Source organism: Citrobacter sp. Cb023, assembly GCF_030336805.1.
In the GTDB taxonomy this organism is placed as follows: domain Bacteria; phylum Pseudomonadota; class Gammaproteobacteria; order Enterobacterales; family Enterobacteriaceae; genus Citrobacter; species Citrobacter braakii.
The window spans coordinates 172,886-230,556 of sequence record NZ_JAOWCV010000034.1; the positions used below are offsets into that span (position 1 = coordinate 172,886).

A 57,671-nucleotide genomic window follows, 5' to 3' on the forward strand; every position below is an offset into this window, starting at 1 on the left:
CGACGTCTGGCTGTTCGACAAACTGCTGGGGCCGGAAGGTAAAGAAGCCAATCCGCAGCTGGTAGCGAAGTGGCTGGAACATCTGAAGATGGGTCACAAGCTGGAGATGAACGATGGTCGCATCCTCAATCTGAAGCTGTCGAAAGGGCAGAAGAAACGCGTGGCGCTGCTGCTGGCTCTGGCGGAGGAGCGCGACATCATTCTGCTGGATGAATGGGCTGCCGATCAGGATCCCCATTTCCGTCGTGAGTTCTATCAGGTCCTGTTACCGCTGATGCAAGAAATGGGTAAAACTATCTTCGCCATTAGCCATGACGATCACTATTTTATTCACGCCGATCGTCTGCTGGAAATGCGTAACGGACAGTTGAGTGAACTGCTGGGCGATGAGCGTGATGCCGCCTCGCGTGACGCGGTGGCTCGCACCGCGTGATCCCACATGCCGCCGGTTTTTTATCCACCCGGCGGCACTGTTTATTGTTATTTACATAAATCGGCATCATGATTAATGATATTTCATATCATGGATTTATGATTAATGCCTGTAACAAACAAAAACAGCGCCAGACTGCGTGATGAAGAGCGTGCGCGTCTTATCTGGCTGCTGACCACTGATAAAGCCGTTGTTTCAACGCTATTGGGCAAGCTTACCCTGGCTGAGCAATATGACGTCGGCACGTTAGCCGACGATATTGCTGAGGTAGGGGCGCTGGTCGCCCACCTGCCGCCGCCCGATTTGGCGGATACCCTCGAAGCATTACCTTCTGAAGAGCGTCACGCCCTGTGGCGACTGGTCGAAAGTGAAAAGCGCGGTAACATCCTGCTTGAGGCGTCAGAAAACGTCTGGGACGACCTGATCGATGAGATGAGCGACCGTGAGCTGCTGGATGCGTTGCAATACCTTGATATCGACGAACAGATTTATCTGGTTCAGCACCTCCCTCGTAACCTCACGGGTCGACTGCTGGCGACGTTACCGGCCGAGGAGCGGGCGCGCGTCCGCCAGGTGCTGCACTACGAGAAGAATCGCGTCGGTGCGATTATGGAGTTCGAAGTTATCACCGTGCGTCCGGACGTGACGCTGGAAGTGGTGCAACGCTACCTGCGGCGGCTGGGAAAAATGCCGGAGAACACCGATAAACTCTTCGTGACCGACCGCAATAAAGTGCTGGTCGGGGAACTGACGCTCACCTGTATTCTGCTCAATGATGTGCAGCGAAAAGTCAGCGAGGTGATGGAGGATGATCCGCTCACCTTTTCTCCGGAAGATATCGCCGAACACGCCGCGCGAACCTTTGAACGTGACGACCTGGTCAGTGCCGCGGTCGTTGACTCTTCAGGTAAACTGATGGGCCGTTTAACCATCGATGAGATCGTCGATGTGGTCTATGAAGAAACCGATACCGATCTGCGTCGAATGGGCGGCTTAAGCGCCGGAGAGGATGTGTTTGCCCCCGTCACGAAAGCGGTAAAAACCCGCTGGGCGTGGTTGGCCGTTAACCTTTGTACCGCCTTTATTGCTTCGCGAGTGATCGACGGCTTTGAACATACAATTTCGCAACTGGTCGCGCTGGCCTCGCTGATGCCGATTGTGGCGGGGATCGGCGGCAACACCGGGAATCAAACCATCACCATGATTGTTCGCGCGCTGGCGCTACAAAATATTCAGCCGGGAAACCTGACGTTTTTGATCCTGCGCGAAATGGGCGTGGCGTTGATTAATGGCCTCGTGTGGGGCGGAATTATGGGCGGCATTACCTGGTGGCTGTACGATGACATGGCGCTCGGCGGCGTGATGACCCTGGCGATGATGCTCAATTTGCTGATGGCGGCGTTGATGGGCGTTATTATTCCGATGACGATGGTGAAGCTCGGGCGCGACCCGGCGGTCGGCTCGAGCGTCATGATTACGGCAATCACCGATACCGGTGGTTTCTTTATTTTTCTCGGTCTGGCAACGCTGTTTCTGATGTAGCCGCACGTTTGCCTCTGACGATACGCGGCAAAATGAGCATCGTCATCACCCCGGCAACCACGCCAAGCGCCAGGTTGCCGGTTGACACCGTCGCCGCGACGGTCATCAGCATCACCAGCGTTTCAGTAACGGGGAGTTGCCGCAGCGTAGCGGGCTGGATGCTGTGCCAATTGAAGGTTTTCACCGCCACAATCACCATAATTCCCGCCAGCACCGACATGGGGATTTTCGCCATTACTTCGCTTAACGCAGTGACCAGCAACAACAGCACCAGCCCGGCGGCGACCGTCGAGACGCGGCTGCGTCCTTTGCCCATCTCGACGTTAACGATGGTTTGACCAATCATCGCACACCCGGCGATGCCGCCATAAAAACCGGCCAGAATATTGGCTATCCCCAGCCCGGCGCTCTCGCGATTCTTATTCGACGGCGTAACCGTCAGGTCATCCACCAGACGGGCGGTTAACAGCGACTCCATTAATCCGACAAAAGCGATGCTCAGCGCGCAGGGCCAGATAATCGCCAGCGTTTGCAGGTTGAGTGGTACCAATAACTGCGTGAATCCCGGCAGGCCGCCGCGCATTGAACCTTCGTCACCGACGGTCGGTAATAGTTGTCCGCTGGTGACAGTGAACACCGTCAGCAGCACGATGGCGATAAGCGGCGCGGGGATCGCTTTAATAAACCGCGGAACCCACAGCACAATCAGCAGGGTCAGGACAAACAGCCCCCAGATTAGCGGGCTTTTACCCCAGAAATGCGGGACCTGGGCAAAGAAAATCAAAATACCCAGCGCGTTCACAAAACCTGTCATGACGGCTGTAGGAATGAATCGCATCAGACGCGCCATCCCCAATACGCCAAACAGGATCTGAATAATCCCGGCCAGCACCACCGCAGGCAGGATGTACTGGACGCCGTGTTGATGCACCATCGGGCCAATCACCAGCGCGACCGATCCTGCCGCTGCGGTAACCATTGCCGGACGGCCACCTAAAAATGACATTGCCAGGCACAGTACGACTGAGGCTATCAGGCTGACTTTAGGATCGACGCCGGCGATAACGGAAAAAGAGATCACTTCCGGGATCAGCGCCAGGGCGGTTACCACACCGGCCAGCGTTTCGCGAACCAGTAAACGGGGTTGGCGCAGCACTGCGCGCGTCGCGTGCTCCGCTACTGCGACAGAGGAGGGTTGAGTTGCAGACATCGTTACTCTTAGGTCAAAAATGGCCCGGTAAAGCAGACCGACAGGCATCCGTGCGGTGAATAGCAAAGCGCAGCATAGTACCTGTCTGACGGATCGGTTTCCAGAAATGATTGTCAATAACCGTATAAACTATCAACGTATTAATAACATTTTTAAAAATTAAATATAATTTATAAACAATATTTAAATATTTTTACTTAAGTGTTACCGTTGATACCGCTCGATTTTCACCTGCATTAAAAGCAAAAAAGCGATACTAAAAGTAAGGCATTAACATTATGAAAAAAGTGACTGCCATGCTCTTCACCATGGCCGTTGGGCTGAATGTTGTCTCGATGGCGGCAAAAGCGAAAGCGGCGGAAGAGCAGGAAACGGATGTACTGTTGATTGGCGGCGGCATCATGAGCGCCACGTTGGGAACCTATTTACAGGAGCTGGAACCGCAATGGTCAATGACCATGGTTGAGCGACTGGATGGTGTAGCGCAGGAAAGCTCTAACGGCTGGAATAACGCCGGAACAGGCCACTCCGCACTGATGGAGCTGAACTACACGCCTAAAAAGGCCGACGGTAGCATCAGCATTGAAAAGGCAGTCGAAATCAACGAAGCCTTCCAGATCTCCCGCCAGTTTTGGGCCTATCAGGTCAATAATGGCGTAATGCATGAACCACGCTCATTTATCACCACCGTTCCGCACATGAGTTTTGTCTGGGGTGACGAGAACGTGAACTTCCTGCGTGCCCGTTACACCGCACTGCAGCAGAGCACGTTATTCCGTGGCATGCGTTATTCCGAAGATCACGCGCAGATTAAAGAGTGGGCACCGCTGGTCATGGAAGGCCGCGATCCGAAGCAGAAAGTCGCGGCAACGCGTACCGAGATTGGTACTGACGTAAACTACGGCGAAATCACGCGCCAGCTGATTGCCTCGTTGCAGAAAAAGCCCAACTTTGCGCTGCAGCTGAGTACCGAAGTGCGTGGCTTTAAACGCAATGCCGACAATAGCTGGACCGTCACGGTCGCCGATCTGAAAAATAACGAAGCGGAACACGATATCAAGGCGAAGTTTGTCTTTATCGGTGCCGGTGGCGCTGCGCTGAAGCTGTTGCAGGAAACCGACATTCCTGAAGCGAAAGGTTATGCCGGATTCCCGGTTGGCGGGCAGTTCCTGGTTGCGGATAATCCGGACGTGGTGAATCGCCACCTGGCGAAAGTGTACGGTCAGGCCTCCGTTGGCGCGCCGCCGATGTCCGTGCCGCACATCGATACCCGTATCCTTGATGGCAAGCGCGTCGTGCTGTTTGGGCCATTCGCGACATTCTCCACCAAGTTCCTGAAAAACGGTTCATTGTGGGATCTGCTCAGCTCGACCACCACCTCGAACTTTATGCCGATGGTCAACGTGGGTCTGGATAACTTCGATCTGGTGAAATATCTGGTAAGCCAGGTGATGCTCAGCGATGACGACCGTTTTGCCGCGCTGCAAGAGTACTATCCACAGGCGAAAAAAGAAGACTGGCGTTTATGGCAGGCGGGCCAGCGTGTGCAGATCATTAAAAGTGATGCGGAGAAGGGCGGTGTGCTGCGTCTGGGTACCGAAGTCGTCAGCGATAAAGAGGGCACCATTGCCGCGCTGCTGGGCGCTTCTCCGGGGGCATCAACCGCGGCGCCGATTATGCTGCATCTGATGGAAAAAGTGTTTAAAGATAAAGTGGCCAGCCCTGAATGGCAGGCGAAACTGAAAACCATTATTCCGTCTTATGGTACCAAGCTGAACGGTAACGTTGAAGCTACGGAACAAGAGCTGCAATACACCAGTGACGTTCTGGGGCTGAAATATGACAAGCCGCAGGCTGCTGATGAAGCGCCGAAACCTCAGCTGAAACCTCAGGCGCAACCGCAGCCTGAGCAGAAAGCTGTAGCGGATATCGCACTGTAAATAAAATGCCGGATAAGGCGGTACGCCGCCCTCCGGCACATTCTTACTTATCGCGCGACTGCGTCCTGAATCTTCTCTTCCGCTTTCCAGATACGGTATTTCACTTCCACGTTCTCCGGCGTATAGACCACAATCGGTAACTTGCTGTTGTAGCGCAGCATGCCGTCATCACCCAGATACGCGGTAATAAATTTCTTCTCTTTCTTACCGTCCGGGCAGGCCATCATGGTTGAAACCGGAGACGTCACTTTGTCGAAGACATAGTAGTCATATCCCCAACCTTCCAGCGTTTTGCTGTCCAGTTCTCCGCCCAGGCGGTGTTGGTTGCAGTCAACTTCCAGCGTTTGTCCGATAAGCAGTTCTACTTTCAGAGTAGATTCATCTTTCTCAGGAGTAAGCTGGATAACCTGGCGCTTCATACCCTTTTCCGCCTTAGGATAAGGGGCGATTTTTTCCAGCGGCTGAGCGCCGGCATCGTTACTGGCAGCCCATGCAGAGGCGCTGGCAAAGGCGGCGAAAAGTACGGCAGGGACAATTGTTTTCATCTTATTGTTCACAGTGTTTCCTTTCTTCTGTCTTATGAACGAGTCTGGGGCAGGTTAACATATTTACATAATCGATTAATCTGTATTTACTTATATTTTAAGTGTATTTGGTAGAGGTCTGCTTTCAGACTAGCGATATATTCTAAGAATAATCTTAATTATAAAATCATTCTCTTTTTGAGTGGTTCGTTATATACAGTGTTATATAACTCATTGAAATGTGAGCAAAAGCGCATTTTTTCCCGCCAACTCAACACTCCTTTGATCCGGCAACAGCATTTACCCCGATTGGGGTATGCACCTCTAACACATCCTGAAATATCTTACGACTAAAAATAACTACTCATAAATAGTGCAGTTTTTTATGGCGTTCACCCCACCAGCGGAGGGCGTCATTATGGAAGGACAATGTCATGGTTGATTTATCCCGTCGAGGCATGTTGACAGGCAGTTGGCGAAACGCCAACTCAGGGATCCGTCCGCCCTGGAGCAAGGAAGACTCTCACTTTCTGGCCCATTGCCTTCGTTGTGACGCCTGCATCCAGGCGTGTGAAACCGACATCCTGCAGCGAGGCCAGGGCGGTTACCCGAGCGTAAATTTCAAACACGGCGAGTGTAGCTTTTGCTATGCCTGCGCAGAGGCCTGTTCTGAATCCCTTTTTCTTCCGCGCCACACCAGGGCATGGGATCTGAATTTTACGATTGGGGAAAACTGTCTCGCACATCAGTCCGTTGAATGTCATCGCTGTCAGGATAGCTGTGAACCCATGGCCATAACCTTTCGTCCCACGCTGTCCGGCATTTATCAGCCGCAGCTCGACAATCAGGACTGTAACGGATGTGGCGCATGTGTCGCTATCTGCCCGGTATCAGCCATTAACGCGGAGTACAACCATGGACAATAACTGGCAGGTCTGCAGCCTGGTCGTTCAGGCCAAAAGTCAGCATATCAATGATATCGCCACGCAGTTGCGTTCGTTCCCAGGTTGCGAAGTTGCACTCAGCGATGTGGAAAGCGGTCAACTGATCGTGGTGGTGGAAGCTGAGCACAGCGAAACGTTAATGAAAACTATTGAGTCAGTGCGCAACGTTGCGGGCGTGCTGGCGGTGTCGCTGGTTTATCACCAGCAGGATGAGCAAGGTGAGGAAACACCATGAAACTCAGTCGTCGTAGCTTTATGAAAGCTAACGCCGTTGCGGCCGCTGCGGCGGCTGCCGGGTTAAGCGTGCCGGGCGTAGCCCGTGCGGTAGTCGGTCAGCAAGAAGCCATCAAATGGGACAAAGCCCCGTGCCGTTTTTGCGGGACGGGCTGTGGCGTATTGGTCGGGACGCAGCAAGGGCGTGTTGTGGCATGCCAGGGCGATCCGGATGCGCCGGTTAACCGTGGGCTTAACTGCATCAAAGGTTACTTCCTGCCGAAAATCATGTACGGAAAAGACCGTTTAACGCAGCCGATGCTGCGCATGAAGGACGGTAAGTATCACAAAGAAGGCGAGTTCACCCCGATTAGCTGGGACCAGGCCTTTGACGTGATGGAAGAGAAATTCAAAACGTCCCTGAAAGAGAAAGGCCCGGAGTCTATCGGTATGTTCGGCTCGGGTCAGTGGACGATTTGGGAAGGTTATGCCGCTGCCAAATTGTTTAAAGCGGGTTTCCGTTCGAATAACATCGACCCGAACGCGCGTCACTGCATGGCGTCAGCGGTAGTCGGCTTTATGCGTACCTTCGGTATGGATGAACCGATGGGCTGCTATGACGATATCGAGCATGCAGATGCTTTCGTCCTGTGGGGCGCGAATATGGCGGAGATGCACCCGATCCTGTGGTCGCGCATCACCAACCGTCGTCTGTCCGATCCCAATGTTAATGTCGCGGTGCTCTCCACCTTCCAGCACCGCAGCTTTGAGCTGGCGGATAACGGCATGGTCTTCACGCCGCAAACCGATCTGGTGATCCTCAACTACATCGCTAACTACATCATTCAAAACAATGCGATCAACCAGGATTTCTTTAGCAAGCACGTTAATCTGCGTAAAGGCGTGACGGACATTGGCTACGGTCTGCGTCCAACCCATCCGCTGGAAAAAGCGGCGAAAAACCCGGGATCCGATGCCTCTGAGCCGATGAGCTTTGAGGATTACAAAGCCTTTGTTGCCGAGTACACGCTGGATAAAACCGCCGAAATGACCGGCGTACCGAAAGATCAGCTGGAACAGCTGGCGCAGCTGTATGCCGATCCGAAGAAAAAAGTCATCTCCTACTGGACGATGGGCTTCAACCAGCATACCCGCGGCGTGTGGGCCAACAACCTGGTCTATAACCTGCACCTGTTGACCGGTAAAATCTCCCAGCCAGGCTGCGGTCCGTTCTCTTTGACCGGTCAGCCTTCCGCCTGCGGTACCGCGCGTGAAGTCGGTACGTTCTCCCACCGTCTGCCTGCGGACATGGTGGTTACGAACGAAAAACACCGCGATATCTGCGAGAAGCACTGGAATATTCCGGCGGGGACCATTCCGGCAAAAATCGGTCTGCATGCCGTGGCACAAGACCGTGCGCTGAAAGATGGCAAGCTCAATGTCTACTGGGCGATGTGTACCAACAACATGCAGGCCGGTCCGAACATCAACGAAGAGCGTATGCCGGGCTGGCGCGATCCGCGCAACTTCATCATCGTCTCCGATCCGTACCCGACGGTCAGCGCTCTGTCGGCCGACCTGATCTTGCCGACCGCGATGTGGGTAGAGAAAGAAGGTGCTTACGGTAACGCGGAACGTCGTACACAGTTCTGGCGTCAGCAGATTAAAGCGCCGGGTGAATCGAAATCGGATCTGTGGCAACTGGTGCAGTTCTCTCGTCGCTTCAAAACAGAAGAAGTGTGGCCGGAAGCGCTGTTGGCACAGAAACCGGAACTGCGCGGCAAAACGCTGTATGACGTCCTGTTTGCCACGCCTGCAGTGACGAAATTCCCGGTGGCTGAACTGGCAGAAGATCAGCTGAACGATGAATCCCGCGAGCTGGGTTTCTATCTGCAAAAAGGGCTGTTCGAAGAGTACGCCTGGTTTGGCCGCGGTCACGGGCATGATCTTGCGCCATTTGACGATTACCACAAAGCGCGCGGTTTACGCTGGCCGGTCGTTGAGGGCAAAGAGACCCAGTGGCGCTACAGCGAAGGCAACGACCCTTACGTGAAAGCGGGTGAAAGCTACAAGTTCTACGGTAAGCCGGACGGCAAAGCGGTCATCTTCGCGTTGCCATTTGAACCTGCCGCAGAAGCGCCGGATAAAGAGTACGACCTGTGGCTGTCTACCGGACGAGTGCTGGAGCACTGGCATACCGGCAGCATGACGCGTCGCGTACCTGAGCTGCACCGTGCTTTCCCGGAAGCTGTGCTGTTTATCCATCCGCTGGATGCAAAAGCACGCGATCTGCGCCGTGGCGACAAAGTCAAAGTGGTTTCCCGTCGTGGTGAAGTTATCTCGATAGTTGAAACGCGCGGGCGTAACCGTCCACCGCAGGGGCTGGTCTACATGCCGTTCTTCGACGCCGCACAACTGGTGAACAACCTGACGCTGGATGCGACGGATCCGCTCTCCAAAGAGACGGATTTCAAGAAGTGCGCTGTGAAACTGGCGAAGGTGTAACGCGTTATGTCCCGGTCAGCAAAACCCCAAAATGGCCGCCGCCGCTTTCTGCGCGATATGGTTCGCGCAGCGGGCGGACTGGCCGTCGTTGGCGTGGCGCTGGGGTTGCAACAGCAAACCGCACGAGCAACCGGCGTGCGGCTACGCCCGCCAGGCGCACTGAGCGAGGAGGCATTCGCCAGTGCCTGCGTGCGCTGTGGTCAGTGCGTTCAGGCCTGCCCGTATGACACGCTGAAGCTGGCGACGCTGGCCTCAGGGCTGGCTGCCGGTACGCCGTATTTTGTCGCGCGTGATATTCCCTGCGAAATGTGTGAAGACATTCCGTGCGCCAAAGTTTGCCCCAGCGGCGCGTTGGACAGGGACATTGAATCTATTGACGATTCACGCATGGGGCTGGCGGTACTGCTGGATCACGAAAACTGCCTCAACTATCAGGGATTACGCTGCGACGTTTGCTATCGCGAGTGCCCGAAAATCGATGAGGCTATCACCCTTGAGCTGGACCGCAACATGCGTACCGGCAAGCATGCGCGGTTTATTCCGACCGTACACAGCGATGCCTGTACCGGCTGCGGGAAATGCGAAAAAGTCTGCGTCCTGGAGCAGCCAGCAATAAAAGTGCTGCCCCTGTCGTTGGCGAAAGGGGAGTTAGGACACCATTACCGCTTCGGTTGGCTGGAGGGGAACAATGGCAAATCGTAAACGTGACGCCGGGCGTGAAGCGCAGGCAAAAAAAGGATGGTGGAAGAGTCATCGCTGGCTGGTGCTGCGTCGTCTGAGCCAGTTTCTGATACTGGCGATGTTCCTTAGCGGCCCGTGGCTTGGCGTCTGGATCCTGCATGGCAATTACAGTAGCAGCCTGTTGCTGGACTCCATCCCGTTCACCGATCCGCTGATTACCCTGCAAAGCCTGGCCAGCGGACACCTGCCGGCGACGGTTGCGTTAACGGGGGCGGTCATCATCACGGTGCTGTATGCCCTGGCGGGTAAGCGACTGTTTTGCAGTTGGGTTTGTCCCATGAACCCTGTCACCGATTTAGCCAGTTGGTTGCGCAGAAGGTTTGACCTGAATCAGTCTGCAACCCTGCCGCGCCATATACGGTACGTCCTGCTGGTGGTTATCCTGGTCGGTTCCGCCGTGACCGGTACGCTGCTGTGGGAGTGGATAAATCCAGTCTCTCTGCTCGGACGGAGCCTGGTCATGGGATTTGGCAGCGGGGCGCTGCTGATCCTCGCGCTGTTTTTATTTGATCTACTGGTCGTTGAGCATGGCTGGTGCGGGCATCTTTGCCCACTGGGTGCGCTGTATAGCGTGGTGGGGAGTAAAGGTGCATTAACCGTTTCGGCAAAAGAACGTAACAGATGTAACCGCTGTATGGATTGTTTTCATGTTTGCCCGGAACCGCATGTGCTACGTGCGCCGGTGCTGGATGAGCAAAGTCCGGTGCAGGTAACCAGCCGCGATTGCATGGCCTGCGGTCGCTGTGTGGATGTCTGTTCTGAGGATGTTTTTACAATAACAACACGATGGAGTTCGGGAGCGAAATCATGAAAAGCCATGACCTGATTAAAGCGCTGAGTCAATGGACGGCTGCGCTGGCCCTGGTAGTCAGTGGGGCCGTTTGGGCTGCAAACGGAGTGGATCTGAGCCAGTCACCGGAAGTCTCAGGGACACAAGAAGGGGCGATTCGCATGCCGAAAGAGCAAGTGCGTATGCCGCTGAACTATGTGAATCAGCCGCCGATGGTTCCGCACAGCGTTGAAGGGTATCAGGTGACGACTAACACTAACCGCTGCCTGCAATGTCACGGTGTGGAAAGCTATCGCACCACCGGTGCGCCACGTATCAGTCCGACGCACTTTATGGACAGCGACGGTAAGGTATTGGCTGAAGTCGCGCCGCGTCGTTATTTCTGCCTGCAATGTCACGTGCCGCAGGCTGACGCCGCGCCGATTGTTGAAAATACCTTCACCCCCTCGAAAGGTTACGGGAAATAAGAGGTCATTATGGAAAATTCTAACCGTAAACCAGGCTGGATTAAGCGCGTCTGGCAATGGTGGCGTCGCCCCAGCCGTCTGGCGCTCGGCACGCTGTTGTTAATCGGCTTTGTGGGCGGCATTATTTTCTGGGGCGGCTTTAATACCGGTATGGAAAAGGCCAATACAGAAGAGTTCTGCATTAGCTGTCACGAAATGCGCAATACGGTGTACCAGGAATACATGGAAACCGTACACTACAACAACCGTAGTGGTGTGCGAGCGACTTGCCCTGATTGCCACGTCCCACATGAGTGGGGTCCGAAAATGATTCGTAAGATCAAGGCCAGTAAAGAGCTGTACGCGAAAGCACTGGGGCTGATAGATACACCGCAGAAATTTGAAGACCATCGTTTAACGATGGCGCAAAATGAGTGGCGGCGTATGAAAGATAACAATTCGCAAGAGTGTCGAAACTGTCACAACTTCGAGTTTATGGATTTAACCGCCCAGAAAGGCGTTGCGGCCAAAATGCACGACCAGGCCGTGAAAGACGGGCAAACCTGTATTGACTGTCATAAAGGGATAGCGCACAAACTGCCTGATATGCGCGAAGTCAAACCGGGATTTTAACAGGATGTAGATAACCAGGTATGCTTGAAGCCAGAGAATTACTTTGCGAGCGGGATGACAGAATACTGTTCAGCGATTTGTCATTTCGCGTCAACGCAGGGGAATGGGTACAAATTACCGGCAGCAACGGCGCAGGGAAAACCACTTTGCTGCGGTTACTTACCGGGCTGGCGCGTCCCGACGCAGGGGAGGTTTGCTGGCAAGAGCAACCGCTGCATCACGTGCGGGACAGCTACCATCAACAACTGCTGTGGATCGGACATCAGCCGGGGATAAAAACCCGGCTTTCGGCGTTGGAAAACCTGCGTTTCTTCCACCATGACGGCGACGTCGCACAGTGTCTGGCTGCGCTGGCGCAGGCGGGGCTTGCCGGATATGAAGATATCCCGGTGAATCAACTCTCCGCCGGACAACAGCGGCGCGTGGCGCTGGCCCGTTTGTGGCTGACCCGCGCCCGGCTGTGGATCCTCGACGAACCCTTTACCGCCATTGATGTGAACGGCGTTGAGCGACTGACTCAGCGTATGGCGCAGCATACGGAGCAGGGCGGTATTGTTATTCTCACCACCCACCAACCACTCAATGTAGAGACCGATAAAGTGCGACGTATTGCGCTGACCAGCGAGAGGGCAACGCAATGATGTGGCGAATCTTCCGTTTAGAACTACGAGTTGCGTTTCGTCATAGTGCGGAAATCGCCAATCCTTTATGGTTCTTCCTGATTGTTATTACGCTGTTCCCGCTGAGCATTGGGCCGGAGCCGCAACTGCTGGCGCGTATTGCGCCGGGCATCATCTGGGTTGCGGCGCTGCTGGCGTCGTTGCTGGCGCTGGAGCGCCTGTTTCGTGATGATCTGCAGGACGGCAGCCTTGAGCAACTGATGCTGCTGCCGCTGCCGCTGCCGGCAGTGGTGCTGGCGAAAGTGATGGCGCACTGGGTCGTGACCGGCCTGCCGCTGCTGATCCTCTCGCCGCTGGTGGCGTTGCTGCTGGGCATGGATATGTACGGCTGGAAAATTATGGCGCTGACCTTGTTACTCGGGACGCCGACGCTGGGCTTCCTCGGCGCGCCGGGCGTGGGGTTGACGGTGGGCTTAAAGCGCGGCGGCGTGCTGTTAAGCGTGCTGGTACTTCCGCTCACCATACCCTTACTGATTTTTGCGACCGCGGCGATGGATGCGGCTTCCATGCACTTACCGGTTGAAGGGTACATGGCGATTCTGGGCGCGTTGCTGGTCGGCAGCGCCACGCTAAGCCCGTTTGCCACAGCTGCGGCGTTACGGATCAGCGTGCAGTAGCGCAGTTGAGATATGCAGGCCGGGCAAGGCGCCCCGGCACAACGGATATTAATTTACGGAGTCTGGTGACTGAACTATGTGGAAAACACTTCATCAATTGGCGATGCCTCCTCGGCTCTATCAGATCTGTGGCTGGTTTATCCCGTGGCTGGCGATTGCCAGCGCGGTGATACTGATAACCGGGTTGATCTGGGGCTTTGGCTTCGCGCCTGCGGATTATCAGCAGGGGCAGAGCTATCGCATTATTTATCTGCACGTTCCGGCGGCAATCTGGTCGATGGGTATTTATGCATCGATGGCCGTTGCCGCGTTTATTGGCCTGGTCTGGCAGATGAAAATGGCCAATCTGGCGCTGGCCGCGATGGCGCCCATTGGTGCCGTGTTTACCTTTATTGCGCTGGTGACGGGCTCTGCATGGGGCAAACCGATGTGGGGCACCTGGTGGGTCTGGGATGCCCGACTCACCTCTGAACTGGTATTGCTGTTTCTCTACGTCGGCGCCATTGCGCTGTGGCATGCCTTTGACGACCGCCGTCTGGCTGGTCGCGCTGCCGGCATTCTGGTGCTGATTGGCGTGGTCAACTTGCCGATTATTCACTACTCGGTCGAGTGGTGGAATACGCTGCATCAGGGGTCGACCCGTATGCAGCAGAGTATCGATCCGGCAATGCGTGCGCCGCTGCGTCTGGCGATCGTCGGCTACCTGTTACTTTTTGTCACGCTGGCGCTGATGCGCATGCGTAACCTGATTTTGATGATGGAAAAACGCCGCCCGTGGGTGAGCGAACTGATCTTAAAAAGAGGCCGCCAATGACCCCTGCATTTGCATCATGGAGTGATTTTTTCGCGATGGGCGGTTACGCCTTGTATGTCTGGCTGGCTGTGGCGATGAGCATTGTCCCGCTGGTGGCGCTGGTGCTGCATTCTGCGTTACAGCATCGTGCAATCTTACGCGGTGTCGCGCAGCAGCGGGCGAGAGAAGCGCGCATGCGCGCGGCGCAAGTGCAACGGGAGGCGGCGTGAACATTCGACGTAAAAATCGGTTATGGATAGCCTGTGCGGTCCTGGCAGGTCTGGCTTTGACCATTTCGCTGGTGCTCTACGCGCTGCGTTCCAATATCGACCTATTCTATACGCCGGGAGAGATACTCTACGGTAAGCGCGAAACGCAGCAAATGCCTGAAGTCGGCCAGCGCCTGCGCGTGGGCGGTATGGTTATGCCTGGCAGCGTAAAGCGCGATCCGCAGTCGCTGAAGGTGAATTTCAGCATCTATGACGCCGAAGGTGTGGTGGATGTCACCTATGAAGGCATTCTGCCGGATCTGTTCCGCGAAGGGCAGGGCGTCGTCGTTCAGGGCGAACTGGACGGGGGAAATCATGTGCAGGCCAAAGAAGTGCTTGCTAAACATGATGAAAATTACACTCCGCCGGAAGTCGAAAAAGCGATGCAGGAAAACCACCGTCGCCCGGAAAGTGTTTATAAGGATAAAACGTCATGATGCCTGAAATTGGCAATGCGCTGTTGTGCCTTGCGCTTGGCGTTGCATTACTGCTGTCGGTCTATCCGCTGTGGGGCGTAGCGCGCGGCGACGTGCGGATGATGGCCTCCGCGCGTCCCTTTGCCTGGGTACTGTTTATCTGTGTGATGGGGGCGTTCCTGATTCTGGTCAACGCCTTCGTGGTTAATGACTTTACCGTGACCTACGTCGCCAGCAACTCCAACACCCAGCTTCCGGTCTGGTATCGGGTGGCGGCGACGTGGGGGGCGCATGAAGGCTCGTTGCTGCTGTGGGTGCTGCTGATGAGTGGCTGGACGTTCGCCGTTGCGGCGTTCAGCCAGCGCATGCCGCTGGATATCGTCGCCCGCGTGCTGGCGGTCATGGGAATGGTCAGCGTCGGTTTCCTGCTATTTATTCTGTTTACCTCCAACCCGTTTGCCCGCACGTTGCCGAACTTCCCGATTGAAGGACGTGACCTGAACCCGCTGTTGCAGGATCCGGGGCTGATTTTCCATCCGCCGCTGCTGTACATGGGGTATGTCGGCTTCTCGGTTGCCTTTGCGTTTGCGATTGCTGCGCTGATGAGCGGACGACTGGACAGCACATTCGCCCGTTTTTCGCGTCCGTGGACGCTGGCGGCGTGGGTGTTTCTGACGCTGGGCATTGTGCTCGGTTCGGCCTGGGCCTATTACGAGCTGGGCTGGGGCGGCTGGTGGTTCTGGGATCCGGTTGAAAACGCCTCGTTTATGCCATGGCTGGTGGGAACGGCGCTGATGCACTCGTTGTCGGTAACCGAGCAGCGCGCCAGCTTTAAAGCCTGGACGCTGCTGCTGTCAATCTGCGCATTCTCACTTTGTCTGTTAGGTACTTTCCTGGTGCGCTCCGGCGTACTGGTGTCGGTGCATGCTTTCGCCTCCGATCCGTCGCGCGGGATGTTTATTCTGGCCTTTATGGTGCTGGTAATTGGCGGCTCTCTGCTGCTGTTTGCGGTGCGCGGTCACAAGGTTCGCTCACGGGTAAACAACGCGCTGTGGTCGCGTGAATCGCTGCTGCTGGGGAATAACGTCCTGCTGATTGCCGCCATGCTGGTGGTGCTACTGGGCACGCTGCTGCCGCTGGTGCACAAACAGCTGGGACTGGGCAGCATTTCGATTGGCGAGCCGTTTTTCAACACCATGTTCACCTGGCTGATGGCGCCGTTCGCACTGTTGTTGGGGATTGGGCCATTAGTGCGCTGGGGCCGTGACCGACCGCGTAAACTGAAAACGTTATTGCTTATCGCGTTTGTCACCACCCTTGTTCTGTCGCTGCTGCTGCCGTGGCTGCTTGAGGATCGCATTGCCGCCATGACAGTGGTGGGGCTGGCGATGGCGTGCTGGATATTCGTACTGGCGATGTCCGAAGCGTTCCTGCGTATTTCCCGTGGGACAAAGCTGACGCCAAGCTACTGGGGCATGGTATCGGGTCACGTTGGGCTGGCGATTACCATTGTTGGTATTGCCTTTAGCCAGAACTACAGCGTTGAACGCGATGTGCGCATGAAAGCGGGTGATAGCGTTAGTATCCATAACTATCAGTTCACTTTCCGCGAAGTGAAAGATATTACCGGGCCAAACTACCGGGGCGGCGTTGCCATTATTGGCGTTACCCGAGACGGTAAGCCGGAAGCCACGCTGCATGCGGAAAAACGCTTCTATAACAGCACCAGTTCGATGATGACCGAAGCGGCAATTGACGGCGGATTCACGCGCGATCTGTACGCTGCGCTGGGTGAAGAACTGGATAATGGCGCATGGGCTGTACGCCTGTACTACAAACCGTTTATTCGCTGGATTTGGGCCGGAGGATTGCTGATGGCGCTGGGCGGGTTGTTCTGCCTGTTTGATCCACGCTATCGCCAGCGGACGCGTCCTCGCGCCGCGGTGCAAAAAAATGCGTCGGAGGCTGTATGAAGCGCAACGCACTGTTAATTCCGTTTATTATTTTTCTCATCATTGCGGCGGCGCTGTTGTGGCAGCTCGCGCGTAACGCTCAGGGGGACGATCCCACTAATCTGGAATCGGCGCTGATCGGCAAACCTGTTCCGACATTCCGCCTGGAGTCACTGGAAAATCCGGGTCAGCACTATCAGGCCGATGTGCTGACGCAGGGCAAACCGGTATTGCTGAACGTCTGGGCGACCTGGTGCCCGACCTGTCGCGCCGAGCATCAGTATCTGAATCAGCTGTCTGCGCAAGGCGTGCGGGTAGTGGGTCTGAACTATAAAGATGATCGTCAGAAAGCCATTGTCTGGCTGAAAGAGCTGGGTAATCCTTACTCATTAAGTCTGTTTGACGGCGACGGTATGCTCGGTCTGGATCTTGGCGTGTACGGTGCTCCTGAGACGTTCCTAATCGACGGCAAAGGCATTATTCGCTATCGCCATGCCGGCGATCTGAACGCCCGGGTGTGGGAGAGCGAGATCAAACCGTTATGGGACAAGTACAGTAAGGAGGCTGCGCAATGAGATTTTTACTGGGCCTGCTAATGCTGGTTATCTCGGGATCTGCGCTTGCGACTATCGACGTGATGCAGTTTAAGGACGAAGCGCAGGAGCAGCAGTTCCGCCAGCTTACTGAACAACTGCGTTGTCCTAAATGCCAGAACAACAGCATTGCCGATTCTAACTCGATGATTGCCACCGACCTGCGTCAGAAAGTGTACGAACTGATGCAGGAAGGAAAAAGCCAGAAAGAAATTGTCGATTACATGGTGGCGCGCTACGGCAACTTCGTCACTTACGATCCGCCGTTAACGCCGCTCACCGTGCTGCTGTGGGTGATGCCGGTGGTAGCGATTGGTCTGGGGGGCTGGATTATTTTCGCCCGTACTCGCCGACGCGTTCGGGTGAAACAGGAAGAGTTTCCTGACGATGTTATTCCGAATGGCAAGCGCGGTGGATTCGGGCTGTTTGTGCCTGGTATCGTGGTGGCGCTGGTGGTTGGCGCAGTAAGCTATTACCAAACCGGCAGCTATAAGCAGGTTCAGGTCTGGCAGCAGGCCACCGCTCAGGCTCCGGCGCTGCTGGAGCGGGCGTTGGATCCGAAAGCGGAGCCGCTCAATGAAGAAGATATGGCGCGTCTGGCGCTGGGGCTGCGCACACGTTTACAAGCCGATCCCGCAAATGTTGAAGGCTGGATCATGCTTGGACGCATTGGCATGGTTCTCGGTAACGCCAGTACGGCCACTGAAGCCTATGCCAATGCCTATCGACTGGATCCTAAAAACAGCGATGCGGCGCTGGGCTATGCGGAAGCGCTGACCCGTTCTTCCGATCCTGATGATAACCGTCGGGGAGGGGAGCTGTTACGCCAACTGGTGCGTGGCGAACATGCCAACGTGCGAGTTCTCAGCATGTACGCTTTCAACGCCTTTGAACAGCAGCGCTTCGGCGAGGCGGTTGCGGCGTGGGAGATTATGCTGAAACTATTACCTGCCAACGATACCCGTCGGGCGGTAATAGAACGGAGCATTAAGCAGGCGATGGAGCAGCTAACGCCGCAGGAGAAATAAGTATCCAGAATAGCCCCGATAGCGCTTCGCATATCGGGGCTATCCGGCCTCTTCATGGATTACTGCATTCCACGCGTTTGTAAAAACAGGATAGTGGCAGCAACGCGAGAGCGCACATTGAGTTTGCGCAGCAGGTTGCGAATATGCACTTTCACGGTCTGTTCGGAAATATTCAGCACTGACGCAATCTGTTTGTTCGACAGCCCCTGAGCCAGTTCATGCAATACATCCAGTTCACGTTCGGTGAGAATGCTGAAGGGATCTTCTTGTGCGCCGAACAGATCGCGTTCGCGCAGATATTCGCTGACGCGTGTGCTAAAAGCTTTACCGCCTTTGGCGCCACTGCGAATGGCCTCCAGCAAGACTTCAGGATCGCTGTCTTTGAGTAAATAACCATCCGCGCCGGCATCAATTAAGGCGTACACATCGCTGGCTGCATCCGAGACGGTAAGAATAATAATTTGCGCGGTGACGCCATCCCGGCGCAGCGCGTTCAGGGTGTCCAGTCCGCTCATGCCTTTCATATTGAGATCCAGCAGGATCACATCCAGGTCCAGACGGTTAGCCAGATCGATAGCGCTGGCACCGTCACCTGCTTCCGCGACTACGTTAAATGCGGGATCCAGTTGCAATAATTGACTAATTCCTCGCCGCATTAGTGGGTGGTCGTCGACAATCAGCACCCGAAAAGGCGTTGCTTCAGGCATACTATTCTCCTGAGTTTTTATTAGTATCATTATTGTTTTCAGCGCATCACTCGTCTAGTTTCATCGCGCTGATGAGAGGGTAAATTTTACCCCAATTTGTGCATGGGTAAGTAGTAAAACCTGTGCTAAAGGCCGGGGTAATAATAAGGAACGTGGAATCGCGGGCATAAAAAAACCAACCATGAAGGTTGGTTTTTCTGGGATTTTTGGTCGGCACGAGAGGATTTGAACCTCCGACCCCCGACACCCCATGACGGTGCGCTACCAGGCTGCGCTACGTGCCGACGCTATGGCTGCTAATACTACTGCTTTCCGCTGCGAATGCAAGGGGAAGCATCGCTAAGTGATTTATAATTAATCAGTTAGCAATAAATCGTTTCTCATCCGTCAGAACCTGTAGCAGCAGGCTTAGCTGCGGTTTCTGATCTTTTATTTTTTCGCCGCGTAAATCATAGGTCTGATAATTACCGTTGTTGTTCAGCACCAGCGTCATGTCTGGCGTGGTAACGGCCATCGTGCTGCCGTCGGCGGCGGTAACCCAGTAATGGCGGCGGTTTGCATTGAACAGATCCTGCCCCTGCGAGTATTCGTTAGCAGGCGTGCTGACGTGCAGCAGGCGCTGCATGAGCGTTGTCATCAGGTCTGTATGATCGGTCAGGCTATTGATGCGTTGGGCAGGTGTTCCCGGCCAGTGAATAACCAGCGGAACCTGCAGATGACCACGCGACCAGGCAAAATTGTTCTCTTCCTGAGTCAGCGGCACGCCCCGACCTGCGGTAATAATCACCACTGTGTTGTTCAGTTTACCGGAGTCGCGCAGGGCACTAAGAACACGGTTAATATTGGCATCCACATCCTGAGCGGCGCTGGCATAGCGTTTGGCAAAGTTCTTCTGGTTGCTGTTATCAAGGTTCGTCCCGTTAAAGGAGACCCACGAGAACCAGCGGTTATCTTCCTGCGCGTAGCGTCCCAGCCAGTTAATCCACTGGCTTGCGGTTTGTTCGTCAGATTGCGTTTGTACGCTTGGCATGGAGAAGTCTGACAGCAGCGCCTGGCGATACAGCGGGCTGGTAAAGCCATCCGAGGAGAATAGCCCTAACTGGTAACCCTGCTGGTTCAGTGCAGTAATCAGCGCCGCAGGCGTACGGGTCGACAAAATGCCGTCCATGTAGCTTGGCGAAACACCATAGAACAGGCCAAAGATGCCGTTATCCGTGGTGTTGCCTGAGCTCATGTGACGCGTAAACGAGATATTCTGCCCGGCGAATTCAGCCAGCGCAGGCATCTGTTTTTCAAAGCGTGAGTAGTTCAGACCGTCGACGGTAATCAGCAGCACGTTCTGACCGGTGCCCATATCGCGATAGCGCAGTTCGCTGAGCGGGTACTGCACGGAAACCGCTTCCGGATTGCCCTGTTCGATCAGGCGACGCTGATACTCTTGAGCATCCAGCAGGCCATGTTTTTCCAGGAATTTGCGTGCCGTCATCGGGTAGGAGAGCGGCAGATTCGCACGCTGCATGGTAATCGGGCGATAAAAATTGGCATCCGCCCAGATATACACCACGTGCGAGGCGATAAAGGAAACGAAGAAGAATGCTGCTAACGGTTTGGCAAAATGGCGACGACGCGTCAGGCTGCGCAGCTTTTGCCAGCTCCAGGTTGCAAACAGCATTTCAATTAACAGAATAACCGGTACGCTGATAAACATCAGTTGCCAGTCACGCGCCGCTTCATTCTGGTCTGGGTTGATGACCAGTTCCCAGACGATCGGATTGAGATGCAGGTGGAAGCGGGTAAAAACTTCGCTGTCGATTAGCAACAGCGTCATGCCAGCCGTCGCCAGAATAGCTGATAAGAATCGCATCAGCCTCTGGGACATGACGATAAACGTCAGGGGAAACAGGATCAGCAGATAGGTGGCGAACACCAGAAAGCTAAAATGCCCGACAACGCTCAGGTAGGAATAAACACGACCTGCAAGGGTTGTCGGCCAGTCGGCGACAAACAGGTAACGGCTACCGAGCACCATGGCCAACAGAATGTTGAACAAGGCAAACCAGTGCCCCCAGCTAACCATCTGGGAGACTTTCTCACGGTAGCGTTGACGATGAGTTACCATAAACTGTTGTTCGTTTCCCCGGAGCAGGCTCTTAATGCGCTTGGTCGTCGTTTACCGAAGACTGCAATGCGCGGGCAAAAGAGTTGGCAATCGCCTGGCGCTGGGCCGGTGCGATGCTTGTATTGATAAGGTTAGTCACCATATTTCCCAGTACCATCAGGGAAAGGTCGGTCGGCGCCTTATGTTTTTCCAGTACGTTGAGCATCTCATTCAGCAGTTGTTCAACGTGTTCGTCACTATAGCGGGAAATTTGTGGCATAAATCGAAATCAGTCTGTTCATGAAAGGGCAACATATTACCGTACAGACAGTTTTTTTTCTGCTTTTTTATCTTCTATTGCGTCACTGCCCGGCAGGTGGTTGAATACCGCCCGGTCTAAAAGGAGAGTTTATCATGAGTCTGGATATCAACCAGATTGCCCTGCACCAGCTTATCAAACGTGACGAGCAGAACCTTGAGCTGGTCTTGCGCGATTCATTACTGGAACCGACAGCGACCGTTGTCGATATGATGGCTGAGTTGCATCGGGTGTACAGCGCCAAGAATAAAGCTTATGGCCTGTTTAGCGCAGAGAGTGAACTGGCGCAAACGCTGCGTTTACAGCGTCAGGGCGAAGAGGATTTTCTGGCCTTTAGTCGTGCAGCGACTGGGCGCTTGCGAGACGAACTGGCGAAATATCCTTTTGCTGATGGCGGCATTGTCCTGTTCTGCCATTACCGCTATCTGGCGGTAGAGTATCTGCTGGTCGCCGTGCTGAACAATTTAAGCAGTATGCGCGTCAATGAAAATCTGGATATCAACCCGACGCACTATCTGGATATCAATCATGCGGATATCGTGGCGCGTATTGATTTAACCGAGTGGGAAACCAACCCGGAGTCCACGCGCTATCTGACGTTCCTGAAAGGGCGGGTAGGGCGCAAAGTCGCCGATTTCTTTATGGACTTCCTGGGTGCCAGCGAGGGGCTTAACGCCAAAGCGCAAAACCGCGGCCTGTTGCAGGCGGTCGATGACTTTACCGCCGAGGCGCAACTCGATAAAGCAGAACGCCAGAACGTGCGTCAGCAGGTGTACAGCTACTGTAACGAGCAACTGCAGGCCGGTGAAGAGATCGAGTTGGAGTCGCTGTCCAAAGAGCTTTCCGGCGTCAGTGAAGTCAGCTTCAGCGAATTTACCGCTGATAAAGGCTACGAACTGGAAGAGAGCTTCCCGGCAGATCGCAGCACGCTGCGCCAGTTAACCAAATTTGCCGGAAGCGGCGGCGGGTTAACCATCAACTTCGACGCCATGTTACTGGGTGAGCGTATTTTCTGGGATCCAGCCACAGATACTTTGACCATCAAAGGTACGCCGCCGAACCTGCGCGATCAGCTACAGCGTCGTACCTCGGGCGGGAAATAAAGCCGTTTGCCGGATGGGGGCGTTAACGCCTTATCCGGCTTGCGTGATTCATCTTTACCGCCAACAAAATCCCATAAAAAAACCCCGCCGAGGCGGGGTTTTTCTTTCAACTTGTAAGCGATTACGCGCGAACGAAGTCGATGTGTGCCAGCTTCGGCTTGAACGGGTGACGCTGTACAGCCTGAGCTTTAACTTTCACTTCTTTACCGTCAACAACGATGGTCAGAACTTCGCTGTAGAATTCAGCTTTAGCTTGCATGTTCATAACTGCATCGTGATCCAGTTCGATAGCAACCGGGGCTTCTGCGCCACCATAGATGATTGCCGGGAACTTGTTAGCGGCACGCAGGCGGCGGCTCGCACCCTTACCCTGCTCTTTACGTACTTCAGCGTTGATAGTAAACATTTAAATCTCTCTTTAATAATTCCTGCTACAGGCGACCCAGCAACAGGTAAGTGATCTGCTTTGCGTATGCAAAAGCGGGCGAGATTCTATACTTAAACGGCTGGTACATCAATCAAAAGTACGATTAACCGCGTAATTCATGTGCCCGACGATAGCGTCCTTCATAATCGAAGACCTTTTCACGGACCTGCCAGTACTGACCTTTCATGCGCGCCACCACGAAATCAGGATGACGTAACAGCGCCTGCTGGGCGAGGATATCGGCGGCGGTTATCCAGCGTAAGGGAATGCCGGGCGTTCGGGTGTGCGGGCGAATAAACAGTTGCTCGAAAGCCGTACGCTGCGCGGGAGTATGCAGGCGAAAGCGTTCGCTAACGTCGGCACCATCTTCATCGTAATAGGTGATTTTTAGCCATTCGCCTTTTTCATCCTGGCCGTTTTGTAACACCATGCCGCTACAGCGCAGGACCAGCGCATCTTTGAGCCTGAGCGCGGCTTTCAGCATGTCATCTGGATCAACCAGCACCGTGTCGCACTCCCGACAACGGCGGGCGGCGATATCATTTTCCGCGTTGCATTGTGGGCAGTTTTTAAAACGAAAACGAAAATCGCACTGTTCGCGATGGCCGTCATCATCTTCAAACCACCCCTGACAGCGGCGGCCAAAGTGTTCAATCAGCGTGCCGTCTGCCGTTGTTTTGCCCCAGAAGGTGTTTGCAAACCCGCAGGTGGGACAGAACACCTGCACCGGAACGTTATCGCTTTTCCCTTTCGGCGCCCCCACTTCCGGCGCGTAAAGATCGTGCGGGTTACCGGCATAATCGAGGATCAGACAGTCGGTTTTACCCGGTGCCAGGCGCAGGCCGCGACCGACAATTTGTTGGTAAAGGCTAACTGACTCCGTCGGGCGCAGAATGGCGATAAGGTCGACGTGCGGGGCATCGAAGCCAGTGGTCAGGACCGACACATTCACCAGATAGCGAAAGCGCTGGGCTTTGAACTCTTCAATCAGCACATCACGCTCTGCACCAGGCGTGTCTCCGGTGATTAGCGCGGCATCGTCAGCAGGCAGCAGGCCCAGAATTTCTTTGGCGTGCTCCACTGTGGCGGCGAAAATCATCACCCCTTTGCGCGTCTGGGCAAACTCGACAATCTGGCTGATGATATGCGGCGTTATTCGCTGCTGCTTTTTCAGTTCCTGATTCAGATCCGTTTCGCTAAACAGGCCGTTACTCTGCGCCTGCAGGCGGCTGAAGTCATACTGCACTACCGGCATGTCGAGGCGTTCTGGCGGCGTCAGGTAGCCGTGTTTAATCATGTAACGCAACGGTAATTCATAAATGCAGTCACGAAACAGCGCTTTTTCATCGCCGCGCACCATACCGTGATAATGAAAGTGATAAATCCAGCCTTTGCCCAAACGAAAAGGAGTGGCAGTAAGCCCGAGCAGGCGTAAGTGGGGATTTACTTTGGTCAGGTGAGTGAGGATTTGCTGATATTGACTCTCGTCGTCATCACCAATACGGTGACATTCATCGACGATAAGCAGCGAGAATTCTCCCTGAAAGGCGTCAAGATTACGCGCCACCGACTGTACGCTGCCAAATACCACTTTCCCGTGGCTCTCTTTACGCTTCAGTCCTGCGGCAAAAATATCGGCTTCCAGCCCCAACGCGCGATATTTGCCATGGTTTTGCGCGACCAGTTCTTTAACGTGCGCCAGTATCAGCACGCGACCACGCGCCACGCGGGCCAGTTCAGCAATCACCAGGCTTTTTCCCGCACCGGTTGGCAGGACGATAACCGCTGGCGTGCGATGGTGGCGGAAATGGTTGAGCGTGGCATCCACGGCTTCTTTTTGGTACGGGCGAAGAGTAAAAATCATGGGCTCATTAAGGTAAGCAGCAACAATGTATAGTATGCCATGAATCATTTCCCTTGAGGGATGGTGTAACGCCGCTATACTGGGCGGATAATCGTCCCACTTTTCGGGCGCAATCCCGCTTCTTGTTTTTTACAGGCAAAAATCACACTCATGCGACTTGATAAATTTATCGCTCAGCAACTCGGCGTCAGCCGCGCTATTGCCGGGCGTGAGATCCGTGCTAACCGCGTTACCGTCGACGGTGAAATCGTCAAAAACAGTGCCTTTAAGCTGCTGCCAGAACACGACGTAGAATATGACGGCAATTCCCTGATTCAACAAAATGGCCCGCGCTATTTTATGCTGAATAAACCTCAGGGTTATGTTTGCTCAACGGATGACCCGGATCACCCGACAGTGCTCTATTTCCTTGATGAGCCGGTTGCCTACAAACTGCATGCGGCAGGGCGCCTGGATATCGACACCACCGGACTGGTGCTGATGACCGATGACGGACAGTGGTCGCATCGCATCACTTCGCCACGTCACCATTGTGAGAAAACCTATCTGGTGACGCTGGAGTCGCCGGTGGCAGATGACACCGCCGAACAGTTTGCCCATGGCGTACAACTGCATAATGAGAAAGACCTGACCAAACCGGCCGTGCTGGAGGTTATTACGCCAACTCAGGTGCGATTGACCATCAGCGAAGGGCGCTATCATCAGGTTAAACGTATGTTTGCCGCCGTCGGTAACCACGTTGTTGAACTGCACCGTGAACGGATTGGTGACATCAAGCTTGATGAGGATCTGGAGCCGGGTGAATACCGTCCATTGACCGAAGAAGAAATCGCCAGCGTTAACTTAACCCCGCGTTAATTTCAGGAGCTAAATGTGACCACCCGGCAGAACTCGTCAATTGCCATTGTCTTTATCCTTGGCTTGTTAGCCATGCTGATGCCGTTGTCGATTGATATGTATCTTCCGGCACTACCTGTTATCTCTGAACAGTTTGGTGTGCCTGCAGGTAGCGCGCAGATGACCCTCAGTACCTATATTCTTGGGTTCGCGGTGGGGCAGTTACTCTATGGTCCAATGGCTGACAGCATTGGGCGCAAGCCGGTGATTCTGGGCGGGACGCTGGTGTTTGCGGCGGCGGCAGTTGCCTGTGCGCTGGCACAAACTATCGATCAACTGATCGTGATGCGTTTCTTCCATGGTCTGGCTGCGGCTGCGGCGAGCGTGGTTATCAACGCCCTGATGCGCGATATCTATCCGAAGGAAGAGTTTTCGCGCATGATGTCATTTGTCATGCTGGTCACGACAATTGCACCCTTACTGGCACCCATCGTGGGCGGCTGGGTATTGGTATGGCTGAGCTGGCACTACATCTTTTGGATCCTCGCCGTGGCGGCTATTCTGGCGTCGGTGATGATCTTTACGCTTATCAAAGAGACCTTGCCAGTTGAGCGCCGCCAGCCGTTTCGCTTGCGTACTACTCTCGGCAACTTTGCCTCGCTGTTTCGCCACAAGCGTGTACTGAGCTATATGCTGGCCAGTGGGTTTAGTTTTGCCGGGATGTTCTCGTTCCTGAGCGCCGGACCTTTTGTTTACATTGAGATTAACCACGTTTCACCGCAGCATTTCGGCTATTACTTCGCTCTGAACATTGTTTTCCTGTTCGTGATGACTATCATCAACAGCCGCTTTGTTCGTCGGGTTGGGGCGTTGAATATGTTCCGTACTGGCCTGTGGATCCAATTCGTGATGGCGGGCTGGATGGTCTTTAGCGCGCTGTTCGGGGTTGGTTTCTGGGCGCTGGTGGTGGGCGTTGCGGCGTTTGTTGGCTGCGTGTCGATGGTGTCATCCAACGCCATGGCGGTCATTCTGGATGAATTTCCGCATATGGCGGGAACGGCGTCATCGCTGGCAGGGACGTTCCGTTTTGGCATTGGTGCCATCGTTGGGGCGCTGCTGTCACTGGCGACTTTTAACTCGGCCTGGCCGATGATCTGGTCGATAGCGTTTTGCGCTACCTGCTCAATTCTCTTCTATCTCTACGCCAGCCGCGCCAAAAAACGGTGATCTATTACACAACCTGGGGGCGATAGGGCCTCCAGAGTTGATGTACATCAACCGAAAATCTATCAACTTCCCCGCTTATGTTTATTTTATGTAAAATCAATTTATGTAAAAAGTCACATCATTGTAGTTAAAAAGGTTGAGTTAGATCGCAGAAACGAGTACATATAGCGCGGAAATATGCCAGAACCGTTGAATAAATTTAAATATTTGGTTCGGAAAGTGGCATAAAGTCAGGGTGTAAACGTTTACGAACTGTTTAAAGACGTATTGTCAATGATGTGTTAATATTGATGTAAAATAATTGTGAAGTGATTGTACTTCCAGGGAAAGAAAGTGATGACATTACAACTCTCAATCGTTCATCGTCTGCCACAGTGCTATCGTTGGTCGGTGGGTTTCGCAGGTTCAAAGGTTGAACCGATTCCGCAAAACGGTCAGAGCAATGAGAACAGCCTGGTGGCGCTCAAATTGCTTAGCCCTGATGGTGACAGCGCGTGGTCAGTCATGCATAAACTCAGCCAGGCCCTCAGCGACATTGAGGTACCTTGTTCCGTGTTGGAATGCGAAGGGGAGCCGTGCCTGTTTGTGAATCGTCAGGATGAATTTGCCGCGACCTGCAGACTGAAAAATTTCGGCGTGGCCATCGCAGAGCCGTTTTCAAATAACAATCCGTTTTGAGCGTCAGCTTAGCGCGAGCAGCTGACGCGTATATGCCTGCTGTGGCGCATTAAATACGTGCTCGCATTGTCCTTGCTCCACGACCTCTCCCTGCCTTAGCACAATAACCTGATGGCATAACGCGCGTACTACGTGCAAATCATGGCTGATAAAGATATAAGCCAGGCGATGCTTTTCCTGTAAAGACTTTAATAACGTCAGGATTTGCGCCTGTACGGTTCTGTCGAGCGACGATGTTGGTTCATCCAGAATGATCAGGGAAGGCTTGAGAATCAAGGCTCTGGCAATGGCTATGCGTTGACGTTGACCGCCGGAAAACTCCGCCGGGTAACGATGCCGCGTTTCGCTATCCAGTCCCACTTCCGCCATTACCGCTTTCACCTGCGCTTCGCGCTGTTCGGCTGACAGAGTTGGCTGATGAACGCGTAGTCCCTCCTCAATAATCTGTAGCACGCTCAGGCGCGGGTTCAGCGAGGAGTTGGGATCCTGAAAAACAACCTGAATGCGGTGACGTACCGGTAACAGCTGGCGGCGATTTAAGGTATGCAGCGCGAGGCCATCGAACACAATGCTTCCCTGTGAGGTGATTAACCTCAGTAACGCCAGCCCGGTAGTGCTTTTCCCCGATCCTGACTCCCCGACCAGCCCCAGCGTTTCACCGGGTCGGAGGGAAAAACTGACGTTGTTAACCACAACGTTATGGTCCACCACGCGCTTCAGGATACCTTTACGGATGGGGAAGGCAACGCAGAGTTTTTCCACTTCCAGCAATGGCGCTTGCCCGGCAGGTACAGGCACCGGATCGCCGGAAGGTTCGCTGTTTAACAATTTCTGCGTGTAGGGATGCGTTGGCGCAGTGAGCAGCTGTGCTGCTCGATTTTGCTCAACGCACTGGCCGTTTTGCATCACCGCAACGGTATCGGCCAGTTTTTTCACAATGCTGAGGTTGTGGGTGATAAACAGTAATCCCATGTTCAGCTCGCGCTGTAGCTCCCGCAGCAGCTGTAGTATTTGCGCCTGTACGGATACATCCAGCGCGGTGGTCGGTTCATCGGCAATAAGCAGCTCCGGTCGCGTAAGCAGCGCCATGGCGATCATTACGCGCTGGCGTTCGCCGCCGGACAGTTGGTGCGGATAGTCTGCGAGACGTTTGGCCGCCTGACGGATGCCGACCCGATCCAGACAGGTCAGTATTTCTGCCCGCGCGGCCTCCCGACGCATTCCCCGATGCAGCGACAGCACTTCATACAGCTGTTTTTCAAGGTTGTGAAGCGGGTTTAGCGACACCATTGGCTCCTGGAAAATCATGGCGATTTTATTCCCACGAACGCCGCGAAGCGTCTGCTCATCGGCATGAAGCAATGATTCGCCATGAAAACGGATGTCGCCGGAAAGGTAGACTGCGGGAGGGGTCGGTAATAACCGTAGAATAGAAAGCGCGGTCACGCTTTTACCTGAACCGGACTCGCCCACCAGCGCCAGAGTTTGCCCGGCATCAACCCTCAGTGAGAGGGTATTGACCACGGTGCGCACGGTCTCCTGTTGGCGAAAACCTACCGATAAATTTTCAATAGCTAACAGTGGTTGTGTCATCTTAAATCGCCTTGTTGGGATCGAACGCGTCGCGTACCGCTTCACCAATAAATATCAGTAGCGATAATAGCAGGGCAACGGAGATGAACGCGGTGATGCCAAGCCACGGTGCCTGCAGGTTGTTTTTACCCTGTAACAGGAGTTCTCCCAGCGATGGCGAGCCAAGCGGTAAGCCGAAGCCAAGAAAATCCAGCGAGGTCAGAGTGGTGATCGAGGCGCATAATATAAACGGTAAAAAGGTCAGGGCGGCGACCATCGCATTGGGCAGCATATGGCGCAGAATAATACTGCGATCGCTCACGCCGAGCGCCTGAGCGGCACGAATGTAATCAAAGTTTCGGGTACGTAAAAATTCCGCGCGTACCACGCCAACCAGGCTCATCCAGCCAAACAGCACGGTAATGCCCAGTAGCCACCAGAAGTTTGGCTGGACCACGCTCGACAGCAGTATGATCAAAAACAGCGTTGGCATACCTGACCAAACCTCAATGAATCGTTGCCCCCACAAATCCACCTTGCCGCCATAATAGCCCTGGATTGCGCCAGCCATGATCCCCATCACGCTGGAGCACAGGGTTAGCATTAATCCAAACAGGACAGAAATACGTGTGCCGTAGAGGATCCGTGCCAGAACATCACCACCGTTGGCGTCCGTTCCCAGCCAGTTTTGTGCAGAAGGCGGGGAAGGGAAGGGCTTATCAGTGGCAAAGTTAATGCTGGTGGCTCCAAAGCGTATCGGCGCCCACAGGATCCAGCCCCGGTTTTCCAGGCGCTGCTGTAACCACGGATCCTGATAATCAGCCTGGGTCGCCAATGGTCCGCCGAAGTCGCTTTCACTGTAGTTTTTGAACAGGGGGAAATACCAGCTACTGTCGTAGCGCACCAGTAGCGGCTTATCATTGGCAATCAGTTCTGAACACAGGCTAAGGCCGAAGAGCAGTAGAAAAATCCACAGCGACCAATAGCCGCGACGGTTATGGCGAAAACGCGCCCTGCGGGCCTGATTGACGGGGCTTAATCGCGACATTAGCGTCCCTCAAAATCAATACGGGGATCGACCAGCGTGTAGCTGATGTCGCTGAGGATATTCAGCAGCAGACCGATCAGGGTGAAGATATAGAGCGTGCCAAACATTACCGGGTAGTCACGTGATACGGTGGATTCATAACCCAGTAGTCCCAGACCGTTAAGTGAAAACATCACTTCAATCAGCAGCGAACCGGTAAAAAACATGCTGATAAACGTTGCTGGGAAGCCAGCGATTACCAGCAACATGGCATTGCGAAACACATGTTTCCACAGAATGTTTTTCTCGCTGACCCCTTTGGCGCGCGCGGTGACGACATACTGTTTGCGTACCTCATCCAGAAATGAGTTTTTGGTCAGCATGGTTAGCGCGGCAAACCCCCCAACCACCGTCGCCAGCACTGGCAGGGTAATATGCCAAAGGTAGTCGGTCACTTTCTGATACCAGGGCAGGGAATCAAAATTGGCGGAAACCAGTCCGCGAAGCGGGAACAGGTCGTAATAGCTGCCCCCGGCAAAAAAGACGATCAGTAAAATCGCAAACAAAAAGGCCGGTATGGCATAGCCAATAATAATGAATGCGCTGCTCCAGACATCAAATCGGCTGCCGTTGTGAACGGCTTTGCGGATCCCAAGCGGTATCGACACCAGATAGATAATGAGCGTACTCCATAGCCCCAGCGTGACGGAAACAGGCAGGCTGTCTTTGATAAGCGTCAGCACTGAGGCGCTACGAAACAGACTGTCGCCGAAATCAAAACGAATATAGTCCCAGAGCATTTTGAAATAACGCTCATGAATGGGCTTATCGAACCCGTAACGGCGAGTGATTTCGGCGATCACTTCCGGGTCAAGACCACGGCCACCTCGGTAATTACTGTCGCTGATATTGCCGACGCCGGTTTGCGCGTGGCTGGCGCGAATGCCTTCACTACCCGCGCCGGGTAATGCCCCGCTTTGTCCGAACTCAATAGCGGCGACGGCCTGCTCAACTGGACCACCGGGGGCAATCTGCACGATAAAAAAGTTGATGGTGATGATGGCCCAAAGCGTTGGGATCACCAGTAGCAGACGTCGAATCAGATAAGCGCCCATTTATTCTCCCTGCCGTCTGGCTGCTGGCAGTTTCGCCGCTTTGTTAACGTCGTACCACCAGTTGTCGAGACCAATGGTATAAATGGGGCGAATAGCTGGATGCGAAAACTTATCCCACCAGGCGATGCGATCCTCTGCCATAAACCACATCGGCAACATGTAGTAGTTCCAGGTTAATACCCTGTCCAGTGCCCGACCAAGTGGGATTAGTTTGGCTTTATCACCCTGCGCCGCGATGATTTGGTTGATCAGTTTATCAATCACCGGGCTTTGCACGCCCGGGGCGTTATAGCTGGAGTCAATATATTCAGAGGCCCAGAGAATTTGCAGGTCCGAACTTGGCCACGGCATTGCGCGATACAATCTCGGCATCATGTCATAGTCACGACTGCGCAGCCGGTTTGTGATTTGTGAGTTATCAACCTGGCGGATGTTCATTGTAATGCCTAAGCGCTGCAAGTTGTGCTGGAACGGCAGCACCCACTGACTGTTACTGCCCGCCGGGAGCAACAGTTCAAAGCTCAGGGGTTTACCGTTGGCGCTGTTTACGCGCTGTTGTCCCTTAAGTACCCATCCTGCCTGCTCCAGTAAGGCATCGGCTTTCAACAGGTTGTCACGATCGTAGCCATCGCCTTTTGATTTCGGCGGCTGATAAATTTGGCTGAAGACCTCAGGAGGGAGATCTTTTTTCAAGGGCGCAAGTATTACCAGTTCATCCGCATCGGGGTAATTTTTAGCGGCATACTCGGTATTCTGAAAATAGCTGTTGGTCCGGCTCCAGGCGTTATAGAACAGAGCTTTATTCATCCATTCAAAATCAAAGGCCAGGGTGATGGCTTCTCGCACCCGTCGGTCGCTGAACACCGGGCGCTGAATATTAAACGCCAGCCAACGCGTATCCTGGGCGGATTCGTTTTTTTGCTCATCTTTGATGATGTAATGATTCGCGAAATTTTTACCGGTATAACGTGTCGCCCAGTTTTTGGCATCGTTTTCAAGACGCAGGTCAAACGCTCCGGCCTTAAACGCTTCAAAGGCGACGTTGTCATCCAGATAGTAGTCGTAGCGGATGGTATCAAAGTTCCAGCGGCCACGGTTGACGGGCAGATTAGCGGCCCAATAATCGTTGACGCGCGAATAGACAATGTACTGACCCATCTTCCATTTCGTGATGCGATAAGGACCGCTGGCGAGCGGAGGCGATGATAAGGGATCGCTGAGCTTATGATCTTTCCAGTACTTCTCTGGCATCACGGGTAATGAAAACAGGCTGAGCATGTCCTCTTTACCCGGTTTGGCTAATTCAATACGTACGGTTAATGGCGCGATCGCTTTTACCGTTGTTCCCTTGTAGACCAGGCGAAATTGCGGCACGCCTTCAGTCATAAATTTGTGGAAGGTGAATGCGACATCGCTGGCGGTAATGGGGGAGCCATCGTGAAAACGCGCTCGCGGATTGATGGCGATTTCTACCCAGGAATAGTCATCAGCATAGCGTGCGCTGTCGGCGATGAGCGGATAATAGCTGCCAGGTTCATCGTCAGAGGTGGTAAACAGCGTATCGTAAAGCGTTTCGGTACGTGCTCCGGGATTACCGCGCATCGCATAGCGGTTGAAGTTATCGAACGTGCCGATGGCGGAGAGGGTGATTTGCCCGCCTTTGGGGGCCGCAGGGTTGACGTAATCAAAGTGATTAAAGTTAAACGCGTACTTTGGTTCGCCCAGTACGGCAAAAGCATAGCTTTCTTTGATGGACTGCGCCTCGGCGCTAAACCCGATGAGGGCGATAAACAGCAGCAATACGCGAGGGATCATTAAATGCGATTTCCTTTTCCTGCCACAACCCGACGGGCATCATGCCTGAAAGATAAGGGATGTGGCGGCGAGTGAGAGTATATGATTCGCATACTGCGATCACCACGTCGGCTTATTGGGCTGCGCCATCCAACGCACGAAATCAGCAAGTTTTAATGGTCGGCTAATCCAGTATCCCTGGAAAAAATGCACTCCACGATCGCGCAGCCAACGGGCTTGCTCAGGCGTTTCAACCCCTTCAGCAACCGTCAGCATATTAAGACGCTTAGAGAGTGTCAACACGGCGTCCAGAACCGGAGAGGTCAGGGTCTCTGTTCCAATGGCGTTAATAAAGCCGCGATCGATTTTCAGGTAGTCAACGGTAAAGCGTTCCAGATAAATCAGCGCGCTATGACCGGTGCCAAAATCATCAATGGCAATTTCAAAACCTGCGGAATGAAGCCATTCAAAAAGCTTTGTGGCCTCGTGTTGATTAAGCATATCCCGTTCGGTGATTTCCAGCACCATCTGGAAATGGTTTGCGGGAAGCGAGGCCTGCAGGTGATGAATGTCGTCTTTAAACGTCTCGCCGTGCAGATGCGTTGGCGCGATATTGATCCCCAATTTTGCTCCAGCGGGTAACACTTTTTGCAGCATCGGTGCGTCCTGGGCTATCAACTTAAAGAGATGCTGGGTCAGCGGGACAATCATTTTCTGGGATTCAGCGTAGTGAATAAAAGCATCCGGTGGGATCTCACCCGTTGTCGGATGATTCCAGCGTAATAACACCTCTACACCTTTCACCTCCAGTGTCTGCACCTCTACCACGGGCTGGTACACCACATAAAACTGGTTATGTTTGATTGCGTTGAGTATATCTTTGCCCGGACGTAAACGGATGGTGTAGATGTAGTACCAGAGAAGAAGCGCGGCAATAATCCCCGCCATGCATCCCAACATAATCGAATACCAGATGTCGGTATAGGTCCACTCATCGGCATATAAACGAATCTGTAGCGGAATACCTTCCACGGTCGCCTGCCGCCAGTGAGAGTGGGGCAGAGCGGAGGCATCAATAATCCGTGATGAAAATGTTGAAATCGCGTTATCACCGACGACTATGGCAATGCCATTAAAATCATCCTGTCGGGCGGTATAAAGCAGGTAAGGGGCCAGATTAATATTCAGTGAGGTAAACACGCCGCTATCAGTGAACGATGGGTTCCGGTGCCAAATCATTATCGCCGGCTTGTTCGGCATCATGGGCGTGCCGGGGAGTAATTCCACATCAATATTTCTGCTGATATCGAGGCTTGGGACCAGATCTAAAATCGGGGTGAACATTGCGCCCGTTGCGGAGGAGCAGAAAGCAATGCCGTTTTTGACCAGTAAAAATGCGCGAACGTTGAGGCTAAAGGCCGCGCTGGAGGTCAGTTGAGCAGCGACTTGTTGGCAACTGTTGGCGACCAGTGGCTGAAGGTCATCTGTGGTGGATTTGAGATCGGCGAAGTAGCTGCTGACATAATTCTGGATATCGGAAAGGAGCGTGTCGTACTTAATGTCTCGTTTATGCCAGGTCACGAAAAATTGCAGGGTACTCACCAGGAGCGCGACGATAAGCCCCGTTAACATACAGGAAAGCAGGATTTTCTGATTGGATGAAGAGGAGCGTTTAAACATAGTTCCTTATGTTTACCTGAGTTAACCGCTTATTCTGTATGAATATAACCTGAAATGACTCACCTTGTGAGATTTTTCTTAGTCACAAGACAAAGCAAAAAAAAAGCACCGCCGAAGCAGTGCTTTTCAAAATGTCTCATCAGGATAGCCAAGGGATAGCTGCCAAACGAAATTAACTGCGGCTCAGGACCCGGCGAGCTTCGTTGTAACGTTTTTTCCAGTAAGGTTCGTTCATGCTGGAAATGATAACGCCGCTGCTGGTCGAGGCGTGTACGAACTGGTTATTGCCGATATAAATACCGACGTGACGGCCAGTGGAGCCAGCACGGAACAGAACCAGATCGCCTGTGCGCAGGTTAGTGCGCGAAACGGATTTACCCGTTTCCTGTTGTTCGTAGGTTGAGCGAGGAAGCTCTAAACCAAATTGCTCGCGGAACGTACGTTGTACGAAGCTTGAACAATCAATACCTTTTTTGGTGCTGCCGCCAAGGCGGTAACGCACGCCTTTCCAGTCAGCATACTGGTCCATAATACGTGATTTAACATCTATATTACGGACCATATTTTCAAATTCATCCTGAGAGGCTTGCAGTGAAGAGTTATCTCCATTGCCCACAGCATGCGTCTCAGAATGCATATTCCTGGCGGTGTTCGTTGTGCTACATGCAGAAAGCAGAACCGCAACTGCTATCGCGGGTATGCCCCGCAAGATATATCTCAAAATCGGTTGAGATTTGACCATTTTGTTTGTTTTCCCTTGAAGTCCTTAACGATAAATATCGTTATAAAAAATGCCAAACGTGACGAGACTAATTACCATCGCACGATGAGACAATTCTTTAAGGTCAAATCTGTGGCAGAACGCACAAATTTATTCCTGAAGAGAATAATTATCCCGCGAGGCAAAACGAGTTCGAGATTACCCGATCGGTCCGGTCATTGCGAGTGAATTTACGTGATTTCTTATAAGAAAAATTGATACAGAAAGTGAATAACCGGCATTGCCTAAATTAAGAACAATCGGGATAAAAAAGACGCAACCCAATCATTTTAAAGATGAATAAGATGACGGGAGAATGACAGCCAGAATGATGAAATATCGACAAGCATCATCAGGGAATCAGAGTTTTCCCTGATGATGTTAATTAATGTGCGTTATTTGTTTAAAAAATGTTTGTTTTTACCGGGCAGATAATTCGCAAACAGAGTGACTAATCGGTCGCTTAACGGTGTCATTAGCCACCAGGGCAGACCAATCAAGACGACAGTCATGGAACCGATCACGATATCGGTGAGCCAGTGAGCGCCAATCATTATGCGTGGAAAGGCAAAAACCACAGCGATAATAAGGCCGATTATTCCGGCGACTTTTCCGAAATAACGCAGCATAAATGCGGAAAAAATAAGCAGCATCATACCGTGATCGCCGGGGAAACTGTCTCTGGACGCATCTTTAGTCGGAATATGCAGCAGTTCGCTGACGCGATAAATATTATCCAGCATCAGAGTAGGGCTGGCGCGTTTAACGGGAATAAGCGCCTGGCCTAACTGATTTAATACCACTGCGGTGAGCAGCATAACCAGGCCAATAGCGACAATGCGTCGGCGACCTTCCGACGTTTCTTTCAGCCAAAAATGCAGCATCAAGGCGCCCATTGCCAGCAATGAGCAACCATCAAATGCCCGGTTATTGGTAATAGCAACAATCCACAAGAACTGCGGGCTTTCCACCAGTTTCTGGTTAAAGAAGCGGAAAACGCCCGTATCCAATGAAGACCAGATCCCATGTCCGGCAGGAAGATACCAGGACAGAAACAGCGCCAGCCCCGCAATATTGAGTAGGAGAATAAGAGGGTATCGGGTTTTCATCATCGTTTACCATTGCTATAAAAACGAAGGCAACCTTACGCGTTAGCGTCTAAACGAAGTCTCAACAATGCACTCTGTAGCGTATTCCAGTCGGTCTCAGTATCGGCGATGAGTTCAATACGGCTATCCGGTGGCGCGACGTTTTGCGTCTCAATATGCCAGTCGTCTCCCTGGCGGTTAATGCGCACCAGCCCTTCCTTTATACGCATGACACCTTTCACGCGCCCCACGGGGGCAAGACGGGACCATTCCAGCAGACCGATGGTATCGAACACCGTATCGGCGTCAAAAATCCAACCGCAGGCCTGATGGCCCTGGCCGCTGTTCAGGCTGCGCCGCCAGCGCTGCTGTGACGGCAGACTCAATGCCGCCAGTCCCTTTTTGTCTGCATGGCTATGGGCGTGCTCTGCGCTTGCAGGAAGCTCTGCCAGGTTTAGTCGGGGTAAATCCAGTAACTGCCCGTCAATTTGCCCATGGTCGGCATGAACCAACTGGCGATTACCGCCGTAGTGTTGCCACCATGTTTGCAAGGCGTTTTCGCTTTCCGCTGTGGCGCGGTCGGCTTTATTGGCAACAATGATATCTGCGGCGGCCAACTGATCGCGGAAATTGTCATTGGCGACGCTTTTTTCATCCAGTAACAGCCGGGGGTCAAGAATACAGAGGGTCGCGCGCAGATCGATCCACGGTTCGTAAACCGGTGCGGTGAATAAATCCAGAATTTGTTTGGGGTGTCCGAGGCCGGTGGGTTCAATCAGCAATCGATCGGGTTTTCCCTGACGCAGCAGCGTATTGAGGCCAACCTGCATCGGTAGACCGTTAACGCAGCACATACAGCCGCCGGGGATCTCTTTTAGCAATGCGCCGCTGTCGGCTAACAGGGCGCCATCAATACCTACTTCACCAAACTCATTGACCAGCACGGCCCACTTCTCTGCGGGATCCTTGTTCGCCAATAGATGAAGAATAGAGGTGGTTTTGCCACTGCCGAGAAAACCAGTGATGAGATTGGTTTTAGTCACAATTACTCCAGAATCATAAATTACCGTAATGGCATTTAACAATCCTGGCGAAAAATGGGGAAAAAGAGAAGGGGTGAGGGGACGAAGACGTGCTTCGTCCTGTTTAATGGCAGAAATCGTTAATTTTTTAACGTTTCAATGACAGCCTGATGCGCACCGTATTGGGCAATACGTTGCCAGGCCTGTTGAATGGCCGCGACAAACTGCGGATTCTGTACGAGATCGGCGGCGAAAATCTCATGCAGCGAAAGCAGGGCGCTGACGCGTTCTGATTCAGTGCTCTGTGCCACCAGAGCGGCAATTTTCTCACTGAGCGGGTCACGAATATCAATCGTAGCGCCTGAATCATCCACACCGCTCACGTAGCGCATCCAGCCTGCGATGCCGAGCGCCAACAGCGGCCACTCGCTTTGACGTGCTAAATGCACGCGGATCCCTTCCAGCATTCGCTGGGGTAATTTCTGGCTACCATCCATCGCGATTTGCCAGGTTTTGTGTTTCAGCGCCGGATTGGCAAAGCGGTCCAGCAGGCTTAAGGCATACTGGTTTAAATCAACATCGGTAATTTGCAGCGTGGGGGCCTGTTCGGTGAGCATTAGCCGGTAAGCGGCTTCACGAAATGCGCTATCCTGCATACAGTCGCTGATGTGCTGGAATCCGGCCAGATAGCCGAGATAAGCGAGAAACGAATGGCTGCCGTTCAGCATCCGCAGTTTCATTTGTTCCCACGGCAAGACGTTTTCAACCATCTGGACACCCGCGGTTTCCCATTGCGGACGACCACAGACAAAGTTGTCTTCAATCACCCACTGAATAAACGGCTCGCAGCTGATTGCGCAAGGATCGGCAACGCCCAGCTCACGGGCGATTTCAGCCAGCGACTCTTCGGTGGCGGCGGGAACAATCCGATCCACCATAGTACCCGGGAAACTGACGTGTTCCTGGATCCAGTGCGCCAGCTCAGGAGAGCGTTTTTCCGCCATCCCCAGTACGGCATTTTTTACCACATGACCATTGTCCGGGATGTTATCGCAGGAAAGGACGGTAAACGGCTGCAGTCCACGTTCACGTCGGCGGTGCAGCGCTTCTACGATTATACCGGGGGCGGAGTGCGGTTCAGCCGGTGTCTGCAGATCGTGAATAATACGCGCATTAGAGAGATCTAACGAACCCGTCGCCGGATCGATGCAGTAGCCTTTTTCAGTGATGGTTAACGAGACAATCGCGATCTGAGGCTCGCAGAATTTTTCAATAATGGCCGCCAGCGAATCCAGTGTGGCGTTCAGGCATTCGTTAACGGCACCGATAACAATAGGCTGGTTGCCGTTAACCCCTTTTTCTAACACGGTAAATAAATGATCCTGTTCGCGAAGCTGACGCATCAGCCGATCGCCACTGAACAGGCTGATCTCGCAAATCCCCCAGTCTCCGCCCTGCGCATTCAGCACCCTGTCGGTTAATAACGCCTGATGGGCGCGATGAAAAGCACCGAAACCAAAATGTACAATCCGCGTTTTTAATTTTTGGCGGTCGTACTGCGGCATCATGACATTTTCCGCCAGTGGCGCTGAGGCAATAGTTTTCATTAAATACACCTGATTAACCATTAATTAACAATGGCAGTATAAAGTTATATGACAGCAAATTGAATTGGTGTGCCTCATTTATCCGGGGAATGTGAGCTGGATCAATCAATGATAGGCCATCTGTTGAACATCTCCGGGATGGCTGTATGGTAGTCGTCATTCAGGTAGTTTAATTTGGTATAACAACTTGTGAGGTGAAACAATGGAACAAACCTGGCGTTGGTACGGACCTAACGATCCGGTATCGCTTGATGATGTGCGTCAGGCTGGCGCAACGGGTGTTGTGACCGCCTTGCACCACATTCCCAACGGTGAAGTGTGGCCGGTAGAAGAGATTCAACAGCGTCAGGCTATTCTGGCTGAAAAAGGGCTGACCTGGTCGGTGGTGGAAAGTATTCCTGTCCACGAAGATATCAAAACGCGTTCAGGCCAGTATCAAACGTGGATTGCCAATTATCAGCAAAGTATCCGTAATCTGGCGACCTGCGGCATCGATACCGTGTGCTATAACTTCATGCCGATCCTCGACTGGACACGTACCGATCTCGAATATCAGCTGCCGGACGGCTCCAAAGCGCTACGTTTTGACCAGATTGCTTTTGCGGCCTTCGAACTGCATATTCTTCAGCGCCCAGGCGCCGCAGCGGATTACACCGCAGAAGAACAACGCCAGGCGCTGAATTACTTCAATGCTATGAGCGATGCCGATATCGAAAAGCTGACCCGCAATATCATTGCCGGCCTGCCCGGTGCGGAAGAGGGCTATACGCTGGATCAGTTCCGTGCGCGCCTCGCTGAATATGACGGCATCAGCAAAGACGATCTGCGCGATAATATGGCGGTATTCCTGCGGGAGATTGTGCCTGTGGCGGAAGAAGTCGGCGTGCGTCTGGCTGTTCACCCTGACGATCCGCCGCGTCCGATCCTCGGCCTGCCGCGCATTGTTTCGACTATCGAAGATATGCAGTGGCTGAAAGAAACCGTCGACAGCATCAATAACGGTTTCATCATGTGCACCGGTTCCTACGGCGTGCGCGCCGATAACGATCTGGTGAAAATGATCGAAACCTTTGGCGATCGAATCCACTTCACGCATCTGCGCTCCACCTGCCGTGAAGATAACCCGAAAACCTTCCACGAAGGTGCGCACCTGCAAGGCGATGTGGATATGGTATCGGTGGTTGCTGCCATCCTGAGCGAAGAACAGCGCCGTAAAAAGGCGGGCGATTTGCGTCCTATTCCGATGCGTCCGGATCACGGACACCAGATGCTTGACGACCTGCACAAGAAAACCAACCTAGGCTACTCCGCGATTGGTCGCCTGAAAGGGCTGGCGGAAGTTCGCGGCGTTGAGCTGGCGTTAAAACAAACGCAGTTCCGCGATCTGCTGTAAGGTTAACAACAGGGATTGTGCCGCAGGCGCGATCCCTGAAATTCATCAAGGCTGCGCTAGCGCCTGCTCCAGTACCGACAGCACCTTTTTGATCTGCTGTATCTGCAATCCGCCAAACCCGAAAAACATAACAGCATCGCTGTTCTCCCTACGCCATGCGGCTCCTGAGCCATTTTCAATATCTGGCAGAGTGTCAAAGCGGATCCCTGCCAGCAGGCAGCGCTGTTGCAGCCTGGCTATCATATCTGGGTGTCTGTCAACGCGTAACGAGAGGTGCAGACCCGCCGTTGCGCCAGCGATTTTCCCTGACGGAAACAGAACAGAAAGGCCATCGCGTAACAGATTGAGGCGCGCCGCATAGTTGCAGGCCAGCTTGCTGATGTGCGAGTAAAACACCTGATTTTGCATTAATTCGGCTAAAAATTGCTGCAATAACCACTGACTGCCATTGTTATTGAGTGCTTTCATATTCTTTACTGCCGGGAGCAGTTCATCAGGACAAATGAGATAGCCAAGACGCGTTCCCGGCCCCAGCGTTTTGGAAAATGTCCCCATGTAGATAACCCGGTTGTGATAATCCATAGCTTTCAGGGCAGGAAGGGGGTTCTCGCCATAGGTAAAAACAGCATCGTAGTCGTCTTCAAGGATATAAGCGCCGACGCGCTGCGCCCACGTCAATAATGACTGACGGCGCTCCAGCGAAAGGACGCTTCCCATTGGATACTGGTGAGCCGGAGTCACATAGCAAAGCTGGGTTTCATATTCGGGTAATTTATCTGTTTGCAGCCCGTGGTTATCTACAGCAATTGACGTAATGTCTGCACCGTAATAATTAAACAGATGCCATGCGCCAGAATAGCAAGGGGATTCGGCCACAACGTGGCACCTTTTTTGCTGACTGACGGCATGATGAACAATAAATATTTGACTGAGCAGCGACAATCCTTCCTGAATCCCATTGGTAATGATGATGTTCTCCGCCCGGGTATTAATGCCGCGAGATAAATTAAGGTACCTGGCTAGTTGCTCACGCAGTGAAAATAATCCATTTGATGAATGATATCGGGTAAACAATTGCTCTTTAAGTACGCTTGGCGCGTTATTCCATTTTCGCCAGCTTGCCCAGGGAAAAGCATTGGGATCGGGGACGCCCATCCGGCAGTAGCACTCCCGCCCAGGCTCTGCGTAAACATCGGTAGAGACCCCGGCCGCTTTTGGTGTTACTGGCGGAGAGCCCTGGGGTACGGACACATGCGCTGGGGTTACACGTACAGGCGTGGTGAATATCACCTCATAGCCAATGCCGTGTCGGCTCTTAATTAATCCAGCCGCCATCAGCTTATCATAGGCCATCACTACCGTTATTTTGGCAATGTTCAATGCCTGAGCCTGCTCGCGAATAGAGGGGAGTTTATCTCCACACAGCAAATCACCCCGCTGAATGGCCTGTAAATAAAATTGAAATATCTGCAACTGCAGCGGAGTCCGGCTTTCTCTATCGAGAGTCAGTTTGAGCATGATAAATTCCTTATTTATAGATGGTGATTATATTACGGACTTCTGCTCTTTACTATTTGACGAACCTCATAGAGTGGATGCTGTTCCTATAATCTGCCTTCGCTGTCTCTATTTTTGATTTTTATTATCCCTTAGCGTGTCGCTATTAAAAAAATGGAGGCAAGCATGTCGTGGATAAGAAAAAACGCACTATGGTGCGCATTCGCCGGGGCGGTAGCAATGGCCCTGGCTATTTGGGGAACGTGGCAAGGCGTTCATTACACCAGTTCTACCGAGTTTTGTTTATCGTGTCACTCGATGCGCACATCTGGCGAGGAGTATAAAACCAGCGTGCATTTTCGTAATGCTTCTGGTGTGCGTGCGGAGTGTAAGGATTGTCATATTCCGCCAGGCATCGTCCCAACGCTGGTTCGTAAAACGCAAGCCTTAAACGACCTCTACCACACCTTTATCTCTCCTTCGATCGATACCCCGGAAAAATTTGCCGCAAAGCGGGCGGAGTTGGCCCAGCGAGAATGGGCGCGCATGAGCGCGAATAATTCAGCGGCGTGTAAATCCTGCCATAGCTACGAGGCGATGGATCACGGCAAGCAATCGGCAAATGCAGCGGCGCAAATGACCGCGGCGGCGGCAAAAGACAGTAACTGTATCGATTGTCACAAAGGCATTGCCCATCACAAACCCGATATGAGCAGCGGTTTTCGCGATCGTTACAAGCAGCTGCAGCGTCAGGGAGAGCAGTTACCCACGGCGACGACGCTGTATTCGTTAGGCGAAAAATCACTGACTGCGACAGCAGAGAGCCCGGCAGGTAAAGCCATGCTGTACCCGGCAACGCAAGTGCGTGTGCTGAAAAGAGAAGGAAAAAACGTTCAGATAGAGCTGACCGGCTGGCGGGAAAGCAAAGGACGGGGACGGGTGATTACCCAGTATATGGGTAAACGCGTTTTTGCTGCCGTATTAGATGCCTCGCTGATGAGCAACGTGAAGGTTGAGCAAACACAGGTTGATCCGGAGTCACATCAGGAGTGGCAGCAGGTCAGCGTGATGGCCTGGAGTTCGGCGGAGGGTTTTACCGACAATATTGACCCCCTCTGGCAATACGCCGATCAGATGTTGCAATCCACCTGTAGCGCTTGCCACAGCACGCCGCCGCCGACCCGTTATTCCGCGAATGGCTGGATCGCCGGACTGAAATCCATGTCCACCTACTACCGGCTTAATCCGGTGGAAGACCGTACGTTGTTGAAATATCTCCAGACTCACGCCAGCGATATACCTCAACCTAACAATTCAAAAGGATAATTTATGGATATTCATGATTTTAATCCGTCACGTCGACGGTTTTTAAGTGGAATGCTGGCAGTCGGTGCCGTCAGCGCTTTAGGGCCAAATCCACTGATCTCAAAGGTCTGGGCAGCGGGTGAAAACCCGGAGCAATGGATCCAGTCTGGCTCGCACTTTGGCGCTTTTGAAGCCAAAGTCGTGAACGGTGAATGGGTCGATACCCGCCCCTTCAAACATGACAAATACCCCTGCGATATGCTCAATGCCGTTCGGGAGGTGGTCTACAACCCATCGCGTGTGCGCTACCCGATGGTGCGGCTGGACTGGCTGCGCAAGCGTGAAAAGTCAGATCGCAACCAGCGCGGCGATAATCGCTTTGTCCGTGTGAGCTGGGATCAGGCGTTGGATCTGTTCTATGAAGAGCTTGAACGAGTACAAAAGACCTACGGATCTTCTGGTGTCTTTACCGGGCTGGCGGACTGGCAAATTGTTGGCAAATTTCATAAGGCCGGTGGCGCGATGGATCGGGGACTCGGCTTGCACGGTAGCTATGTAACGACCGTCGGCGACTACTCGGCAGCCGCAGCGCAGGTGATTTTGCCGCATGTGATTGGTTCGCTGGAAGTTTATGAGCAGCAAACGTCACTCCCGATGGTTATCGAAAATACCCAAACCATCGTGCTGTGGGGCTGCGATCCTATCAAGAATCTGCAGATCGAGTTCCTGGTTCCCGATCACGATGCGTTTGGCTATTGGCAGCAGATTAAAGAAGCGGTTGCGCAGGGTAAGATGCGCGTTATCAGCGTTGATCCGGTGCGTAGCAAGTCGCAAAACTATCTTGGCTGTGAGCAGTTGGCGCTGCGACCGCAAACGGATGTCGCGTTATTGCTGGCGCTGGCGCATACCCTGTACGAAGGAAAACTGTATGACGTGGCGTTCATTAACGATTATACCGTGGGCTTTGAACAGTTCTTGCCGTATCTGCTTGGGGAAAGCGACAAGCAGCCGAAAAACGCCGAATGGGCGGCGGAAATCTGCGGTCTGACGGCGGAGCAGATCCGCGACTTCGCCCGCCTGCTGGTCAAAGGCCGGACACAGTTTATGGGCGGCTGGTGCGTGCAGCGTATGCACCATGGCGAGCAGTATCCGTGGATGCTGGTGGTGCTGGCCAGCATGGTTGGCCAAATTGGCTTGCCGGGCGGCGGAGTAGGGTTTGGCTGGCACTATAACGGCGGCGGGACGGTCACTTCTGCCGGTCCCGTCCTGTCCGGCCTCGGGAGCATCAACAATCCCCCGGCCGCGAAATACAAAGCGGATTTCCGCGGCGCTTCAGAGCATATTCCTACCTCGCGAATGATCGATTGTCTGCTGGCGCCAGGCAAAAAGATCGCTTTCAATGGTGAAACATTAACTTTCCCTGATATCAAAATGGCGATTTTCAGCGCTGCCAATCCGTTCCATGCGCAGCAGGATCGTAACCGCATGATCGAGGCGTGGAAGAAGCTGGAAACCGTGGTCGTTCTGGATCATCAGTGGACAGCATCCTGTCGTTTTGCCGATATCGTCCTGCCTGTGACCACGCGCTTTGAGCGTAATGACATTGAGCAGTTCGGTACACACTCGAATAAAGGGCTGATGGCGATACATCAGGTGGTTAAACCGCAGTTTGAAGCGCGACATGACTTTGATGTCTTTGCCGGTCTGTGCAAACGCTTTGGTCAGGAAGAGACATACCGCGAAAAGCGGGATGAAATGCAGTGGATAAAAGCCATTTATGATGAGGGCGCGAAAACGGGAGCGTCCCTTGGCGTGAGTATGCCGAACTTCGAGAGTTTCTGGGAGGGCGAAGGATACATTGAATATCCTGCCGGGAAGCCGTGGGTGCGTCACGGAGAATTTCGCGAACAGCCGGATATCAACCCGTTAGGAACACCCTCTGGTCTGATTGAAATTTACAGCAAAACCATCGCGGGCTTTGCCTACGAGGACTGCCCGGGGCATCCGGTGTGGATGGAACCCTTTGAGCGTACCCATGGCAGCAAAACAGATAAATATCCGCTGCATCTGCAGTCCTGCCATCCGGATAAACGTCTGCACTCCCAGTTGTGCTCAAGCGAGGCGTTTCGTAACACCTATGCGGTGGCAGGAAGAGAGCCGCTGTACATGAGCGAGTCGGATGCCCGCGCACGTGGCCTGAAAGCCGGGGATATTGCGCGCGTGTTTAACGCCAGAGGCCAGGTGCTGGCCGGGGTGGTGATCAGTCCGGATTACGCGCCTGGCGTCGTCCGGATTCATGAAGGCGCGTGGTATTCGCCGCAGGAAGGCGGGAAAGCGGGCACATTATGCACTTATGGCGATCCGAATGTGCTGAGTGCGGATATCGGTACATCACAACTGGCGCAGGGGCCTTCGGCGCATACGGTGCTGGTCGAGGTGGAGCGGTACCAGGAGAATGCCCCGCAGGTCACAGGCTTTGGCGGGCCGGAGGTTGTGAAAGAGGAGGGGGCAAGTGCAGCATAATCATATTCATCGACAGCGGGCGGCGGTGTACCAGTGGTTTTCGCAACTGCTGTTCCGCGAGCTGGACGAGGAGCAACTCATCCGCCTGGAAAGTGGGGAAAGCCGAAAGTGGCTGGCGTCGTTGACGGCTATCCCTGGGTTATCCGTTGATGTCAAAAACCTGGAACGTAGTCTCGTTCGGGCGCTGCGCCGGGAAAGCCGACAGCTGGAGCTGGCGGCGGACTATGCCTCGTTGTTTTTGCTGGCACCTCCTGGCGGTGTTTCACCTTATGCGGGGTATTATCCGCATACGACCGCGCCTGAAGAACGCAAGGAAATGAATGTGCTGTTAGTCGAGTATGGGCTGACCCCGCAGGACAACGAGCCTGCCGACCATATTGCTGTACAGCTGGCACTGATGGCGAGAATGGTTACCAAAAAGGAGACGTTATCGGCACAATATTACTTTTTGCATCATCACATTATGTGCTGGGCACCCCTGCTACGGGAAAGTTGTTTACACCGGGACGAAGAGGGGGTTTATCCTCAGGCGGTTAACGTCATAACGCATTTTATGCGTGAGGATGAGCTGTATCTGGAATCTATGTTGGTGGATGATTTTTACCTCAGCAGCCAGGGCTGAAAAGAACAAAGGGACAGCAAATGCTGTCCCTTTTCACCGCTGTCGCAGCAGAAAAGTTAGTCTGCGCGGCCCATATAGCGACGTTCTTCGATATGAATACGGATTTTTTCACCTGCACTCAGATATTCAGGAACCAGGATAACCAGACCGGTGCTCATGGTCGCTGGTTTGTTACGCGCACTTGCTGACGCGCCTTTAATGCCTGGTGCCGTTTCAACGATTTCCAGGTCTACCGTTTGCGGCAGTTCAAGCGCCAGCAGCTGGCCGTCCCAGGTCAGTACCTGCATATCCGGCATTCCGCCTTCCGGGATGAACAGCAATTCTTCTTCGATCTGGTCTTTGGTGAAGGTATAAGGGGTATAGTCTTCTTTATCCATGAAGACGTATTCGTTGCCATCGACATAGGAGAAATCAACGCCACGACGGCTCAGGGTGACGGTATCAACGATGTCATCGCCTTTGAAGCGCTCTTCAACTTTCAGACCGGTACGAACATCAGAAAAACGCATTTTGTACAGCGTGGCGGCGCCACGTGCGGTTGGTGATTGAATATCAATATCTTTTACAATCAGCAGTTTGCCGTTGTAATTCAGTACCATACCTTTTTTAATTTCGTTCGCTCTTGGCATCGAAAAAATCCTGTAATGAGGAGTGTCTAAAATATCGCGTAAAACTACTCGCGCCGGGGCATTCAGGCAAGCGGAATTGATGCTTTTGCTGGTGCAAAAAAGGTGTTACTGTGCGCTTCCTGCACAATCCGATGGTTTACGATAAAGAGAGTACTGTATGGAATGCCGTCCGGATTGTGGTGCATGTTGCACCGCGCCTTCAATTTCCAGTGCCATCCCCGGCATGCCTGATGGCAAGCCCGCTAATACACCATGCGTTCAGCTGGATGAATCCCTGCGTTGTAAAATTTTTGCTTCGCCTCTGCGGCCAAAAGTGTGCGCCGGTTTACAGCCCAGTGCGGAAATGTGCGGACAGACGACGCACCAGGCCATGGTCTATCTCATTGAGCTCGAGGCGCTGACCGCACCTTAAACGTCTTTGATGCGCGTCAGACACGCGACGGTGGCGACGATCATCATCAACGCAAACCAGAATACCGCGTGATAGTTCCAGATTTCAGCGGCAATACCCGCCAACGATCCGGCAATAATCCAGCCCACGCGAATGGTATTTGTATAGAGAGTTGTGGCTGAACCCGCTTGTCCCGGCATCAGATCCTGGAAATAGAGCATGCCAATCCCGCCGAGGATGCCGATGTAAATCGCGTTCAGCAGCTGTAAGCCAAGCAATATCGCCGGAGAGTGGGCCAACAGCATGCCGGCATAAAAGAAAAATCCGGCGACAACGGCGATTCTCATCAACAGGCGTTTGCCCAGACGCTTCGCGAAGTATCCGGCAATCAACATGGTTGGGATTTCCAACCCCGCGGCAGTTCCCATCATGATGCCCGCCAGCTTTTCCGGCAGATGCAGTTCGTTGATAATAAACAACGGCATATTAATGATATAGAGACTGTTAGTCCCCCACATTAATGTGCAGATAACAAACAGCAGCAGCGTGTCGCGTCGATTGCGGCGCGGGGCTTCTACCGCGCCTGTCGCGAGAGGCACATTTTTACTCATCGAGGGTAAGAACAGCCAGACCATTACGCCGCAGACAACAAACGCCACCGCCGCGCTGAGGTACATCACCGTAAAGCTAAACCCCATGGCCAGCGCGTAGGCCAGCGGCGGGCCAATCACCCAGGCCAGCGAAACCTGCGCACGTAATATTGAACTGAACATGACGGCTTCCCGACCCGTACGGTCGGCGTGCTCGCGGGCGAGAGCAAACATTTGCGGGTTGGCGGTCGAACCAAAACTGCTGAGGAATACCCCGACAAACAGCAGAATAAAATAGTTACGGTTCCAGGCGAACAGCACGCAGGCCAACATCCCCAGCACGCAGCAAAACACAATCAGGTTTTTGCGATCGCCTTTTTTATCCGAACGTCCGGCCAGAAACTGACTCACCAAAATGCCGATTACGGCGCTACCGGTAAAAAAGAACCCGACCATGCCGGGACGGGCATGGACTTCATCCGTCAGAAAAAGGCTGAGCGTTGGCGTCTGCAACGCACCGGCGATACCCGTCAGAAACGCGACAAGCAGGAACGCCGAAGACGTTAAATCAAACGCCTTGGGTGTGGCGGCTACGGGGGTGTTGTGCATGTTTTGATATCAATAATGTGAAGAGACGCGGAGTTTACGCTGCTTGTCAGAAAATAAACAGGGAGCCAAATCAAAATCGGCATCAAAAATCAAAATAGCATTTCAGTCAGAGAAAGCAGTTTGCTGACGCTGCTGAATCTGACAGGCTGACGCCGTTTTTGCGTCAGCAATTTTTTCTCCTCCGCGGAGAAAATGTGCGTTATCTCTAAATTCAGCAAGTAATTTGTCAACTTTACTTGTGTGCTGAAGAAAAAAGAGCAAGACTTCTTGAAACGTTTCAGCGTCATCTCGCCATAACTGATGGAGTCAGGTGACGCCTTTTTTCTCATGTTAGCTGAATCGTTTCAAATCAGCGGGAGAGGAGAACCATGTTCCAGTTATCTGTTCAGGATATTCACCCGGGCGAACAGGCCGGGAATAAAGAAGAGGCTATTCGCCAGGTTGCCGCTGCCTTAGTGCTGGCAGGTAACGTAGCGGAAGGCTACGTCGATGGCATGCTGGCGCGTGAACAACAGACGTCCACGTTCCTCGGCAACGGTATTGCTATTCCTCACGGTACGACGGACACGCGCGATCGGGTGCTGAAAACCGGCGTGCAGGTGTTTCAGTTTCCGCAGGGCGTGATCTGGGGTGAAGGGCAGGTTGCTTATGTGGCAATCGGCATCGCCGCCAGCTCTGATGAGCACCTCGGTTTACTGCGTCAGCTGACGCATGTGCTGAGCGATGACTCCGTCGCTGAACAGCTGAAATCTGCGACCACGGCGGAAGAGTTGCGCGCGTTGCTGATGGGGGAAAAGCAAAGCGAACAGCTGAAGCTTGATAACGAAACGCTGTCGCTGGACGTCGTTGCCAACTCGCTGGTCACGCTGCAGGCTCTCAACGCCGCACGGCTGAAAGAGGTCGGCGCGGTTGACGCCACCTTTGTGGCCAGAGCCATTAATGAGCAACCGATGAATCTCGGTCAGGGGATCTGGCTGAATGACTGTGCTGAAGGCAATGTGCGCAGCGCCATTGCGGTCAGCCGCGCAGCAACAGCGTTCGATGTACAAGGTGAAGCGGCAGCCCTGCTGGTGACCGTCGCCATGAATGACGAACAACCGGTTGCGGTGCTGAAGCGCCTTGGCGATCTGCTGCTGAATAATAAAGCTGACCGTTTGTTGAAAGCCGATGCGGCAACGGTGCTGGCGCTGCTGACCAGCGATGATGCCTTAACTGATGATGTACTGAGCGCCGAATTTATTGTGCGCAATGAGCATGGTTTACACGCCCGCCCGGGCACCATGCTGGTGAATACGATTAAACAATTTAACAGTGAAATTACCGTGACAAATCTTGATGGAACCGGCAAGCCGGCGAATGGACGCAGTCTGATGAAAGTTGTGGCATTAGGCGTGAAGAAAGGACATCACCTGCGCTTTACCGCCCAGGGTGAAGATGCTGAACAGGCGCTGAAAGCGATTGGCGAAGCCATCGCGGCGGGTCTTGGGGAGGGCGCGTAATGAGCAGACGTGTTGCTACTATCACCCTTAACCCAGCCTACGATCTGGTGGGTTTCTGCCCGGAAATTGAACGCGGTGAAGTGAACCTGGTTAAAACGACCGGTCTTCACGCGGCAGGGAAAGGGATTAACGTCGCTAAGGTTCTGAAAGATTTAGGTATCGATGTAACGGTGGGTGGTTTCCTCGGTAAAGACAACCAGGATGGTTTTCAGCAGTTGTTCAGCGAACTGGGTATCGCCAACCGTTTTCAGGTTGTACAGGGGCGTACCCGTATCAACGTCAAGCTGACCGAAAAAGACGGCGAAGTGTCCGATTTCAATTTCTCCGGCTTTGAAGTCACCCCGGCTGACTGGGAACGCTTTGTGAATGACTCGCTGAGCTGGCTGGGCCAGTTCGACATGGTGTGCGTCAGCGGCAGTTTGCCGACCGGCGTTAGCCCGGAAGCATTCACCGACTGGATGACGCGCCTGCGCAGTCAGTGTCCTTGCATTATCTTTGATAGTAGTCGTGAAGCATTAGTGGCCGGTCTGAAAGCGGCACCGTGGCTGGTGAAACCAAACCGTCGTGAACTGGAAATCTGGGCAGGCCGTAAGCTGCCAGAAATGAAAGATGTGATTGAAGCTGCACATGCGTTGCGCGAGCAGGGTATTGCTCACGTGGTGATTTCACTTGGCGCGGAAGGTGCGCTGTGGGTTAACGCTTCGGGTGAGTGGATTGCTAAACCGCCGTCAGTCGAGGTGGTAAGCACCGTAGGCGCGGGTGATTCAATGGTTGGCGGCCTGATTTACGGCCTGCTGATGCGTGAATCCAGTGAACACACCCTGCGTCTGGCAACCGCTGTTGCCGCCCTGGCGGTAAGCCAAAGCAATGTGGGCATTACCGATCGTCCTCAGTTGGCCGCAATGATGGCGCGTGTCGACTTAAAACCGTTTAACTGACAGCAGGAGAGGCATAATGAAAACGCTGCTGATTATTGACGCTAATCTCGGCCAGGCTCGCGCTTATATGGCGAAAACCCTGCTTGGAGCGGCGGCGCAGAAAGCACATCTGGAAATTATTGATAATCCTAATGATGCCGAACTGGCAATTGTTCTGGGCGACACGCTTCCTGCCGACAGTTCGCTGAACGGCAAAAAAGTGTGGCTGGGCGATATTGGTCGTGCGGTTGCGCATCCTGAACTTTTCCTCAGCGAAGCGAAAGGCCACGCAAAACCTTATAGCGCTCCGGTTGCGACAGCGTCCGTGGCCAGTAGCGGTCCAAAACGCGTGGTGGCGGTGACGGCTTGTCCAACTGGCGTTGCCCATACGTTTATGGCCGCTGAAGCTATTGAAACAGAAGCGAAAAAACGTGGCTGGTGGGTGAAGGTTGAAACCCGTGGTTCTGTTGGCGCAGGCAATGCCATTACGCCGGAAGAGGTGGCTCAGGCGGATCTGGTGATTGTGGCGGCTGACATTGAAGTTGATCTGGCGAAGTTTGCCGGAAAACCAATGTACCGTACTTCTACTGGCCTTGCGCTGAAGAAAACGAAGCAGGAGCTGGATAAAGCGCTGGAAGAAGCAACGCCGTACCAGCCAGCCGGCAAAGCGCAGTCTGCAACCACTGAAGGTAAGAAAGAGAGCGCTGGCGCGTATCGTCACCTGCTGACGGGCGTATCCTACATGCTGCCGATGGTGGTTGCTGGCGGTCTGTGTATTGCACTCTCATTCGCTTTTGGTATCGAAGCGTTCAAGGAGCAGGGTACGCTGGCGGCGGCGCTGATGCAGATTGGCGGTGGTTCAGCTTTCGCGCTGATGGTGCCGGTTCTGGCGGGCTACATCGCGTTTTCCATCGCTGACCGTCCGGGTCTGACGCCTGGTCTTATCGGCGGTATGCTGGCGGTGAGCACCGGTTCCGGCTTTATTGGCGGGATTATTGCCGGTTTCCTTGCCGGTTATGTGGCGAAGCTCATCAGCACGAAGCTGAAACTCCCGCAGAGTATGGAAGCGCTGAAACCGATCCTGATCATTCCGCTGCTCTCAAGCCTGGTGGTTGGTCTGGCCATGATCTACCTGATCGGTAAACCAGTGGCGGGCATTCTGGAAGGTCTGACCCACTGGCTGCAAACCATGGGAACCGCGAACGCGGTGCTGCTTGGGGCGATTCTGGGCGGCATGATGTGTACCGATATGGGCGGTCCGGTTAACAAAGCGGCGTATGCTTTCGGTGTGGGCCTGCTTAGTACGCAAACCTACGCGCCGATGGCGGCGATTATGGCGGCGGGTATGGTGCCTCCGCTGGCCCTGGGGCTGGCAACGCTGGTGGCGCGTCGTAAGTTCGACAAAGCGCAGCAGGAAGGCGGTAAAGCTGCGCTGGTACTGGGCCTGTGCTTTATTACCGAAGGGGCTATCCCATTTGCTGCCCGTGACCCGATGCGCGTTCTGCCTTGCTGTATCGTTGGCGGCGCGATTACCGGAGCTATCTCGATGGCGGTGGGGGCTAAGCTGATGGCGCCGCACGGCGGTCTGTTCGTGCTGTTAATCCCTGGCGCAATCACTCCGGTGGTTGGATACCTGCTGGCCATTATTGCCGGTACGCTGGTAGCCGGTCTCTCCTACGCGGTGCTGAAACGCCCGGAAGCAGAGGTTGTGGCAAAGGCGGCCTGATTTAACGCTGACATCCGGGGCAGAGATTTCTCTGCCCCTTTTTTTATCCATTAAATCTGCCCGGTAGTGTTAACCGGTTCAGGCAATCATTGGCGCGATGATAAAACCAAAGGCAACGCCAGCAATGATCCCGCCAAGCCCTGGCAACATAAACGGATGGTTTAAGACATACTTACCCACGCGCGTTGTCCCGGTGGTGTCGAACTCCATTGCCGCCAGCGAAGTCGGATAAGTTGGCAGAACAAACACGCCGGTCACTGCGACATAGGAAGCCAGAATGGCCCATGTAGGTACGCCGAGCGCGACGGCAAGAGGGATAATCAGCGGCGTGGTGGCTCCCTGCGAATAGAGAAGCGCGCAGGTACCAAACAGCACCAGCGCCAACAGCATCGGATAAGCCCGTAGAATATCGCCCGCGATATCCTTTATCCCCGTTAAGTGGGCATCAATGAAGGTTGTGCCCAGCGTAACAATCCCCAGAATCACAGCCAACGAACTCATACCCGCGCGAAACGTGGATGTCAGGACAATCGCGTCTGTTGATGTTTTGCATAGCACCACCATCAGACACGCGGCAGCTAGCATGCAGATAATGATAATATCCCGGGTATTCATTGCGTTACCTGCATCGAATCCAGGGCGCAATTGAGGGCATGCGGCAAGAATAACGATGACCACCGTTGCCAGCATAAACAGGGCGACTGACAGTCTGGCACCTGGCGTTGTGCTGTTTTGCCCTGTATATTTACGCACCAGTCCTTTTTGCAGGCGTTCCAGATAGACTTCATCATCCTGTAGCTCACATCCCTGACGTGAGGCGATAAAAGCAGCGACCATCGCAGCGACAAATGAGGCAGGCAGACATACCGCCATAACCTGAATAAAGCTGATACCGTTGCCTTCCATAATAGTCAGCATAGCGGCCATTGCGGCACTGATCGGTGAACCGGATATCGCCACCTGAGAAGCGACTACGGACCCTGCGAGCGTACGGGAAGGGCGAATACCTGACTCTTTGGCAACTTCGGCAATCACCGGCAGAGTAGAAAAGACGATGAACCCTGTTCCCGCCATAATCGTCATCGACCAGGTAATAATCGGCGCAATAATATTGATATATTTAGGGTTACGGCGCATAAAATTACCGGCAATGCGAACCAGATAATCCATGCCTCCGGCGGCCTGTAGCGCCGATGCCGCCACCACCACCGTCATAATAATAAGAATAACGTCAACGGGTGGTGAACCAATTTGCAGCCCAAATCCCAGCGTTAAAATAGCCAGCCCCAGCCCGCCGCATAAACCAATACCAATTCCGCCAAGACGGATACCGAAAAATATTGCGCCCAACACTACGATAATTTCTAGCCAAATCATAATGGCCTCCGCCAGAGAGTAATTTGTAATTAAAATGGGTTTTTATTTAATGCAACAATTAAACAGGTATGGACATTCATTGTGCCAAAAGGTGATTTTTACCCACGCGTTTCTCGTACCATTTAATACCGGCACGAACCAACGAACCGGTTGAATCAATATATTTTTCAGGTGACTTTTTGACGGCTTCAGCAAGAATGACAGGAACTTCAGTACATCCGAGCACGATGACTTGTGCCCCGCGTGAGAAGAGTGCTTCAGCCTGTTCATTCATCAGCGTTTGCGCCCGCTTAGCATCACCAGCTTTTAAGCAATAGATGCTTTCCATCACTTTTTCCTGACTGGATGAGTCAGGGCTGATGCAGGTTAACCCAAGAGATTCTATGCCTTTTTGATAGAGGCCCATGTATAAAGTGGCGTTGGTGGCGAGTAATCCGATTTGCGATTTCCCGCAGTTTTTAACCTCATTGATGGTCGTTTCAACGATACTGAGCAGCTCTGTATGGCAGCACGCTTTTAATTCATTAAACCAAAAGTGGGCGGTGTTACAGGGGATCACAATACACTCGGCGCCAGCATCTTCGAGTTTATGCATATAATCGCGCATTGCCGGAAGTGGGGAATGACCATGATGCATTAACGCGTCGGTTCGGTCAGGAATGTCAGGAATAGATGAAATAATTAAGGGGATATGTTCCTGGTCACGTTGCGCAGCGGTAAAAGTGACGAATTTATTAAACAGATCGACCGTTGCAGCAGGTCCCATACCACCAAGCACGCCAATTAAACCTTTCACGATATATACCTCAATTCACCGATAATTAATATTCAGAGCCGGGTTGTGTCTGCTGATAATGTTTAACAGCAGTGAGAGGTGAGGAGAAATGCAATAATGTATGGTTCAATGCAAAAACCGCATGACTGTGGTTTATTGTGTAACCTCAGCAGGCCGGTATTCGGCCAGAGGCTCCGCGTTACGCGGTGGAAAACCGGTCGTAACCGATAGGGAGAGAAATATGTTAATGTTAAAAATGAAGCCTTGATGCAAAAAACGAATCACCAGGCGCTAATGATGAATGTCATCTCCGGAACTATTCAGGCATGATGCTTTAAGGCTAATAGGCATATTTAAATATCCGCGTGATAAGCATGAAAAATATTGAGACAAAATGGTTATATGACTTTCTGACGTTGGAGGCATGCCGTCATTTTTCCCAGGCGGCTGAGGAGCGCAACATATCCCAACCGGCATTTAGCCGGCGGATCAAGGCGCTCGAATCAGCCGTGGGTGTGCTGCTTTTTGATCGCACAACGAGCCCACTGCAACTCACGGAAGAGGGCAAGCTATTTCATTCGCAAACCCGTAGTTTGTTGCAACAGCTGGAATGCAATCTGGATGAGCTAAGCGGCCACAATTTACTGGGTGTACCCAATATCAAAATAGCGGCGGCACATTCTCTGTCGCTGACGATGTTGCCCAGATTGGTGCACTCAATGGCGGCCTGGGGGGAGGAGTTTGTCTATCACGTTGAAGCTATTGATGTTGTTCAGGCGGTGAATACTCTGCGCGAGGGGAAAAGCGATTTTATTATCTCCTTTCGGGATGAAGACTTAATGCAGTCACCTTTCTGCGGCTTGAAGGTTTTTGAGTCTGAACTGTACCCCGTGTGTGCTGCTGATGCGCAGGGTAAGGCGTTGTTTGATATCTATCAGTCGCAGGCGCCGATTCTGAACTATACCAGCACATCCTACATGGGAAGATTGGTAAACCGTCATCTGGCGGAAGTAGGCGGCATTTCAGCCCGAACGCTGTTTATGTCTTCGATGAGTGAGTTATTAAAAAATATGGCATTGGATGGGCATGGTATCGCCTGGCTGCCGGCGTGGACAATCGTAAACGAACTGCGCGAAAAGCGGCTGGTTTGTCTGCAGACGCCGGAACTGATGGTGCCTATTCAGGCTTATATTTACCGAATGGATACCCGGTTGAATAAAACGGCTGAGCACTTCTGGCGGATTTTGTACAACCATATGCCAGAAGACCTTGTTTCGCTCAGTTGATACGAACCGGATCCCCTGGCGCATCTGAAAAATCTCCGGTTATGCCGGAGTTAAACTCTTTAGACTGCTTGAATTGTGTACTACCTCTCATTTTTTCTTTCCTTTACAGACTGTATCTATAAAAAATTGTGATTCTGTTCATATCTATTGAGTTTAGATCTTGAATATGGATTTACTTTGTCAAAAACACGCTTACTATGAACATATGTTTGATAGTGAACATGTGCTCTAATAACCTGATGTGTGGCGTTGGTTATTTTTAACGAACTCATTTGTGGCAAGTTAATTGCCAGGGGACGTGCTATGCGTGAAAAGGAATACATAGTAACTATTGGCTCGGCCAATATGGATGTTGCTGGGTATTCGCATGCTTCTCTAAATTATGCGGATTCGAATCCAGGAAAGATAAAATTCACCCCCGGCGGAGTTGGACGTAACATTGCACATAATCTCGCGCTGCTCGGGAAAAATTCATGGTTACTGACGGCGGTTGGTAATGATTTTTATGGACAATCGTTATTGGCGCAAACCAATCAATCCGGAGTTCATGTTGATAAGTGTCTTATCGTTCCCGGAGAGAATACGTCCAGTTATTTATCATTGCTTGATAATACCGGTGAAATGTTGGTTGCCATTAATGATATGAGCATCACCGAACATATTTCAGCAGATTTTTTATCACAGCATCATGATTTTATTCGGCAGGCGAAAGTCATCGTCGCCGATTGCAATATCAGCGAAGATGCCCTGGCATGGGTGCTGGAAAATGCCGGAGAGGTTCCGGTGTTTGTTGACCCGGTATCGGCATGGAAATGCGTCAAAATTCGCGAGCGGCTTGGACAAATTCACACTCTTAAACCCAACCGGCTTGAAGCCGAAACGCTAAGCGGTATTGCGCTTTCCGGGCGTGATGACGTGGGTAAAGTCGCCGCCTGGTTTCATGATCGCGGCTTAAATAGGCTGGTGCTCAGCATGGGCGGTGACGGTGTTTATTACAGTGATATTGCGGGGAGCCGTGGTTGGTCACTGCCGATTAAAACTCACGTCATTAATGTTACCGGGGCTGGCGATGCAATGATGGCTGGACTGGCGTCCTGCTGGGTAGACGGCATGCCCTTTATTGATTCGGTTCGATTTGCGCAGGGTTGTTCATCAATGGCGTTAGCCTGTGAATATACCAATAACCCTGATTTGTCTGTTGCGAATGTAAGCACATTAGTGGAGAACACAGAATGTCTGAATTAACTCTTTCCTCTGAATTATTACAAATATCTCCAGAAGTACAGGAAGCATTAAACAGTAAGAAGCCGATTGTTGCACTTGAATCAACCATTATTT

The 57,671-nt window shown here is 53.0% G+C and carries 54 protein-coding genes and 1 tRNA gene (2 of these 55 running past the window's edge); 33 read left to right on the forward strand and 22 right to left on the reverse strand.

The genetic code is table 11. The features are described from left to right. Positions 1-433, forward strand: partial view of a multidrug ABC transporter permease/ATP-binding protein gene (locus OGW44_RS11065; RefSeq protein WP_016157011.1) — the 3' end only. The gene continues 1,211 nt to the left of window position 1, outside the view; the window shows 433 of its 1,644 coding nt (coding positions 1,212-1,644); its start codon lies off the left edge, out of view; it ends in the stop codon at positions 431-433. A 105-nt stretch (positions 434-538) separates the two neighbouring features. Next, complete coding sequence (gene mgtE / locus OGW44_RS11070; RefSeq protein WP_185654868.1) at positions 539-1,975, forward strand: magnesium transporter; 1,437 nt, start codon at positions 539-541, stop codon at positions 1,973-1,975. Here the strand turns inward: mgtE and OGW44_RS11075 are convergent. Next, positions 1,938-3,185: a SulP family inorganic anion transporter gene (locus OGW44_RS11075; RefSeq protein ID WP_185654867.1), complete on the reverse strand. Its 1,248-nt coding sequence runs from the start codon at positions 3,183-3,185 to the stop codon at positions 1,938-1,940. The genes mgtE and OGW44_RS11075 overlap by 38 nt on opposite strands. Before the next feature lie 278 nt (positions 3,186-3,463). Between OGW44_RS11075 and mqo the strand changes: the two genes are divergently transcribed. Further along, entirely contained in the window at positions 3,464-5,125 is a 1,662-nt protein-coding gene (gene mqo, locus OGW44_RS11080) for a malate dehydrogenase (quinone) (protein WP_016153779.1), read from the forward strand. Positions 5,126-5,172: 47 nt separating this feature from the next. On the opposite strand, the gene eco is transcribed toward mqo, so the two are convergent. Next, positions 5,173-5,670, reverse strand: a complete 498-nt coding sequence (gene eco, locus OGW44_RS11085; RefSeq protein WP_185654883.1) for a serine protease inhibitor ecotin — start codon at positions 5,668-5,670, stop codon at positions 5,173-5,175. A 413-nt stretch (positions 5,671-6,083) separates the two neighbouring features. Between eco and napF the strand changes: the two genes are divergently transcribed. The 15 genes from napF (at position 6,084) to OGW44_RS11160 (ending at position 18,269) form a co-directional block, all read left to right on the forward strand. Next, complete coding sequence (gene napF, locus OGW44_RS11090; protein WP_016157008.1) at positions 6,084-6,575, forward strand: ferredoxin-type protein NapF; 492 nt, start codon at positions 6,084-6,086, stop codon at positions 6,573-6,575. Further along, positions 6,565-6,828, forward strand: coding sequence for a chaperone NapD (napD, locus tag OGW44_RS11095; protein ID WP_016153776.1), 264 nt, complete (start codon positions 6,565-6,567; stop codon positions 6,826-6,828). Before napF ends, napD begins: the two co-directional genes overlap by 11 nt. Then, entirely contained in the window at positions 6,825-9,311 is a 2,487-nt protein-coding gene (napA, locus tag OGW44_RS11100; RefSeq protein ID WP_016153775.1) for a nitrate reductase catalytic subunit NapA, read from the forward strand. The genes napD and napA overlap by 4 nt, the downstream gene beginning before the upstream one ends. 6 nt (positions 9,312-9,317) lie before the next feature. Then, positions 9,318-10,013 (forward strand): ferredoxin-type protein NapG, encoded by a 696-nt coding sequence (gene napG, locus OGW44_RS11105; RefSeq protein WP_016153774.1) that lies wholly within the window; start codon positions 9,318-9,320, stop codon positions 10,011-10,013. Beyond that, a complete protein-coding gene (gene napH, locus OGW44_RS11110) occupies positions 10,000-10,863 on the forward strand; it encodes a quinol dehydrogenase ferredoxin subunit NapH (RefSeq protein ID WP_016153773.1) in 864 nt (287 codons plus the stop codon). Before napG ends, napH begins: the two co-directional genes overlap by 14 nt. Beyond that, complete coding sequence (gene napB / locus OGW44_RS11115) at positions 10,860-11,309, forward strand: nitrate reductase cytochrome c-type subunit (protein WP_016153772.1); 450 nt, start codon at positions 10,860-10,862, stop codon at positions 11,307-11,309. Before napH ends, napB begins: the two co-directional genes overlap by 4 nt. A gap of 9 nt (positions 11,310-11,318) precedes the next feature. After that, entirely contained in the window at positions 11,319-11,921 is a 603-nt protein-coding gene (napC, locus tag OGW44_RS11120) for a cytochrome c-type protein NapC (RefSeq protein WP_003027548.1), read from the forward strand. Positions 11,922-11,941: 20 nt separating this feature from the next. Then, positions 11,942-12,562 carry a cytochrome c biogenesis heme-transporting ATPase CcmA gene (gene ccmA, locus OGW44_RS11125; protein WP_016153771.1) on the forward strand — a complete coding sequence of 207 codons (621 nt, stop codon included), beginning with the start codon at positions 11,942-11,944 and terminating at the stop codon, positions 12,560-12,562. Then, entirely contained in the window at positions 12,559-13,218 is a 660-nt protein-coding gene (ccmB, locus tag OGW44_RS11130) for a heme exporter protein CcmB (protein ID WP_003027542.1), read from the forward strand. Before ccmA ends, ccmB begins: the two co-directional genes overlap by 4 nt. 76 nt (positions 13,219-13,294) lie before the next feature. Further along, positions 13,295-14,032 carry a heme ABC transporter permease gene (locus OGW44_RS11135; protein ID WP_047416261.1) on the forward strand — a complete coding sequence of 246 codons (738 nt, stop codon included), beginning with the start codon at positions 13,295-13,297 and terminating at the stop codon, positions 14,030-14,032. Next, on the forward strand, positions 14,029-14,241 hold the full coding sequence (gene ccmD, locus OGW44_RS11140) for a heme exporter protein CcmD (protein WP_016153768.1): 213 nt from the start codon (positions 14,029-14,031) through the stop codon (positions 14,239-14,241). The genes OGW44_RS11135 and ccmD overlap by 4 nt, the downstream gene beginning before the upstream one ends. After that, positions 14,238-14,717 carry a cytochrome c maturation protein CcmE gene (gene ccmE, locus OGW44_RS11145; protein WP_016153767.1) on the forward strand — a complete coding sequence of 160 codons (480 nt, stop codon included), beginning with the start codon at positions 14,238-14,240 and terminating at the stop codon, positions 14,715-14,717. Before ccmD ends, ccmE begins: the two co-directional genes overlap by 4 nt. Next, positions 14,714-16,669, forward strand: coding sequence for a heme lyase CcmF/NrfE family subunit (locus tag OGW44_RS11150; protein WP_016153766.1), 1,956 nt, complete (start codon positions 14,714-14,716; stop codon positions 16,667-16,669). The genes ccmE and OGW44_RS11150 overlap by 4 nt, the downstream gene beginning before the upstream one ends. Then, positions 16,666-17,223: a thiol:disulfide interchange protein DsbE gene (gene dsbE / locus OGW44_RS11155; protein WP_003834613.1), complete on the forward strand. Its 558-nt coding sequence runs from the start codon at positions 16,666-16,668 to the stop codon at positions 17,221-17,223. The genes OGW44_RS11150 and dsbE overlap by 4 nt, the downstream gene beginning before the upstream one ends. After that, a complete protein-coding gene (locus OGW44_RS11160; protein ID WP_016157003.1) occupies positions 17,220-18,269 on the forward strand; it encodes a cytochrome c-type biogenesis protein CcmH in 1,050 nt (349 codons plus the stop codon). Before dsbE ends, OGW44_RS11160 begins: the two co-directional genes overlap by 4 nt. Before the next feature lie 59 nt (positions 18,270-18,328). On the opposite strand, the gene narP is transcribed toward OGW44_RS11160, so the two are convergent. The 4 genes from narP to OGW44_RS11180 form a co-directional block, all read right to left on the reverse strand. Next, positions 18,329-18,976 carry a nitrate/nitrite response regulator protein NarP gene (narP, locus tag OGW44_RS11165; RefSeq protein WP_016153764.1) on the reverse strand — a complete coding sequence of 216 codons (648 nt, stop codon included), beginning with the start codon at positions 18,974-18,976 and terminating at the stop codon, positions 18,329-18,331. 207 nt (positions 18,977-19,183) lie between these two features. Further along, positions 19,184-19,260 (reverse strand) — tRNA-Pro (locus tag OGW44_RS11170). A 74-nt stretch (positions 19,261-19,334) separates the two neighbouring features. Then, positions 19,335-21,095: an LPS biosynthesis-modulating metalloenzyme YejM gene (gene yejM / locus OGW44_RS11175; RefSeq protein WP_115190431.1), complete on the reverse strand. Its 1,761-nt coding sequence runs from the start codon at positions 21,093-21,095 to the stop codon at positions 19,335-19,337. Between the two features lie 31 nt (positions 21,096-21,126). Beyond that, positions 21,127-21,354: a YejL family protein gene (locus OGW44_RS11180; RefSeq protein ID WP_003027506.1), complete on the reverse strand. Its 228-nt coding sequence runs from the start codon at positions 21,352-21,354 to the stop codon at positions 21,127-21,129. A 134-nt stretch (positions 21,355-21,488) separates the two neighbouring features. Here OGW44_RS11180 and yejK point away from each other — a divergent pair, with 134 nt between their 5' ends. After that, on the forward strand, positions 21,489-22,496 hold the full coding sequence (gene yejK / locus OGW44_RS11185; RefSeq protein ID WP_016157002.1) for a nucleoid-associated protein YejK: 1,008 nt from the start codon (positions 21,489-21,491) through the stop codon (positions 22,494-22,496). A 121-nt stretch (positions 22,497-22,617) separates the two neighbouring features. Here yejK and rplY read toward each other — a convergent pair whose 3' ends face one another. Beyond that, the gene (gene rplY / locus OGW44_RS11190; protein WP_016153758.1) at positions 22,618-22,902 is read right to left on the reverse strand and encodes a 50S ribosomal protein L25; all 285 of its coding nucleotides are present in this window, start codon (positions 22,900-22,902) and stop codon (positions 22,618-22,620) included. Positions 22,903-23,026: 124 nt separating this feature from the next. Next, positions 23,027-24,787, reverse strand: a complete 1,761-nt coding sequence (gene radD, locus OGW44_RS11195; RefSeq protein WP_080858944.1) for a DNA repair helicase RadD — start codon at positions 24,785-24,787, stop codon at positions 23,027-23,029. 150 nt (positions 24,788-24,937) lie between these two features. On the opposite strand from radD, the gene rsuA reads away from it, so the two are divergent. From rsuA to OGW44_RS11210, 3 genes are all read left to right on the forward strand, one after another. Then, on the forward strand, positions 24,938-25,645 hold the full coding sequence (gene rsuA, locus OGW44_RS11200; protein ID WP_016153756.1) for a 16S rRNA pseudouridine(516) synthase RsuA: 708 nt from the start codon (positions 24,938-24,940) through the stop codon (positions 25,643-25,645). Positions 25,646-25,660: 15 nt separating this feature from the next. Further along, positions 25,661-26,851, forward strand: a complete 1,191-nt coding sequence (locus OGW44_RS11205; protein WP_016153755.1) for a Bcr/CflA family multidrug efflux MFS transporter — start codon at positions 25,661-25,663, stop codon at positions 26,849-26,851. A gap of 333 nt (positions 26,852-27,184) precedes the next feature. Further along, positions 27,185-27,529, forward strand: a complete 345-nt coding sequence (locus tag OGW44_RS11210; protein ID WP_029139605.1) for a YejG family protein — start codon at positions 27,185-27,187, stop codon at positions 27,527-27,529. A gap of 3 nt (positions 27,530-27,532) precedes the next feature. Here OGW44_RS11210 and yejF read toward each other — a convergent pair whose 3' ends face one another. The 9 genes from yejF to OGW44_RS11255 all read right to left on the reverse strand — a co-directional run bounded on the left by yejF (position 27,533) and on the right by OGW44_RS11255 (position 39,194). Continuing rightward, positions 27,533-29,122 (reverse strand): microcin C ABC transporter ATP-binding protein YejF, encoded by a 1,590-nt coding sequence (gene yejF, locus OGW44_RS11215; RefSeq protein WP_049268560.1) that lies wholly within the window; start codon positions 29,120-29,122, stop codon positions 27,533-27,535. Position 29,123: 1 nt separating this feature from the next. After that, positions 29,124-30,149, reverse strand: a complete 1,026-nt coding sequence (locus tag OGW44_RS11220; protein ID WP_185654866.1) for an ABC transporter permease — start codon at positions 30,147-30,149, stop codon at positions 29,124-29,126. Then, a complete protein-coding gene (locus tag OGW44_RS11225; RefSeq protein ID WP_016153751.1) occupies positions 30,149-31,243 on the reverse strand; it encodes a microcin C ABC transporter permease YejB in 1,095 nt (364 codons plus the stop codon). Before OGW44_RS11225 ends, OGW44_RS11220 begins: the two co-directional genes overlap by 1 nt. After that, positions 31,244-33,058, reverse strand: a complete 1,815-nt coding sequence (locus tag OGW44_RS11230) for an extracellular solute-binding protein (RefSeq protein WP_047500957.1) — start codon at positions 33,056-33,058, stop codon at positions 31,244-31,246. Between the two features lie 99 nt (positions 33,059-33,157). After that, entirely contained in the window at positions 33,158-34,717 is a 1,560-nt protein-coding gene (locus tag OGW44_RS11235) for a cyclic di-GMP phosphodiesterase (RefSeq protein WP_016153749.1), read from the reverse strand. 172 nt (positions 34,718-34,889) lie between these two features. After that, a complete protein-coding gene (gene mepS, locus OGW44_RS11240; RefSeq protein ID WP_003027474.1) occupies positions 34,890-35,459 on the reverse strand; it encodes a bifunctional murein DD-endopeptidase/murein LD-carboxypeptidase in 570 nt (189 codons plus the stop codon). Positions 35,460-35,872: 413 nt separating this feature from the next. Next, the gene (locus OGW44_RS11245; protein ID WP_019077242.1) at positions 35,873-36,586 is read right to left on the reverse strand and encodes a phosphatase PAP2 family protein; all 714 of its coding nucleotides are present in this window, start codon (positions 36,584-36,586) and stop codon (positions 35,873-35,875) included. A gap of 35 nt (positions 36,587-36,621) precedes the next feature. Continuing rightward, positions 36,622-37,608: a CobW family GTP-binding protein gene (locus OGW44_RS11250; RefSeq protein ID WP_185654865.1), complete on the reverse strand. Its 987-nt coding sequence runs from the start codon at positions 37,606-37,608 to the stop codon at positions 36,622-36,624. Positions 37,609-37,727: 119 nt separating this feature from the next. Further along, positions 37,728-39,194, reverse strand: coding sequence for a mannitol dehydrogenase family protein (locus OGW44_RS11255; RefSeq protein WP_185654864.1), 1,467 nt, complete (start codon positions 39,192-39,194; stop codon positions 37,728-37,730). A gap of 202 nt (positions 39,195-39,396) precedes the next feature. On the opposite strand from OGW44_RS11255, the gene uxuA reads away from it, so the two are divergent. Continuing rightward, complete coding sequence (uxuA, locus tag OGW44_RS11260; protein WP_185654863.1) at positions 39,397-40,587, forward strand: mannonate dehydratase; 1,191 nt, start codon at positions 39,397-39,399, stop codon at positions 40,585-40,587. 45 nt (positions 40,588-40,632) lie between these two features. Here uxuA and pdxR read toward each other — a convergent pair whose 3' ends face one another. After that, positions 40,633-42,105: a MocR-like pyridoxine biosynthesis transcription factor PdxR gene (gene pdxR, locus OGW44_RS11265; RefSeq protein WP_080858913.1), complete on the reverse strand. Its 1,473-nt coding sequence runs from the start codon at positions 42,103-42,105 to the stop codon at positions 40,633-40,635. 165 nt (positions 42,106-42,270) lie between these two features. Between pdxR and torC the strand changes: the two genes are divergently transcribed. The 3 genes from torC to torD are packed head-to-tail and all read left to right on the forward strand — an operon-like array spanning position 42,271 to position 46,534. After that, positions 42,271-43,410 carry a pentaheme c-type cytochrome TorC gene (gene torC, locus OGW44_RS11270; RefSeq protein ID WP_049042001.1) on the forward strand — a complete coding sequence of 380 codons (1,140 nt, stop codon included), beginning with the start codon at positions 42,271-42,273 and terminating at the stop codon, positions 43,408-43,410. A gap of 3 nt (positions 43,411-43,413) precedes the next feature. Next, positions 43,414-45,912 carry a trimethylamine-N-oxide reductase TorA gene (gene torA / locus OGW44_RS11275; protein WP_185654862.1) on the forward strand — a complete coding sequence of 833 codons (2,499 nt, stop codon included), beginning with the start codon at positions 43,414-43,416 and terminating at the stop codon, positions 45,910-45,912. Next, positions 45,902-46,534, forward strand: a complete 633-nt coding sequence (gene torD / locus OGW44_RS11280; RefSeq protein ID WP_115190437.1) for a molecular chaperone TorD — start codon at positions 45,902-45,904, stop codon at positions 46,532-46,534. The genes torA and torD overlap by 11 nt, the downstream gene beginning before the upstream one ends. 56 nt (positions 46,535-46,590) lie before the next feature. Here torD and yeiP read toward each other — a convergent pair whose 3' ends face one another. Continuing rightward, positions 46,591-47,163 (reverse strand): elongation factor P-like protein YeiP, encoded by a 573-nt coding sequence (gene yeiP, locus OGW44_RS11285; protein ID WP_016153740.1) that lies wholly within the window; start codon positions 47,161-47,163, stop codon positions 46,591-46,593. A 157-nt stretch (positions 47,164-47,320) separates the two neighbouring features. On the opposite strand from yeiP, the gene OGW44_RS11290 reads away from it, so the two are divergent. Beyond that, positions 47,321-47,575: a YkgJ family cysteine cluster protein gene (locus OGW44_RS11290; RefSeq protein ID WP_049281985.1), complete on the forward strand. Its 255-nt coding sequence runs from the start codon at positions 47,321-47,323 to the stop codon at positions 47,573-47,575. On the opposite strand, the gene setB is transcribed toward OGW44_RS11290, so the two are convergent. After that, positions 47,572-48,753 carry a sugar efflux transporter SetB gene (gene setB, locus OGW44_RS11295; RefSeq protein WP_080858911.1) on the reverse strand — a complete coding sequence of 394 codons (1,182 nt, stop codon included), beginning with the start codon at positions 48,751-48,753 and terminating at the stop codon, positions 47,572-47,574. The genes OGW44_RS11290 and setB overlap by 4 nt on opposite strands. A gap of 368 nt (positions 48,754-49,121) precedes the next feature. Here setB and fruB point away from each other — a divergent pair, with 368 nt between their 5' ends. Genes fruB through fruA form a run of 3 tightly spaced genes read left to right on the forward strand, consistent with a single transcriptional unit; the run spans position 49,122 to position 52,895 of the window. Next, positions 49,122-50,252 carry a fused PTS fructose transporter subunit IIA/HPr protein gene (fruB, locus tag OGW44_RS11300; RefSeq protein ID WP_049042010.1) on the forward strand — a complete coding sequence of 377 codons (1,131 nt, stop codon included), beginning with the start codon at positions 49,122-49,124 and terminating at the stop codon, positions 50,250-50,252. Further along, positions 50,252-51,190: a 1-phosphofructokinase gene (gene fruK, locus OGW44_RS11305; RefSeq protein ID WP_003834544.1), complete on the forward strand. Its 939-nt coding sequence runs from the start codon at positions 50,252-50,254 to the stop codon at positions 51,188-51,190. The genes fruB and fruK overlap by 1 nt, the downstream gene beginning before the upstream one ends. Before the next feature lie 16 nt (positions 51,191-51,206). Next, complete coding sequence (fruA, locus tag OGW44_RS11310; RefSeq protein WP_016153736.1) at positions 51,207-52,895, forward strand: PTS fructose transporter subunit IIBC; 1,689 nt, start codon at positions 51,207-51,209, stop codon at positions 52,893-52,895. Between the two features lie 78 nt (positions 52,896-52,973). On the opposite strand, the gene OGW44_RS11315 is transcribed toward fruA, so the two are convergent. Together OGW44_RS11315 and cuyB are read right to left on the reverse strand one after the other, a co-directional pair. Further along, positions 52,974-54,272 carry an anaerobic C4-dicarboxylate transporter gene (locus tag OGW44_RS11315; RefSeq protein WP_053390083.1) on the reverse strand — a complete coding sequence of 433 codons (1,299 nt, stop codon included), beginning with the start codon at positions 54,270-54,272 and terminating at the stop codon, positions 52,974-52,976. A 76-nt stretch (positions 54,273-54,348) separates the two neighbouring features. Beyond that, positions 54,349-55,068 carry a cysteate racemase gene (gene cuyB / locus OGW44_RS11320; RefSeq protein ID WP_049281984.1) on the reverse strand — a complete coding sequence of 240 codons (720 nt, stop codon included), beginning with the start codon at positions 55,066-55,068 and terminating at the stop codon, positions 54,349-54,351. 353 nt (positions 55,069-55,421) lie between these two features. On the opposite strand from cuyB, the gene hypT reads away from it, so the two are divergent. The 3 genes from hypT to OGW44_RS11335 all read left to right on the forward strand — a co-directional run. After that, complete coding sequence (gene hypT / locus OGW44_RS11325; RefSeq protein ID WP_019077233.1) at positions 55,422-56,333, forward strand: hypochlorite stress DNA-binding transcriptional regulator HypT; 912 nt, start codon at positions 55,422-55,424, stop codon at positions 56,331-56,333. Between the two features lie 303 nt (positions 56,334-56,636). Next, a complete protein-coding gene (locus OGW44_RS11330; RefSeq protein ID WP_181630282.1) occupies positions 56,637-57,578 on the forward strand; it encodes a pseudouridine kinase in 942 nt (313 codons plus the stop codon). Further along, a protein-coding gene (locus OGW44_RS11335) for a pseudouridine-5'-phosphate glycosidase (protein WP_019077232.1) crosses the window boundary here: on the forward strand, positions 57,566-57,671 show its 5' portion. It continues 830 nt past the right edge of the window; only the first 106 of its 936 coding nucleotides appear in the window; its start codon is at positions 57,566-57,568; its stop codon lies beyond the right edge, outside the window. Before OGW44_RS11330 ends, OGW44_RS11335 begins: the two co-directional genes overlap by 13 nt.

Coding starts and splice junctions, on each gene's coding strand:
- OGW44_RS11180 (WP_003027506.1), bottom strand. CDS start 21,354: ATGCCACAAATTTCCCGCTATAGTGACGAACACGTTGAACAACTGCTG.
- OGW44_RS11225 (WP_016153751.1), bottom strand. CDS start 31,243: ATGGGCGCTTATCTGATTCGACGTCTGCTACTGGTGATCCCAACGCTT.
- dsbE (WP_003834613.1), top strand. CDS start 16,666: ATGAAGCGCAACGCACTGTTAATTCCGTTTATTATTTTTCTCATCATT.
- napC (WP_003027548.1), top strand. CDS start 11,319: ATGGAAAATTCTAACCGTAAACCAGGCTGGATTAAGCGCGTCTGGCAA.
- OGW44_RS11290 (WP_049281985.1), top strand. CDS start 47,321: ATGGAATGCCGTCCGGATTGTGGTGCATGTTGCACCGCGCCTTCAATT.
- hypT (WP_019077233.1), top strand. CDS start 55,422: ATGAAAAATATTGAGACAAAATGGTTATATGACTTTCTGACGTTGGAG.
- mgtE (WP_185654868.1), top strand. CDS start 539: ATGCCTGTAACAAACAAAAACAGCGCCAGACTGCGTGATGAAGAGCGT.
- OGW44_RS11075 (WP_185654867.1), bottom strand. CDS start 3,185: ATGTCTGCAACTCAACCCTCCTCTGTCGCAGTAGCGGAGCACGCGACG.
- eco (WP_185654883.1), bottom strand. CDS start 5,670: ATGAAAACAATTGTCCCTGCCGTACTTTTCGCCGCCTTTGCCAGCGCC.
- rsuA (WP_016153756.1), top strand. CDS start 24,938: ATGCGACTTGATAAATTTATCGCTCAGCAACTCGGCGTCAGCCGCGCT.
- OGW44_RS11315 (WP_053390083.1), bottom strand. CDS start 54,272: ATGATTTGGCTAGAAATTATCGTAGTGTTGGGCGCAATATTTTTCGGT.
- torA (WP_185654862.1), top strand. CDS start 43,414: ATGGATATTCATGATTTTAATCCGTCACGTCGACGGTTTTTAAGTGGA.
- fruA (WP_016153736.1), top strand. CDS start 51,207: ATGAAAACGCTGCTGATTATTGACGCTAATCTCGGCCAGGCTCGCGCT.
- mqo (WP_016153779.1), top strand. CDS start 3,464: ATGAAAAAAGTGACTGCCATGCTCTTCACCATGGCCGTTGGGCTGAAT.
- uxuA (WP_185654863.1), top strand. CDS start 39,397: ATGGAACAAACCTGGCGTTGGTACGGACCTAACGATCCGGTATCGCTT.
- OGW44_RS11230 (WP_047500957.1), bottom strand. CDS start 33,058: ATGATCCCTCGCGTATTGCTGCTGTTTATCGCCCTCATCGGGTTTAGC.
- torC (WP_049042001.1), top strand. CDS start 42,271: ATGTCGTGGATAAGAAAAAACGCACTATGGTGCGCATTCGCCGGGGCG.
- fruB (WP_049042010.1), top strand. CDS start 49,122: ATGTTCCAGTTATCTGTTCAGGATATTCACCCGGGCGAACAGGCCGGG.
- OGW44_RS11330 (WP_181630282.1), top strand. CDS start 56,637: ATGCGTGAAAAGGAATACATAGTAACTATTGGCTCGGCCAATATGGAT.
- rplY (WP_016153758.1), bottom strand. CDS start 22,902: ATGTTTACTATCAACGCTGAAGTACGTAAAGAGCAGGGTAAGGGTGCG.
- napD (WP_016153776.1), top strand. CDS start 6,565: ATGGACAATAACTGGCAGGTCTGCAGCCTGGTCGTTCAGGCCAAAAGT.
- napH (WP_016153773.1), top strand. CDS start 10,000: ATGGCAAATCGTAAACGTGACGCCGGGCGTGAAGCGCAGGCAAAAAAA.
- yeiP (WP_016153740.1), bottom strand. CDS start 47,163: ATGCCAAGAGCGAACGAAATTAAAAAAGGTATGGTACTGAATTACAAC.
- napG (WP_016153774.1), top strand. CDS start 9,318: ATGTCCCGGTCAGCAAAACCCCAAAATGGCCGCCGCCGCTTTCTGCGC.
- pdxR (WP_080858913.1), bottom strand. CDS start 42,105: ATGCTCAAACTGACTCTCGATAGAGAAAGCCGGACTCCGCTGCAGTTG.
- mepS (WP_003027474.1), bottom strand. CDS start 35,459: ATGGTCAAATCTCAACCGATTTTGAGATATATCTTGCGGGGCATACCC.
- OGW44_RS11135 (WP_047416261.1), top strand. CDS start 13,295: ATGTGGAAAACACTTCATCAATTGGCGATGCCTCCTCGGCTCTATCAG.
- napB (WP_016153772.1), top strand. CDS start 10,860: ATGAAAAGCCATGACCTGATTAAAGCGCTGAGTCAATGGACGGCTGCG.
- yejK (WP_016157002.1), top strand. CDS start 21,489: ATGAGTCTGGATATCAACCAGATTGCCCTGCACCAGCTTATCAAACGT.
- ccmB (WP_003027542.1), top strand. CDS start 12,559: ATGATGTGGCGAATCTTCCGTTTAGAACTACGAGTTGCGTTTCGTCAT.
- radD (WP_080858944.1), bottom strand. CDS start 24,787: ATGATTTTTACTCTTCGCCCGTACCAAAAAGAAGCCGTGGATGCCACG.
- OGW44_RS11160 (WP_016157003.1), top strand. CDS start 17,220: ATGAGATTTTTACTGGGCCTGCTAATGCTGGTTATCTCGGGATCTGCG.
- OGW44_RS11235 (WP_016153749.1), bottom strand. CDS start 34,717: ATGTTTAAACGCTCCTCTTCATCCAATCAGAAAATCCTGCTTTCCTGT.
- fruK (WP_003834544.1), top strand. CDS start 50,252: ATGAGCAGACGTGTTGCTACTATCACCCTTAACCCAGCCTACGATCTG.
- OGW44_RS11220 (WP_185654866.1), bottom strand. CDS start 30,149: ATGTCGCGATTAAGCCCCGTCAATCAGGCCCGCAGGGCGCGTTTTCGC.
- ccmD (WP_016153768.1), top strand. CDS start 14,029: ATGACCCCTGCATTTGCATCATGGAGTGATTTTTTCGCGATGGGCGGT.
- yejF (WP_049268560.1), bottom strand. CDS start 29,122: ATGACACAACCACTGTTAGCTATTGAAAATTTATCGGTAGGTTTTCGC.
- OGW44_RS11245 (WP_019077242.1), bottom strand. CDS start 36,586: ATGAAAACCCGATACCCTCTTATTCTCCTACTCAATATTGCGGGGCTG.
- setB (WP_080858911.1), bottom strand. CDS start 48,753: ATGCACAACACCCCCGTAGCCGCCACACCCAAGGCGTTTGATTTAACG.
- yejM (WP_115190431.1), bottom strand. CDS start 21,095: ATGGTAACTCATCGTCAACGCTACCGTGAGAAAGTCTCCCAGATGGTT.
- napA (WP_016153775.1), top strand. CDS start 6,825: ATGAAACTCAGTCGTCGTAGCTTTATGAAAGCTAACGCCGTTGCGGCC.
- ccmA (WP_016153771.1), top strand. CDS start 11,942: ATGCTTGAAGCCAGAGAATTACTTTGCGAGCGGGATGACAGAATACTG.
- OGW44_RS11150 (WP_016153766.1), top strand. CDS start 14,714: ATGATGCCTGAAATTGGCAATGCGCTGTTGTGCCTTGCGCTTGGCGTT.
- OGW44_RS11255 (WP_185654864.1), bottom strand. CDS start 39,194: ATGAAAACTATTGCCTCAGCGCCACTGGCGGAAAATGTCATGATGCCG.
- napF (WP_016157008.1), top strand. CDS start 6,084: ATGGTTGATTTATCCCGTCGAGGCATGTTGACAGGCAGTTGGCGAAAC.
- narP (WP_016153764.1), bottom strand. CDS start 18,976: ATGCCTGAAGCAACGCCTTTTCGGGTGCTGATTGTCGACGACCACCCA.